The sequence below is a fragment of the Vibrio sp. R10-SG3-ISO3 genome (genome assembly GCF_059834225.1).
In genome coordinates this window covers 1-47,816 of the sequence record NZ_JCBDHE010000050.1, presented here as the reverse complement: position 1 = coordinate 47,816, position 47,816 = coordinate 1, and the positions used below count along the sequence as shown (strand labels likewise).

Sequence of the window (47,816 nt, the reverse complement as noted above, 5' to 3'; positions counted from 1 at the left end):
CAAGCGCAATTAGAAGCGCTTGCCCAAAGGCACTGGCAACAAGCGCTCGACTGCGATGCCCTCAAGCGCGCTATTCATCAACACGCCAAAGCGCTTTGCTTTGGCCACAGTTTGTGGTTTGAGGATATCGAGCTGCATTTGGCGCACCCCGCTCTGCCCCTCATTAAATACTATGGCGCGCTGCTTTATTGGGACGGACAGACCCCAAAAGAGCGTCTGTGGGCGCGGCATTTAACCTACTGCCGCACCCTCACCATCGCCTTGTATCACTACGCGCGTTCGCCGCGCTCAGCCCTCTCTTACAATGCCCATTCTCTGACGGTGTCATCGCCCTCGACCAAAGAGTGCCTCTGCTTTGGTTATCGAGCCAAGAGCGGCTGTTACCGTCTCAATGAATGGCGATACCTCCTACTGCCGATGCCCTGGGAGCGCTAAAGGACATGCGCCAACACACCTTGGCGCCGCTCCTCGCCTTTAAATTGGCAAAAACGAACAACTGCGACTATTGTAATGTAATTGTTGCATATATGTATCATTATAAGACTTTCTCATCATGGAGGTTGGCTATGGGTTTCACACGTACACACTATTTCGCGGCGTTGCTCAGCGTACTGCTGACAGCATGTGGCGGCGGCAGCGACAGCTCGTCATCGACGGGCGGCAACGCAAGCGCGAGCACCTTGGATGTCAGCGGGTCCGTCACCGCACCCGGCGGTTCGGTCGCCATGCTGGAGCACCGCTCGATGATTGAGCGCGTCTTCGATGAGGTTTTTCCGCCTCTCTACGCGGGCATCACCGGATTGCAACCAGTGACCGGCGCATTGGTTGAACTCATTCGAATCGACGATAATGGTAATCAAGTCGGCGACGTCCTTGCGACCACCTACACCTCGATCACCGGTGATTACACCCTTACAGTACCCGAAGGCGTCTCTTTAGCCGGTAACTTAGTGGTCAAAATCTCGGGCAACAACGGCATTGATATGCGCGCGCAAGTCGTTCAAGAGTCGGTCGATATCTCACCGGCAACCGAGTTTGTCTTGCGTAAGTTTATCCAATCGGGCACCGACCTCGATACGCTCACGACGGCCTCGGTCATCAAGTTAAAAGGCCAAGTGGAAGAGTTCGATTTGACCAGCAGCAGCGACATGTCGACGATGTTGGCTGCGCTCGATAATGAAGTGGGCGAGTTTGTCGACCAGCAAATCGCCTCCATCAACACCACCACGTCATCGGCGGTAGATATTTCTGGCAACTACCGACTGTCAGAGATGGTCACCGGTCTGCATGACGGCGACTGGGGTACGTACGCACTCGATCTGTATTACTCGTCCGTTGCGCTTACCGGCGACAGCAATGGCAATGTCGAACTCGTCTTAACTGACAATGAAGGGGCATGGGGGAACATGAGTGGAAATGACGACAGTAACAACTACTCAGCCGTCTATTATCCCGAAATGGAGGACGATGAAACCATCAGCGCGACCTATGACTCGGCGGGCGTGTTGAGCATAGACAGCGAATTTGAAGAAGAGATCGATGGCGATTGGGGCTGGCGCTCTCCCCCACACTCCACCAAGTTTCAAAAGGTCAGTGACATGGATGTGGCGTTTAGCCTCAGTGCCTACAACGCCGCTCGCTACGCGACTATTGATACCAATGAGGATGGCACCCAAGATGCCCTCGACCCCGATGGCTACAGTGGTGCGGAAGTCGGTCGCGGACTGATACTGCTGGCAAAACAGCCGAGCAACATGTCCACCTCGGATTTGACCGGCGATTTTGGCCGCGTGTATTTAGGCTCTCGCTTTACCAACCAAGGTGAGGTGGAAATTGAAGCGGAAAGCAATGTGTTGACGTTTTCAGGCAGCGGAACGGTAGACATTTCACAGGCGACTCAACAACACCTATCTAGGAGTAGTGGCTATTCGGAAGAGACCATTAGCAGTGAAACTGGCATCGCGATTGTCACTGACGCCACAGGGGATGTAACCTCAGTCGGCGGCGAGAATGCCGATGGGTTTGTGAACGCAGACTACAATTTCTTGGTGTTTTACAATGCCAGTGGAACAGATGGTACGGACATGGAAGTAGACACGACGCTGGCGGTGAAACTGCCATCATCGGCGCCAGTGTTAACCAATCGAACCTACAAACTTATCCTCAGCAACGCGGCAATGCTCGGCCAAAAGTTTGAGCTTCTCCACTCAGGGTTCTCCACCACGCTCACCTTTAGCTCTGAGACCGCCGCTGAGCTTACCGGGCCCATCACCAACATTGACTTGCCCTCGTTAGGCGCGTCACTTGAAACCACGAAGGAAACCGTGACATTGAGCGCCACCTCATCGGTGGCGGCGAATGGCTCAGCTACCCTCACTGTGTCCGACGACGAGGGTTCAGTCACCATGACTGGCTACTTTAATGAGTCCGCCAGTTTAGGGGTATTTACGAGCGCGACGGCGGATACAAACTCAGACCCTGATGGGTTGGGTCTGGCGGTGTTAGTGGAAATTGAGTAAGCGCATCGAGTCGAGTGGTTGGCTACCACAGACAATATGGATGTGCTTACCGCTCGACTTTTTCATCACATCTTGACAACAGCGCCTCAGGATTCTCGATAGGAGGAGTCTGAGGCGCGTGATGTGAAGCAGGGCAAGTTATTGACTAAGCGTTTTCGTAAAAACTGGTTTCGTTGAGGCCGAAGACATTGGGGAGTTCTCTTTTTAGCTATTGTCGCTTCCTTACGTTCTTGTTTAAGAAGTAAAGAATAGCGAGCTATTTGATTTAAAAGAGAAAAAGGAGGGATTTCGGGCATTCCGAACGTAAGCGCATCATAAACCCCGCATTCTAATCAACTAGCACGAATAATAAGATCAAGTGTAACCGTTCACCAGCAGGTTATTGACTAAACGTTTGCGTAAAAACTAGTTTCGTTAAGGTCGAAGACATTAGGGTATGATTGCTGTGAGATCACAGCAGTTGAAATGCGAGTTAGAGTCTCGAGCGAAGATTCCTGCCTCTTCTTGCAAGTTTCTATGAGCGAGTGCACCCTGTCTCGGAACTTATCGCCTGCATCTGAGGTTGTGCCATAACTAATTTTTCGTTGAATGACGAAGCCACGCAACCGTCGCTCTACTTCATTATTAGTGAGAGGGATTTTGGGGTTGGTTAGGAACAGCCATAAACTTTGACTATGCTCTTTAAGTTTTCGACATCGCCCTTGATAACGCTGAATCGGGATTTGGCTTGCGCCCTTTTCCAACCATAGTTCAAAACGACATCATAGACGACTCACTCGATCTCGATATAACGCGTCATCGATTTTGCCAGCTTCCCAACGATGGCGAGTTCGAAAGACTAATTGGCTGAGCAGCACAAGGCGTTGACCTATTTTCGCGGTATGGCCTTTACCTGAGTAATCGGCAATTTGTTGTAGATTGCGAATGACATGCGACCAACATAATTGATGTTTGTCCTGTGAAAGCCAGTTGTACCCGCTATATTGGTCACTGACCACGATGCCACAATAATCTGAGTCCAGTACTGTTTTTGCTGAATGCGTAGAGCGAGAGTAAAGGATTTTTTCATAGACCAAATCATCGCTTGCGACCAGCCAGCACCAACGTAGACGCTCTTCATCATTTCTCGAATGCGACGTTTCATCTACATGTACCAGTGGCGCAGATTGTATATTGGTTTTGATTGCTTGATGCAGTGGCGTGAGCATAGAGGCACAATGCGGCTTTGCGCCTCACTTATGGCACCAACAGAGAAGGTCGTGCCAAACTGCTCTTGCAGTAACGAGCGTATTTTTCGAACGCTGAGATGATATTGACCAGCCAGTATGGCGATATGACTCATTAAATTTGGTCCCATGACCCCTTGAGGAATATCGCTTGGTTTTTGTGCTTTTACGGCCTCTCCGCATTGCGTGCATTTGCCTGAGTAGAGCCGATATTCGGTAATGTCTATACGCGGTGGTGGGATTTCATGAACTTGATGGCGATAAAACGGTTTTTCACTCATTTCGAGGTTACTGTCACTGCAGCAAGGGCATGTGTTTTCAGGGTAACAATCAACAACAGTATCGGATTCTTTTAGTTCTGGGAGTTGTCGTTTGTGCCCTTCGTGACCCTGTTTAGCTCCTCTCGGATTGCGACCACTAGAGCTTTTAGCTTTTTTCGTTCAGCCCGCTCTTTCGGTCCATCGGATGAAGGGGATTTCGAAGAATTAGCGCTACTCGTTTTTAGCCTATCTTCGTAGTGTCGTAATTGCTCCCATAACTCGGATATCAACGCATTAGCTTCATTGATATCCGATGCAATAGGTGGTGTAGATGAGAATTTGGATTTTTTCTTAGTCATGTGGATAGCATGAACGCTAGAAATGATCACTCAACAGGTAAAGTAGGGTCCAGTGCGCTTTTTTGTGTCAATGCGTTGCTGGTGAACGGTTACACAAAGTCGCTTATCTAAGCCAAGGTTTCAGACCTGTAAGCCGGTATACATCGTACGCCATAATTGTATTCCAAATAATCATACTTATCAATAATGATATAGCTGCACCGATTTCGTTATATATTGGAACTAAGATAACAAGTAAAAAAAATGTTACTGTACTTGTGAATATTAAGGTTCTTATTGAATATCTTTCATTTCCTGTCATATTTAATATTACACCAACCGAGCCTAGACAAACATTAAATATTTGAGAAAAACTTAAGATATATAATACCTTTGACGCATCAATATAATCACTACCAAACACAAGAGTGATCAATTCTTCTCCAAAAATAATATAGGTAAGCGCTACTGGCAAAGCACAAATTGAACTTAAACGAACACTTTTCGTTATCAAGTTTTGTGTTTTACTATCATCTCCCAAACGGTAATAACTTGCAATCTTCGGCGAACAAACAGTATTCACGGCTTGCAAACTTATTGAAATAACAAGTATTCCTTGCGCTGCGACTTTAAAGAAAGCAACTGACTTCTCATCAGAAAAGAAACCTAAGATCAATATTGCAATTTCAAAATTTAGTGAAGAAACTATAATAAATAAAGACAACGGTAGTAGACTTGATAGCCAAGTCATGCTTTTGTATTCTGGTGTGATATCTTTTAATTGACAAGGCATAACCTTATTAAAAATAATGGAGCTTATCAATAAAGTAATCAACAATGCAGTGACTTGCATCTCTAAAATAAATATTAAATTAATATTTTTACCATATAATAAATGGATAGTTATTATCGCTAAAAAAATTGACGGAAATATAAAGTTCAGTGGAAGCTGAGATAGAAAGGGTTTTTGTAAACCATTTATAATTGCCATTTGCTTAGTGAGCAAAGACTTTATTGGAATAAGAATCAACAAAATATAAGGCAGAAACTCCAAATACCCAAAAAGTTGCATAAAAAAAACAAAAAAAACAACCAAAAAGGAGACAGACACTGTAAAGAAAGCTGCCCATCTTATTAATCCCTTCAAAAGAAAAAACTTATTCTCAACTACGTAATAAGATATCTCTCGAACAAGTAACTGAGGCAAGCCTGCTGTTGATGGAATAATAGCCATAGCTAATATCGACATTAAAAAACTATATTGACCAAAATCAGAAGCACCAAGATTACGAGCGATAATAACACCTAAAATTAAATATATCCCTTTACCAACGAAATTAACGCCTGCAGTACTTAAAAAAGTTTTGACAAATTTAAATCCCATATACCCACATTATCTATATAAAAGCAAACTTTATCCAATTAGAGAAAGAATTAACTTTGCTTTCTTTTTTGAATCGAAATTATTCAAGGCGTATATTTTTATGTCTTCCTCAATTTCTTTAAGTAAAGACTTACTAAAATAAGAATCTAATGCATCTGCGAGGCTGGCAATATCACCTAGAGGAACTAATTTCCCATTTAAGTTATCTAAAATAGCATCTCGACAACCAGGTACATCATAACAGACCGATGGGATGCCAAAAGCGCTAGCTTCCATTACACAAACAGGGAAACCTTCTCTAACAGATGGCAATATAAGAACATCTGATGATGAATAGTATTTTCTAATATCACTTTGATAACCGACAAATCGTACAGTATCTTTAAACTCCTTAGATATATTATCTATATCTTTGTCATTCAAAGATGAGGGATTGTTAGTATATTTATCACCAACGATTAACAATTCGATATCGGATCTCTTTTTTGATAACAACCTAAAGGATGATATAACATCATTAATACCTTTATCTTTAATCAAACGTCCAACATAAATAATTCTGAAATTATTTTCATCTACACTTTTATCTTGATTAAAATAATCAACATCAATACCAATACCACCTGAAATAACTGACGATTCATCTCCAATCAATCTAATTTCGTCCTGATTACAGAATAAGTTATTACCTTTATTAAGAGACAATAAAAATCTAGCTAGCATCTGCATTACTGTCGATTTTGAAAATAGAGAACCCAATCCTTCTACTGATACTAACAATCTTTTTCTATTACATAATAGAGTAGGAAAACACATGAAATATGTTACAAGAAAAAAGCAAATAAAATATGACTTTTCAGTTAAGATCGTTTTAATGATAAAGTAATTCATCATTATATATGAAAAAACAGATCCGATACGGCTTGAAAAAAAAGGAATTTCTGTTACTTCACAGCCGATGTTAATTAATTTACGCTTTGCTTCAGAACAATCATTTGGTGATATAATCTTAACGTCATACCCTATATCAAAAAGATGCTTAATAAGAACCTTTCTAAAAACCCAAGTTGTTCTAAGAGAGTTTTGTACTATCACGACTTTTTTCATAGACACAAACTTCTGTATATATCTTCCCATTTGTCTGACACTATTTCTGAAGAATAAAAATTTCTAACTGTAGACTTACACCTTTTAGAAATTTCTTTATATTCTTCTTCATTTAACGATAGCGCTTCCTCTATAGCGTCAGATACGCTACTCGGCTCTTCAGGGATGCACAAAAAGCCAGATCCATTTATTGACAACACTTCTGGTATAGCACCAACCGATGTTGATATGATAGGTAAACCATTTGACATTGCTTCTAATATCGATATTGGTAATCCTTCGTACTTAGATGTCATTAAAAAGTAATCACCAATAGCGAGAATATCGTTTACATCATTCCTAGCCCCAAGAAGATGAATTTTAGATTCCAATCCTTTGCTAATTATCATATCGTGAATGGCATCATAATCATTTCCTCGACCAACAATTAAAAAGTGTACATTTTCTTTATCCAGATTTGAAACGGCATTAATTAAAGTAGGATAATCTTTCACATCTTCTAATCGACCAACTGATATAAATAATTTTATTCCTTTCTTATTGTCTATTTTTAAAAACCTAAGAATATCATTTTTAAAACACTCTTTATTGAAAGCATCTGAATATTCTGATTTAACAGCATTATTCACAACAAACGATTTTTTTTTGTCAAAGTAGCCTTTTTCTATATAACGAATTAAACCTTCACTACTCACATGGGTTGCTTTGTCCGGTAAAAACCTTGTTAATCCATAAATAAAACCCAAGGAGTTACTTCCCTCATATACACTATGAGCGGTATTTATAAGTTTGAATTTTACAAATAGCCTACAGACATTACATAAAATATTTGCATGGATCATGTGGCTATGTACAACATCAGGTTTCATTTTCTTAATATAACTTAAAAGTTTAACGATTGAACGTATTTCCACTCTACTAGGAGTCATATCAAGTGATAATATTTTAACTCCTTTCAATAAAAATTCATTTGCTATTTCCTTTGGTGTTGTCATTGATATCACACATACTTTATGGCCTCTACTAACCAACTCTGATGATAAATAAAGAAGTTGTTTTTCAGCACCGCCGTAATCTAGACCAGTAATCAAATATAATATATTCATATCATTCTTCAACATTATTTTTTTGTAAGCGTTCACCAGTCCCCCATTGACAAATCAACTGTGAGCCAGCGCACTTGATCTACTTTTTCTTCTTGAGTGATCATTTCCAGCCTTCATGCTGGAGATATGAGAAAGAAAAAGTCCAAATTTGCAGAAGCAGCACCTATTGCATCTGATATCAATGAAGCCAACGCGTTCATCGAAGAGCTGTGGGAGCAATTGCGCCACTATGAAGATAAGTTGAAAACCAGTTGCTCTAATTCTTCAAAACCGCCTTCTTCCGAAGGCCCGAAAGAACGGGCTGAACGAAAAAAGCTCAAAGCCCTGGTGGCCGCAATCCGAGAGGAGCTAAACAGGGTCACTCAGGGAGTCAACGACAACTCTCGAAGCTGAAGGAAACTGACACAGTCATCGACTGCTTACCTGATTCAACATGTCCGTGCTGTGGAGAATCGAAGATCTCTGTTCACGATAACCCGTTTTATCGGCATCAAGTGCACGAAATACCAAAGCCAACGGTCGATATTACTGAGTATCGACTATTTTCAGGCCAGTGCCGATATTGCAATGAGGTCGTTAGAGCAAAGAAGCCTGAGAATGTCCCGCTGGGCATTATGGGACCCAACCTGCTCAGCTATATCGCTGTGCTGGCAGGGCAATATCATTTAAGTATCCGCAAGATCCGTTCTCTGCTAAAAGAGCAACTGGGTACAACATTCTCTGTTGGTGCTATCAGCGAAGCACAGACCAAAGTTGCGTCAATGCTGACCCCTTTACACCACGCAATCCGAGACAGCATCCAAACAGCACCGCTGGTTCATGTTGACGAAACTTCCCACCCTCGCAATGGTGAAGAGAGCTTGCGTTGGTGCTGGCTGGTAGCCAGTGAAGACCTTGTCTACGAAAAGATTTTGTTCTCTCGTTCAGCACATTCAGCCAAGGCCATGTTAGGTGCGAATTATACTGGTCTGGTTGTCACCGACCAATGCCCAAGCTACAACTGGCTGAAGCCAGAAAAACATCAACTGTGCTGGTCGCATATAAAGCGAAATCTACAGCAAATAGCCGATTATAGTGGCGCTGGTTACACGGCTTATGTTGGTCAGCGCCTGACACTCATCTCCAATATGGTTTTTAGAACACGCCATCGGCTTGAAAACGAAGAAATCCAGTACGATCAGTATATCTGGCGGATGAACAAGCTTAGAAAATCGTTTGAACACTGGCTTAAAAAGGGCAGTGGTATAGTCGTGCAGCGTTACAAAGGTCGGTGTGAAAAACTACAATCCCATCGGCAAAGCTTATGGCTGTTCTTGACTGATACCTCGATACCGCTGACCAACAACGAAGCGGAACGTCGAATACGTGGTTGCGTCATTCAGCGTAAGATTAGCTTGGGTACAACATCGGATGCTGGTGACAAGTTCAGGTGTAGAATGCATTCGCTTGTCGAGACCTTTAATAAGCGAGGCATGTCTACCTTGTCTGCGCTAACAGAAATCGTGCAGGCTGTTACCCTTAGCCAGTCTTATCCCAATATCTTTAGCCTGTAATTCACTAGGTCAAGTACCTACTGATGAACGCTTACATTTTTTTTATCATAGGTACAGCCCAAAATAAATATTACGTAAAATATAAACTTATATCTGGCCATTGTTCCATGATTAAATACTACCAAACCATATATAACACTAGAAACTAAAATAAAGCAAATCCAAAAAAATTTATTTTTGTTTGATTTAAACAAATATATATATATTATAAAGATCAGTAATATTAAATTCTCGAAAGACTGAATTAACTCAAAGTAGTTACTTGCACTCCAAGGCAAAGGCTCAAGGAAAAAGGAAAACGAACCAATAATGCCAAAATAAATAAAATCATAAAATGTTGATATCATCGGCACTACCCCTTCCCCGCCATCTTCATAATACATTGCCATTCGATAAAAATTTATTTCTTCTACTGCTATTGGAAATATTAACACGAAAAGTAGCATACCAATCAAAGCCATTAATAAAAGTTTCTTATAATTGATTTCTTTTTTATCTAGCTTTAATATAGAAAATGTAAATATCAAAATGAATCCTAAAAAAGCATTTTGAAATTTCAAAAACAATAAAGGCAACATCAATAAAGCTGATAATACTGTATGACCTTTTAGCAACTGTAAAATTGATATTATCATTAAAAATAAAATTAATGTATCCCTTAGCCCTAATGATGAGTATAGGGCTAAACTTGGATACATTAAATAAAACAAAGCTGTATAGTGAGAGTTTTTAGTATCGGAATATATTAAGTAAAAAAGTAGGATATATAAAAAAACACTAGCAAAACCCAAGCTATTGACTGATATTATAAAAGGGATCGGCACTAGACCCAGTAAAATAGAAGCGTACTTTATGGTAGAAACAGTAGACATTAATTCAAAATTAAAATCTCTGAAATGTAAAACACTTTCAAAGTACTTATACTGATCAGGCATATACCTTGGACTAAACAAAACACCATTTAAAATAAAGGGAAACACACAATGGGCATAAAGGATAATTGAATAAACTTTTGGCAACCTAAGCTTAGTACTAATAAAAAACACTAACAATATGCAAACTAAAAAATTAGGCAAATCATAAAAAAACCCAGGTAAATTATCATTTAAAAAACCAAGTTCTTGAACTGATTCATAATTAATTACCATCACTCAAACCTGTAGTCAAATGCTTCTATATCTTGACTATATATCTTAGATATTATATCTACCATTTCATCATCATAGTAAAACCTGTAGTCTCTTTTATTAACTTTATTATGATGTGAAACTAGCAATTCTCTTTTTATACTGCTCTGAACAAATTTCATTGAGTCATTTAATCTTTCTATTTTCCCAATATAATCAACAAGCAGTTTATTTTCTTCAAATAAGAAAAACTTTTGACTCTTAAATATATAATCTAATTTTTCAATATCATTTCTTACCAGCCATTCTTTTACAAATAACTCAAATGTATCAAATTCTTTAATTTGATATTGTTTAGGATTAAAAACCCCCATAGTTTCAGTTCGTCCTTTTTTTGCAAAATGATACGAAGAAACCACACGGTCCCAAGGGTTTCTAACTATTCCAAAGGAAAAACAATCTTCATATAGGTTGGGAAATTTATTTTTGATCTCCAAAGCTGAATAGTGGCCCAAAGTTCGCCCGTATATTGCATGATTAATACTTGTGCCAGCAACTTTTGGTACATGAATAAATATACATTTTGCCTTTTTCCAATATAAATATCTTCGATATATATTTATTTCATGTTTAAAATCTTCTATCATGCTAATCTTTGTCATATGTTCTACCTTCAACAATCAACTTTTCATATTCATTTCCAGCAAAGTCGACTGTAAACCTTTCAAGATGCTCTTGAAGGCCTTCTCTAGTTTGCATATAATTTTTTTTCAAAATAACATCAACAATTTTTTGTACATCATGAATAGGTGTAAGATTACCAAACTTCCCATTGGATAATATTTCCCTTGGCCCACTTGGGCAATCTACAGAAATAACTCTTAAACCTTTAGAAAGTGCTTCTATCAAAACTGTTGGTAATCCCTCCCACTTAGATGTCATGATATATATATCATAATCATTCTCCATCTTTCTATATATGTCAGAGTCAAAACCTTTTAGAGAAACAATATTCTTCAGATTTAATTTATTTATCTTATTTTCAAGCTTTTCTCTTAATTCACCTTCGCCAAATATATCAATCTTAAAATCGATTTTATTTTTCATCAATGATTGTGCGACATCAATCAGCATTGAAAAGTTTTTTTGCTCAGTTAGACGACCTACACTTACAATCTTTAGTTTACTTTCATTTATTTCTCGATTTAACTCTTTGACAATATCTTCTTTTCTTATTGCTGGATTATATATATACGTGCACTTTCCTGATGGTAAATCATAATATCTTATAATGTTATCCATACTGCCTTTGGATACACAAACAATTTTTTCAACACTTTTACAGCATAATTTATGGATAAACTTATTAACGAAGAACTTGAAATTTTTAACTTGTTCTCGGTCTCTTATTTCTAAGTTGTTATGTATAGTGAATATAGGTACAACGTTACTATAAAACAGTGTAGCTAATCTTGATATTATATTAGGTATGTCAGAAAATGATACTACTCTATCAATAGATAATTCTTTTATTATCTTTCGGACATGAAACGTTCTTTGCATAATATTTCCATATGGAATTTTTTTTATTATTACTCCATTTTCAACAAAATATTGTTGTTCATCATGCTTCCAATATATTATAGTTACATTATACATTTTTCGAGATAGGTAGTTTGCTAGTAGAGTTGCTACACGCTCAGCTCCCCCACCTCCTAAACCAGGAACCAGTATCATTATGTTCATTTTTTTCTACCAAATGTCTAAATTTGAATATTAATTTATATGTTGCTAATTTTAATTTAGATGTGATAATTTCAAGTAACCCTTTTTCCTTTAAGTCGAATTTATGCTGCTTTTTATATCCGAGCTCAATATAGTCATCCTCATAAAACCCATATACCCTATTAAGTGTCTTAGTAGAAATAGTAAGATTATATTCAACAGAAACATTCACTCTTTCCGAGTTTTCTACATTTTTCAATAAATATTTATGTTTTATTTCATCAATGATGGCATCTAACCCATCTTCAAGTTTATATACATCCACTTTATCTGACAGATAGCAAACTTGTGGTTTTATATGATTGTCTAAAATATTCTTATTTTTTTTGTAAGATGAAAAACAAAAATCCACAAAAGAATCAAAATCAAGAAGCCTTTTACACCACTTATCATTTCCTCTTCTATATTTATATTCACTTACAATTCGATTTAGAGGGTCTCTTACAATTGCAAAATGATACTTGCATATTTTTTCCAATCCCCATTTTTCTAATTCAGATAAATCTAAGTGCTGAGGGGTTACTTTACCGAAAATTCGATGTTCCGATAAAAAAGACATCTGGTATTTACTAATGATACTTTTTTCAAATGAACTACCAGCACATTTAGGTATATGTAAATACAGTATCAAATCTTTTTGGTCATTTATAATTACAGGCATTTTGATTCATTTTTAAATTATAAAAATTATGCTTAAATAGTATTTAAGCATAATTGATGAACACAGAAGATTAAAAATTAGCTAATCTTTATACATCCCCACTCTGGGAAGTGCTTACATATATAAGTGTTTAGATCTATTTCAAGTTGAGAGTATACTCGATCATTCCCTACTTCATTAATCATATTATCAACCATACCAGCACCAACAGTTACATTGGTATGACGATCAATCACAATAAATGCACCTGTTTGAGGAAGGATCTTGTAGCTATCGACAGCAACTTTATCAGCCAAAAAAAATACTTGATAGTGCAATTTCATTCAGGTCAAGTATTTCACTGCTTTCCGCATGTCGCTACAACGTATTTACATCAATTTTATGTGCAATTTCTGTAACCTTACCTGTACAAGACTTAGTAGCAAACTTAAAAGTGTACTCTTTGTGGGTACGCATTGGGTCCTCACCCATCCAAACTATGTGCGCTTCCACTTTGTTGGTCACTATAGGTCCATGTCCCGAATGAACAAGCATATCTCCACGAGATACATCAATTTCGTTGTCAAGGGTTACTGTAATTGCTTGTCCAGGATATGAGGTTTCCAGCTCACCGTCATGAGTATAAATCGATTTAATCCGGGAGTTTTTCATGATCTTGCCCTGGCATACCATTTCCCCAAACCCAATTTTTAGACAAAAAAAAGTCCCAGTAACTTTACAGTCGCTGAGACGTTATTGTTTGATTTGGAGACACCGCAACATCCTTGACGCGTTTACAACTCATTAATTTCATTCTTGTTTGGGGCTTAACCCCAATAGTCACCATTCATGCAAAGACGCTACCGCCCGTTGACATTGCGTTGGTCACATTACGCAAACATTCACATTGTGTGCGACGTCTAACGCCGCGCTCATACGAGCTCATACTTTAGGCTGATTATGAGCGCTTTTATTATGCACACCGTTGTTCAGAATACAATTGAAAATTAATGTAAATTGTTGCGTAGCGCGACCGGGCATCAAACGCGATCGCCTGCCCCTTTGCCCAGTACCGTTTGAATAATGCAAAGGAAATACTGCTTGAGTGTTAGCTCTTTAATCATGCGAACATCCCACTCAACTAATAGTTCAGGTGTCGACATATCAATATCATTGATTTGCGCTAAACCGGTAATTCCTGGCCGAGCTTCATACACCCCTTTCGCTTCACGAAGTGCAACCAATTCGGTTTGATTGAAAAGACAGGGCCTTGGACCGACGAGACTCATCTCTCCCTTAAGAACATTGATCAACTGCGGCAACTCATCGAGCTTGGTCTTGCGCAAAAATCCGCCCAGCTTGGTCACCGAGCTCTTGCCCACAAGGTGCGTCGCAACGGACGCGGTTTCAACCGGCATCGTGCGAAACTTGATCAGTGTAAATGGTCGCTGAAAACGCCCTACTCGAGTTTGAAAAAACAATGGAGAGCCGGTATCAAAAAAGCCCATCACACACACTATAAGGAGTACGGGCCAAAGTAGCAGTAACCCTACCAGCGCAAAAATAAAATCCAACCAACGAATCACGATTTACTCCTGTTTTTGTCTTTGTTTCGTGTCTCTATAAAATGCGTGACGGTCCGTACAATACCTTCATGAAAAGGAACCACCGGTAACCAGTCCAGAACCGATTGTGTTTGCTCAATGTCCACCTGTAAGTTGCCGCACAATCGCTCCGCCACGCCGGGCTTTCCGATGCTCTTTGCGACCCATTGAATCCAGCGCATTGGGATCGGTATCAGCGCCGACGGTTTTCCCATTGCTTTTGCCACCGCTTTCAATAATTGTGTGGTTGAGACATCCTCGCCATCGGACACTAAAAAAGTATGCCCACTCGCATGAGGATGCTCACAACTGGTCAGCATCAAATCCACCAAGTTATCGAGGTAGACGAGGCTGCGCGCGTTGTGGATCGCGCCAAGTGGCAAAGGCAATCCTTTGGCCACCCACCCCATCATGGATTGAAAATTGGCCTTCACGCCCGGCCCGTAAACTAGCGGCGGGCGAATGATCACCAGTTCCATATTCGTGCGCTCACACAAGGCTTTCAGCGCCATTTCCGCCTCATACTTACTTAGGCCGTAGGGATCATCGGGGACATCGCATACATCTGGCGTAAAAGGCTGACCGGCCAAAGTGCGCTCGCCATTGACTTTAATGGAGCTGACAAACACAAAGCGTTTAACGCCTGCTTTCACCGCTTGCTCAGCAAGATGCAAGGTGCCATGAGTATTCACTCGGCGATACGCTTCTAGAACGTTACTTTCACTCTCTTGCATTTGATGGACCCGAGCGGCGCAGTGAATGACACAATCAACATCGTCAAACGCGCCTTGCCAATCGGTCTTGGCATCCAAGGCTTGGATCGCAAACGAGGACTCAGAAATCGGCTTAGAGGATACTCGGACAACGCCCACCGCCTGCCAGCCTCTCTGTTTCGCCAATTGCATGACGCGAGCGCCAACAAAGCCGTTACTCCCAGTGACTAATACCTTCATTTTCCCCCTGCGCTAACCGGCGCTTTTCTCGTACAAAACAATGTGTGAGAACACAATTGGGGCAAATGATACCGTTTTCCTCTAGCGTTTGACATTAAAGGTTTCTAGAATACAGGCGACATAATAAAAAATAATAATTTTCAGCTGGCAGTGGTATTCGATGTTCACCCCAATTCAACTTCTTCTTAATGCCAGTCGCCGAAACAAGCGGCTGATCACCATTCTCTATGACATCCTTGCGGTGATTGCCTCGCTGTATTTGGCCATTGTGTTTCGCTTGGGTACCACTGAGTTCACGATTGGGTTTGACGAATTTGCCAGTCTTGTGGTGACGCTGGCCGTGACCATTTTCAGCTTTGCCAAATTAGGGATGTACCGAGCTGTTTTGCGCTACATGATGCTGCCAGCGGTAGGGTATATCTTCTTTAGCGTCTTACTGTCGACCTTAACACTGGCGCTCAGCGGCTTCTTCTTTCACTCCTTTATTCCTAGAAGCGTGCCGTTTATTTATGCCGGATTAGCGATTTTGACACTAGGTGGCCCGCGAATCTTCATTCGCACCATCTATTATCATTATTACCGTCGCCAAAAGCCCAATGTCTTCATCTATGGGGCGGGCTCTACCGGTCGAGACTTGGCCTATGCCCTCATCCAAGGTGATGAATACCACCCCGTAGCTCTGCTAGACGATGACCGCAGCAAATCTGGGCAAATCATGTTTGGCATTAAGGTGTACCACCCTTCAGAGTTCGAGCAGCTCCAGTCGCTCTATCAGCCTGTTAAGTTGCTGCTCGCTATCAACAACATCAATAAAGGCCAGCGCTTACGATTAGTGGAGAAGCTTTCCAACTGGCCGATTGAAGTGCAATCGGTGCCATCGGTCGAAGACATCGCAGCAGGCCGAGGCAGCGCAACAGAAATCAAAGACTTGGCTGTCGGTGATTTGTTAGGCCGCGCGCCTGTCGACCCAGACACCGAGCTCATGTCACAAAACATCACGGGAAAGAACGTCATGGTCACCGGCGCCGGTGGCTCGATTGGCTCTGAGCTTTGTCGCCAAATTCTTGCTCAAAAGCCGGCAACCCTGCTTCTCTTTGAGCTCAACGAGTACAACCTGTACAAAATTGACCAAGAGTTAAACGGCATCAAGGCAAAACTCCAATCCGAGACAAAACTCGTTGCGGCGCTAGGCTCAGTGCAGAAAGAAAACCGCTTAACCAAGTTGATGACGGCGCACCGCATTCAAACCGTGTATCACGCTGCTGCCTACAAGCATGTGCCGCTCGTAGAAGACAACATCGTGGAAGGGATTCGTAACAATGTCTTTGGCACCTTTGCCTGCGCGAATGCTGCCATTGAAACCGGCGTTGAGAACTTTACTTTAATCTCCACCGACAAAGCGGTTCGCCCTACCAACATAATGGGAGCGAGTAAACGACTCGCTGAACTGGTATTGCAGGCGCTGGCCGATAAGCAATCTTCCACCGTCTTTACAATGGTTCGCTTTGGTAATGTTTTAGGCTCTTCGGGCTCTGTTGTACCGCTTTTTAAAAAGCAGATCCGTTCGGGCGGCCCTGTGACAGTGACGCACCCCGACATTATTCGCTACTTTATGCTCATCCCTGAGGCCGCGCAGTTGGTCATTCAGGCAGGCGCGCTAGGGCACAATGGACAAGTGTTTGTGTTAGACATGGGTGAGCCGGTTAAGATTTTAGACTTAGCCAAACGTATGATCCACCTGATGGGGATGAAGGAATACACCGCCAACTCACCAGAGGACGGTGACATTGAAATCAAGTTCACGGGTCTTCGCCCCGGAGAGAAACTCTATGAAGAGCTGTTGATTGGCGATAATGTCCAGGGAACGGGCCATCAAAAAATCATGACCGCTTGTGAAGACAAGCTGGACTGGAAAGCAATGAAGCAACTGTTGGATGAGCTGGATACGTGTTGCCACAATTTTGACGTGAGCTGTATTCGACGTATCTTACTTGATGCGCCGACTGGCTATACACCCCGCGAGAACGAAAGCTGATTTATGACTGTCTTTATTTCTATTGTAAATCACCATCACGACGCAATGATTGTCGAGAACCCGACGCTGCCGACACTTGCCCAACATTTTACGATCATCATAAAATCCAACACGCAGCCAACATCCGCACTCACCGACTTCTGCCGTGAGCATCATATCCAGCTACTCCAAGGTTCTAAACCCAAGGGATTCGGGGCCAACAATAATGAAGTGTTTCAGTACGTTAAATCGCACCTGAGCCCAACCGGTGAAGACTTCTTTTTGGCACTGAACCCTGATGTTGAAATCGACGCAAGGAGCGTGTCAGAGTTGGTAACACAAGCGACTGAGTACCAAGCCGACATCTCGGCAATCAACCTCTACACCGACAAGTCGCTGAGCACTTACGATCGCTCTATTCGACGCTACCCAAGTCTATTGTCACCATTAAAGTCTTTCGTTGGGATACCCAGAAGTGATGTCTACGACAAAAGCAAAATTGACAAACCAACGCGAATCGAATGGGCCGCTGGTTCTTTTCTACTCTTCACTGTCCATAGCTTTGAGGTACTGAGCGGCTTTGATGAACGTTACTTCATGTATTTTGAAGATGCGGACATCTGTACGCGTGCGAACAAGCACAAGTTAAACGTTTATTACTTTCCCAACATCAAAGCCGTCCACTTTGCATCTCATCAAAACAGACGGCTTCTATCCAAGCATTTTATTTGGTATTGGCAAAGCTCTCTAAGGTATCAATTGAGGCTACATTGGGGAGTTTGATGAGCCCTGTTTCCGTTTTTTGTAAAAAAGACCATCCCTCACACCCCTAACCAAGGACTTAAGGTGTCCGACTTTCTCGTCAGTAAAGACAACGAGAAAAGCTTGATGCACAATAGAAAAAATGACTTCTCTTAAACTCGTCAGTTTAGGCACGTGCGAGTATCTAAGTAAGAAAAATGAGTTTCGAATCCGATAGTAACGCCTAGCCGCCGAATGGACAGGAACACGCCACCTCAAAAACTTAAAGTTGTTCGTGCCAATTTCATGCTCCATGACTAAGCGTGGCTCCACCAAAATCGGATATCCTAGCTTACGCGCTCTTAAACACCATTCCGTATCGACATAATCGATAAATAAAGTCTCATCCATCAAGCCTACTCGGTTGAGCGTCCCTTTTTTCACTGCCATTCCGGAAGAAATGATACAAGACGCTTCTGTAGGGTGAGCATATTGACTAGGTAAACGCTTTTCTCTTAGACCCCAGTGATTTAATTTGATGACCGGATATTCAAACTTAGACACACGATTGTAAAAACGGGGGCCGAGTACAAGTGCGCTGCCATAGTCACGCTCTAGCTTCTGATACGTTTCTTCGACCTGCCTCAAATAATCGTCACCAATCGATGAGTCTTGATCAAAGAACACCACAAGATCATCGTCATCGTTCTTAAGCTGCCTTATAGCAATATTTTGTGCCTCAGCTATGCCAAGATTGGCCTCCAAACAAATGAGCTCCACTCGTTCGAACGACTGACAAACCTGCGCAAGCTCTTTGGCATTTTCACTGCCATTATCTACCACTATTACGCGGTTGCCATTTGCCTGACAAGCGCTCAGTAAGGAGCCAACACTCGGCAGAACGGGGTGAAAGGTGATAATGATTGATGATACTGACAAAAGAACTCCTATAGACAATAGCAATGCAGAGAACAACAAACAAAATTACAACGGCATCACTACCCAGCATTGACTAGCGACATCAAACAAAAATATCACCAGAATGGCGGTTATAAGATTACAGTGGCGCTCGTTGCCTTAGAAGATAAAAACCAGAAAGCAGTGTGGCCATCAAACCAAACAGCATTGCTAGCCACAATGTACAAAAGCGAACGACTAAAGCGACAAACGCCCCCACAGACAAAGCAACGTCAAACTGATGCAGCAAGTATACAATCGCCCCCTCCGTCACACCAATGCCACCGGGAATAAAGGAGACAGCGCCAGAAAGCATCGCAGCAGGATAAATAGATAAAGCCGAAACAAAGGGAATCGACAAATCAAAAACAACACAGCAGTACACTAATGTTAGCGCTGTCAGAGCCCACGCCGCGCTACCTAACCCCATACACACAGCAAAAAGGCGAAAGTTAAGACTCGCGTGCATGTTCAGAAGAACTTTATAGCTAAGGAGTGCAAACCTAGTAATATATCGACTGTTTAACTTCCGTACACTTTTACATAACTGACGACTTACCGATATTTTAACAGCCAAGAACGCGAGAATAAGAATGATGGATAAAATAGCCACGGCAACAAATATTAAACTTGGAAAGCTAAAAAATACGAAACTCGCCAATATCAGTACGACCAGTAGATCAAAGGTGCGCTCTATCAAAAAGCTAGAAACAACCTTATCTGAAGAAACCCCAATACCTTGATAATATACAGCTCGCGTTAACTCACCAACTTTCCCTGGAGTTGCAGTATATGCAAAGCCAGCGATATAGAAACACATACCACTCACAAAGTGATGCGAATGATCATGGTGCCTCATTAACACGTGCCATCGAACGTATCGAAGAAAAATACTCGAAGCAAATAGAAAGAACAGCACCAATCCGTCAATAGGGTTGAGGTTTACAGCTACCTCATGGGGAATGTGCTCCGAGAACACCGTCCCCAGTAACACATACCCTATTGAGATCAGGGTAAACGCAAATATCGCTGAGCGAGACATACGAGATGTTGATTTCATCGCGACTAACGAAAAGATAGTCGCTTGTGGCCAACGTAACTGGTAAAGACCGGCACGATAACACCAACCAAATGCGATATTTCTTCCACGTAGTGAGTAATACCCAGAGACGGTAGTCCGTAATTGGCCAAAAACATGCTCACCGCCCAAGTCTGCACAACCGCCGCCAAGTTCACCAAAACAAAATAAAAGGCAGACTTCGAAACCGAATTGGTCGCACTCCGAAAGACAAAAAGTTTCGCGAGTACGAAAGCTGTAATCATTCCGGTGATATAAGCAAAAACTATCGCTGTGGAGAAGCTAACATATTGGCTGTACAGTACACGGCTGCCAAAGTTGACAGCCGCTGCAAACCCACCCGTACATAAAAACAGGAAGAACTGATTCGACAGCATTGGTATCCGCATATTATTTAAATACCTTATTCGCGATATCGGTACCAAATCGAATACCCTCTGATACCCCGCGATCTTCTGGGTAGTAATACGAGGTATCTGCAACATATAGTCCTTCAACAGGTAAATCGACCGGTGGTAATTTTTCTAAGAAACCTGGATCACAAATAGGTTGCGCATATCGATAACGACTCACATGGATATCTATGAAGTCTGAATCTTCAAGTTCAGGGTTAAGAAGCTTAAGGTGCTTCTTAACCTTCTCGACGAACGTTTCATTGGAGTCTGAATACTTTTCGTGTTCAGCTGGCATGTAATAAGGCACATAGACGATATGGTCATCGAGAGGGTTTAGGTTGCTATACTCAACAATCCCAGGGATATCCATTCGACTGTCGTTGATGTTGAGCCAAAAGTTTTCGGTAACTGCTTTTTTCAATTTCGCAATCACACAAACAACAGCGATGTTGGAGAGTGCTTTAAACTGCTCTAGCTCTTTTTCTGGCAATTGCGGGATAATACGTGGAATGTACGGTGCAGGGACAGTACTAATCACGTTTTCGAACTCTAGAAATTGACCATTTACGTCCAATCCCACAACTTTGCCATCTTCGATCTCGACTTTTCGAACAGGAGAAGATAATTCAATTTTCCCTCCGAGTTCCTCTATTTTATCTTTCATGGCAATGAGAAGAACCTCTGACCCACCTTCTAGGTAGCCTAGCTTTTCTTCCATCATACTATAACGCGAATTACCAATTCGCTTGATACGGGTCCATATCCAAGCAGCCGATAAGTTATTAGAAAAGTTATAAAACTTTAGATCAAACAAGCTTTTCCACATCACATCATATGCTTGCTTCCCAACCCATTTTTTGATCCAGCTGGACGCTTCTTTTTTATCAAGACCAGACCAATCAGACCGTTTTGTGGAAGTAAAAGCATGCAGGCCGTAGCGAATTTTAGACACCAAGCTCAACTTTGGAAATTTTAGAAGTGCAATCGGATTCCCCCAAGGAAATAACTCTCCTTGGTAGTAATAGCCCATTTTCGTTTTCGTCCACTTCAGCTTATCATCCAAGCCCATCTCTGAAATCATGTCAAAATGAGGTTGGTCGTTTGCACATATAAAGTGGTAATAACGCTCAATGTTTAGACCACCAAAATCAAAAGACGCCGTCATACCACCAACGCGATCATCGGCTTCGAAAACAGTAACCTCATGACCATTTTTTACCAACTGATAAGCAACGGCTAAGCCCATTGGCCCTGCTCCCAAAACTGCTACTTTTTTACTTTTCATCTAAAATTCCAGTTCAATCTTGCTATATGTAGGGTGACAGAATGTTTCATCAACGGCATCGTCAAAACGAGTCGCAACAACGCCAAACTCACCTTCCCAATCGATAACTTCGAACTCATCGCATGCAACAAGAGCATCAAGTTGATCGGCAGTGAATGGTGGGTTCTTGTCAAACACGGCCCAGATCTTTAACAGTACAGAAAAAAGAGTGAAAGGTATCTTGAGAATCAGGGTTTTGGCTTTAATCGCACGTTTGATACTACGAATAATGTCGATATAGTCGACTTGCTCAAGGCCGCTAATGTTGAATATGCCACCAACACGCTGCTGTTCAATACAGCTAATAATGATGTTCGCAAAGTCACCGACATAAAGAGGTTGGCGCATGTAACGCCCATGGCCTGGGATAGGGAAGATCGGAACTTTTTGCATAAAGCGAGAAAGCCAACCTAGGTGTTTGCGATCAAACCAACCAAACATCAGCGTAGGTCTCAGCACAACACAATCAATACCACTAGCAAGCACTAACTCTTCTTGCTCTTTCTTAGTATTTGTATAATCGTCATCGGCTACAGACTTAACCACCGAGGAACTAATATGTACGGTATGCGGCACTTTATAGCGTTTTATGGCATCAAGAATGTGACGTGTTGAAGTGATATTGTTGCGAACAAACAGCTCGGTTTCTTTAGCACCGATTTGAGCTTGTAACATTACAACACAGTCGGCATCTTCGAAGTGCTCATTCCAACTGCCAGGCACTGCTAAATCTGCATATTCAACGTGTATATCAGGATGCATACCCTTGAGAACTTCAATGTTTGCTCGATGCTTGTCAAGCACAACTAAGTTATGAAATCCTTTCTCTTTCAATCTTACGATTAAGTTCTGACCTACTAGTCCCGCCCCTCCGGGTAATACTATTTTCATGTTTGATAATCTCTTTAAATGTTCTAATTTTGAGCAACACAATATGCGTTAACACTATGAATCGTAACTTCACCAGCCCCAACAATAGGGTCTAACCTTAAATATCGGCTGCCACTTGAAATAGCGAAGTGATAAATTCCTTCTCCTTGGATCACAGGCAAGCGAATACTAGATTCCTCACTCATATTTTCGTTATCACTGAAGAATAACTGAACCGTTTCATGTGCACTTCGAGTGTTAGCGACTAATTCATAAAGTGCATAATCTGTACTACATGGGATGGATTCAAAAAATATTCTAGAGTCATGCTCAACAACTAGAGGCTCTCCATAGCCATTAAATACCTTAACATTTTCAAACTTGAAACTTGATTCTGGGAGCATACGCTTATTCTCAATCTTCTCAATCGAACTATCAATCTCTGGGTACAAGTACCAACCAGGAACCACAGGGTTAATCGGAACCTTAAGACCCTCGACTCTTCCACTGTATTCCGAGTAAGCACGCCAATTTAAATCATGATATTTAGAACGAGGAGCAACCTCGTAGAAAGAATATAATGACACGACTATCAAAAAACCAAAGAATATTCTTTCCTTTCTCTCGCCATTAAAAAAAATCACGAAGAGCAACATATTAAACAATACGTACGGAATGTAAAAATATCTCTGGCCCGCTCCGTAAGAGGTTAAAATTTGCGGGTCATGCTTATGGGAATATAGACCTGCAAAGCCAAATGCAAAGCACATCCCCAACAACGCCAATATATAAAAGTCCACATCTGATTTCATTCGTGAACTAAAAACCCTAAAAAGAGAAAAGATAGAAACGGATAGAAACATTACTAAGGATGTCGTATTTCCTAGGGCTATAAAATACCCCCCCATAAAGTTCCCAAACAAAGCCTCAGTCCACTTATCCAACTCTAAAGAAATCGAACCTTGGCTCAACCCACGGGGCGTTGTCGCTATCAGCGTACCTTGTACAACAAATGCAAACAGCCAAACAAGGTATACTGTCGTATTTCTTGACAAGTCTTTATAATAATACAACCTGAGAAATATCAGAGGTAATAACAATATTACGAACGGTCCAGTTAACCCAAGAAAAAAAATGAGCAAGTAGATCGCTAATCGAGAACTCTTTTTGTACGAACTAAAATCCTTCACGAGAAATAGACAGGTCAATAAGACTGCCGTCACCCATTGAATATTAGTTAGGTTAGAAAATATCTCACTGCCTACTGGAGCTAGAACAAGCGCAAATGCAATTGAAATCTTAGTTGATTTGCTAAGATTAAAAGGTAATGAACTGATTAAGCAGACTGAGAAACATATAACAAACCACGATGTGATGTTATACAGAAGAGGCATGAACTTTAACGGAACGTTTACCTCATTAAATACACTGGAAAATACCCTCTGTATTGTATGTAAATACCCCGCATATGGAGTTACGACAGACTGAAAACCAAGTTCTACTGACTGAGTATAGAACACTGTCGCATCTTCTGCCCAAAACTGAGGATTTGTGAAAGCATCCTGAGTCCTGAAGAAATTTACAAGCAAAACAAACAGAGACAATAATATCAGCTGAGAAATAACTTTGGCTTTTGATTGGTAAGAACTCACCGCTGCTCCTACATGGACAACTTTTTGAAAATAAAATTTGGTATCAACCTTATTATTAGGAGAATATACTTCCAAAAGAATGGAGTATAAATCCTGTCTTTTTTCTTTTCGATTGCATCAACTATATTATTTGCAACGTATTCTGGTTCGACTACTAAAATCTTCGGCAATTCCAATTCATAAGTCATAGGAGTAGAAACGAAACCAGGTTTAATGTCCAAAACATGAACTCCGTTTTTGTACATTCTGGCCCTTAATCCACTTAAAAATGTACTCACAGATGCTTTAGCCGCACCATATACATAATTGGATGGACGTCCTCTATCGCCAGCAACAGATGTTATAACAGCAATCACACCTGCTTTTTGATTTTCCAGTCTGTTGGATATCTCAGTAAGTAGTGCAATTGTACTGATGGCGTTCGTATTGAACTCTGAAAGCATTGTCTTCACGTCCTGCTCACACTGCCTTTGATCTGGTAAGGTGCCATGTGCAATCAGGACAATATCTAGTTTGCCCAAGCAATCATATGCACTAGTCAACATGTGATCGTGCTGTGAAATATCGTTAATATCTAATACAAAGCTCTCTACTTTATCGGCACCTCTTGATCGTAAATCATTTTCAACCGATCTAAGCTTATTTACATCTCGTGACACTAGAAAGAGTCTGTTATTGTCCTGTGCATATTTTTTTGCGACTTCACTTGCCATCGCTGAAGTCGCACCTATTACTAGTATATTTTTCATTTTTCCGTCACTCTTTGCCAGAACCTTGACATTATTTTAGGATCACGAATTGCTTCAAGCTTTTCCCACTCTGGGTACGCAGCTTGGAAGAAATCTGAGCTCATGTGTGCGTCTTTTGCTGGGTATAAACGACCGCCAGCTTCCATTACGATGGTATCTAGTTCGTCAAATAGGCTGTCAGTTCTACCTTCAATTTGGGGGAAATCCAACGCTAGAGTTGCACCTTTCATTGGAAATGAGAGTAAACCAGGGGATTTGATGTCACCGCACCTTTTCAATACGGCAAGGAATGACCCCATTTTCTTATTTGAAATACGGGTTAATATCTCTTTCATTGCCTCTTGAGCATTATCTTCTGGTAGAACACACTGATATTGTTGAAAGCCTGACTTACCATAGATGCGATTCCATTCCATAATCGCATCCAGTGGGTAGAAAAAAGGTTCATAACTGATAGTTTTGGTGACATTTTTTCTCACCTGCTTTGCATAGTAAAGTGCATTAAACGCTTTAAGAGTCAACGAATTGACCATAGAAATTGGTAAGTCTATTGGAACAATTAGATTACTCTTCTTCGGGAGCTCTAAGGTGCCTTTTTTCGCATGATTGCCCACCATGTATATACCGCGCCCCAGCTTTGGTCCTGTGGATACGCAGTCTACCCATGCCACTGTATAATCGAAATTCTTATCTATCTCTCGAGAGATATCAAAAAACTCATCGAGGTTGCTAAACTTAATATTCTGACTATCAATCAGACTTGTTGCTATTGGTCTCAGCTGTATCTCAACCCACAAAATAACACCTGTAAGACCTAATCCGGCAATCGTCGCATGGTATAGGTCGCTATTTTCTGTCGGTGAACACTCAACCAGCCCCATATCCGTTCTCCACAAAGCAAATTTACGCACATGCTTTCCGAACGTACCCGCTACATGATGATTCTTTCCGTGCACATCGTTGGCCGTTGCGCCACCCAAGGTAATAAGCTTGGTGCCAGGAGTAGAAGTGAGGAACCACCCTCTAGGAACGGCTAGGTCTAAAATCTCTGCTAACAACACTCCAGATTCAGCTCTAATTACACCAGAGTTCCAATCTACAGAGATAAAGCGATTTAAAGGCCGAGATCCAACTGCAAACCCAGTAGAGGCTAGACAGCTATCACCATAGCTGCGGCCATTACCAAAGGGAAGATACGACTCGAGCTCATCAGTATCTATTCTTGATAGCTCATCCATCCAGTTTATATTTTTAACTTCTTGTGGATAGTTTGGGTAACGTCCCCAAGATTTAACATTTTTCATATTGCTAACCCAAATACAAGAATGAACAGACCGCCAACTACTTGGCTTACGCGATCCTTCAAAGCGAAAACCACAGGGTCATCATGCATACCCCCTCGATGTGTCATCATCCATGTACGACTTATCCAATAAAGTAGCAGAGGACAAGCGAGCCAAATATACATAGGTTCGCTATACAAAGCTGCTGTCTGCGGGTCGTTGATATACAAAGCTAAAATCAGAACAGAAAGATATCCTGACGACGCTCCCAACGAAGAAAGTAACTCAAGATCTGAGGGGTGATAACCACGTCCTCTTGCTTCATTTTTTCCCGAAAGTTTCAATTCTTCGAGCTCTGCGTATCGCTTCACAAGCGCCAGGCTCAAGAAAATGAACATAGAAAAAGCCAATAGCCAAAACGACAAACTCAATCCAAGCGCTGCGGAACCTGCAATAATTCTAATCGTGTAGAGAGTCGCCAACGTTATCACGTCAACCATTACCATACGCTTCAATTTGAAAGAATAAAGAAGCGTTGCGAGATAATAGAAAGCTAGAACACCCATAAACTGCACGGGAAGTATCAGCAGCGATATAGCAACAACAACACTCAGAATTACCGGACATAAAATGACACCAAAGCGTACATCCAAGTCCCCGCTTGCGAACGGTCTTCGACACTTAGTTTTGTGATGTCTGTCATCTTCTAAATCTAAAAGATCATTGAGGAGATATACTGTGGAAGCACAGAAACTGAACATCCAGAAAGCAACCAATGCTGTTGCAATATTTTCGAGATCAAATAGCTGATGAGAGGCAGCAAGTGGAACAAAGATCAATGCATTTTTTGCGTATTGGTGAATTCGAAGAGCTTTTAACAAGGTTTTGATGAAAGACGGTCTATTCTCTATAACCGTGTTTACGTTATTTTGTAGCTTAGCTTTGCTTAATACCCCTCTGTCAGGGTTTACCACAATTGCATTCTCAGCTTTCTGCCATACTTTGATGTCTGCTTTTGAGTTACCTACATAATCAAACCCATATTCACCATATCTAGACACAAGTTCGTTTGCTTTTTCTTCAGATGCTAGGTTTCGATTAGAATCACTTGCAATCACAACATCGAAATGATTTACATATTTGGCGATTTCTTCAGCATATTTAAGATTACTTGCTGTCGCTAATACAATTTCTCTGCCGGATTGTTTTTCTCTAGTAATTAGATCAAGTACTTCGTGGTTGTAAGGAAGCAAGCTTACATCTATATCGACATTATCTGCTATCTCTTGTTTTACGTAGCTTTTCCCTTTAAACATCAGCATTATAAATCTAAAGATATTAAACAAGTCTAATTTTAGGTACTTTAGTAACGTTTCAACCAGGATGTCTGACTTAATCAACGTACCATCTAAATCTACCACTAGGGGTTTTTTATTGTTCATTACTATTCCTGACATTCATCATGATGCGATTTAAAATGTCTAAATCACGAGGTTCTCAATGAAAAGTTTTCATGTAGTAAAGTTAAATTAGTGTTGTATGCAGGATCACTGGTTAATAGACCTGACCAAGCTCCTTTCATATAATCAACTTCTTTATTGAACCTTGCTATTTTTTCGGGGTTATCTTCCGCTCCTCGACTGATCGATTCGTGATGATAGAGCTCTGCGTAAGGGGTCCATAGATTTCGATACCCCTTCTCTCTTACTCGTAGACAGAAGTCGACGTCGTTGAACGCAACGGTAAGATCGGTTTCATTCAAACCGGCAACCTCATCAAACACTTCTTTTCTAATTAAGAGACAAGCAGCAGTTACAGCAGATAAGTTTTGTACGAGATTCAAACGGCCAAAGTAACCGTGGCTGTCACGTGGAAAATGCTTGTGCGAATGCCCTGCAACGCCGCCAATACCCAAAATTATACCCGCATGTTGGATAGTGTCGTTGGAGTAATACAGTTTCGCCCCCACACAACCCACTTCTGGTCTGATTGCGTGACTGACCATTTCGGTTAACCAATCAGAGTTAATGACTTCGACATCGTTATTGACAAGCCCGACGATATCCCCGTTTGCATGACGGACAGCAAAGTTGTTGATTGCCGAGTAATTAAAAGGATATGGGTACCTCAACACTGTCACCTTGTCATTTTTCTCCAACTGAGAAAAATACTCTAACGCAGCGTCATCATCTGAATTATTATCGACCAAAATAATCTCGTAGTTTTTGTACGACGTCTTATTTAGGATGGAGTCTATCGCTTGTTTGGTTATGTCTTTGCCATTGTAAGTCGGAATAATCAAGGAGACGAGAGGGTTATCTGCCGAGCTCCATTTAACTCGGTATGTATTGGCATTTTTACCCTTCACAACTTGAGCATCTGTCTGTTGTTGATCAAAGTACTCTTGTAGGGCATCGATGCCCTTCTGTGTCGTATAATCCTTTTGACCAGCCTCCAATGCTGTCGAGCCTTCGATAGCACGCCAGTGGTACAACACCCTAGGGATATGGACGATATTTGCATCATCTATTTCACGACTGTACCGTAGTAACAAGTCATAATCCTGGCTTCCTTCAAAACCAATCCGGAACCCACCTATTTTTTTCACTATCGACGATTTATACACACCAAGATGCGAGATATAATTTTGGCTGTAGAGCAGGTCTGGATTCCAGTCAGGCTTAAAGTGAGGATCAAACCGTTCACCGCACTCATTGATTTTATCTTCATCGGTATACACAAACTCAACCTGGGGGTTTGTCAATATCGTATGTGCTACGTACGATAGCGCATGTTCATGAAGTTCATCATCGTGATCAAGCAAGGCTATCCATTCACCTTCAGCAATTGAGATGGCGCTGTTTGATGCTGCTGAAATGTGACCATTTTCCTCTCGAAACACCGACTTAATTCGGCCATCTCGTTGGCAATAATCAGTGATCACATCTCGGACGTTCTCATTCGTTGAGGCGTCATCAGCCAAGCACAACTCCCAATGTGGGTATGACTGGTTAAGCACTGAATCGATACATTGCTTTAAAAACAGATCATCTGTGTTGTAGGTCGGGACAATAATTGAGATCAATGGCCCAGGTTGTGATTGCAACGCGTGAATTATTTGCTCTGCTTCTTGTTTATCCGCGTCTCTTTTTGAGGTAATCCACTCTCGGTATTCCTCTTCGCCAATAATAGGGCCACCACTATGTCCATGACTCGTTGCGAGATACGTCGATATTTTGTGATAAGCGGCAGACATGCCTTCATTTCTAAGGACTTGGTAAGCTCTTTGCAGTTTACGCTTCACACCACCATGAGAAGAGCCAAACACTTTATGGACGAGTGGCATACGGTCTGCTACGGCCAACTTAAAATGTGTTGTTTCACCTCTGAACAAGTAAATCAGCGCACGTAAAGGCGCTGTCACTCTCCAGGACGTAGAGTTTTTAATGTCTAAGACAGCGGCTTGCAGTTCAGATATAGTCTCAGCTTGACCTAAAATATCTTTTTGTAGGTCTTCACATCGCATATTCAGATCATGAATCTTAGTATCTTTGTTAATCCCGAACGTATCTAGCTCTCTATTTGACTGAATGTATAACTTCCTGTTATTTGGGTCATTGATAGAGATTTCTCCGTTGTTTATCAATGAAAAAACATGTTTAAGACCATATACTTTAAATGGTAAAAGCTCACTCTCACCAATTATATTCAACCAGGCTTCTACAGCATTGCGATTGTCTTCATTAACACCTAAAATTTTCGCCACATCCGAGTTAAATAAATTTTCTGCTACTATAAGAAATTCGTTGTATGATAATATCACATTTTGAAGATTAGGTGCGCTAGTGTTCTTTTCAGAGTCTAACACTCTAAAGTTCGTCAAAGGTTCCTGAATAATGTGGATATCATATCGACTACATATACGAGTCCACATATCAAAATCACCCAATTGAGCTAAACCATAACGATAAGGACCTACTTCTTCATAGACACTACGCCGAACTAGAACGCTAGGATGGCAAAGGCAATTACCGTTTTTAAGGAAGTGTGTAATCCACTCAGCTTGATCTCTATTTGGCTGTTTGAAAATCGTACTAAAAACGCTATCTTCGTCCTCGAAGTTTTTACCATCTTCGTCAATTACATTTACGTGGGTGAATACAGCACCAGTCATCGGGTGATCATTAAGAAACTCAACTTGTTTTTCAAGCTTATCATGAGCCCACGTATCATCGGAATGATGAATGGCAATATACTGACCTTTAGACTCACGAAAAATAGCATTATTTATCCCGTAAATGCCTCTCTGGTTCTCATCATTCTTGAAGACCTTTATTCTGGAGTCTTCGTATGATTTTATAATTTCCCAAGAATTATCGCTAGAGCAGTCATCCCAAATGATAAGCTCAAAGTGTTGATATGTTTGATTTAAAACGGAGTCTATCGCGTGATGTAGAAATTTCTCATGGTTATAAGAACTTAAAACTACAGTAATTAAAGGTTGGGTGCTCATAATATATACTTTTCTAATTGTGTACCGCTCAAATCTCGCGTCACTTCGTCGACAATGAGCTTAGGTAAAATATTTTCATATGCCTTATCTGACGACTTGCTTCTATATACTGAATAAGGATCACTGTCGTCATGTCTAGACTTACTATCAGATATGAAATCTATAGTCTGCGCATCCAAAGATACACCGCAAAAATAAAAAAGATCTTTTGTCACTTTTAGAGAGTCTCTACTTAGCTCTGTATAGTTAACTAAGAAAAATCTATCCGGATATTGCTCCAACAACTCGTGAAACATCAGAGTGCTTTCTATCCATTTGTTGAATCCATAGTAGTACTCTGGTCCACTATTCTTCGATGGAGCATCACGCCACTCTTTAAGAATGTCCCAACCTTTATCGAATTCTTTTGGAGCTTGTATCCAAGACGCCAATACAGATAAAGGGTTCCTTACAATTGCGATTACTTTTGCATCACTATTCTCCAGTAAGGCCTTTGATACATCTAAGTATAACGTTTCTTTGAAAGCAATTGTCTTAACATCGTGCTTTATAAAATCAGGATAGTTCTTGAACATGGGAGCTTTCATCAACGCAAAATCATCACAAGAGTTGAGTATCCTCTCAAAAAATTCATCAATTTCTTCGTTACTAGAGCGAGAGTTAATCGCAGCTTTGTGTTCAAAAGAAAATAATGGCTGAAAACGCAGCGCAACACTAGGATGGCTATTTACAATTTGGCTTAACCATGACGTTCCAGAGCGTGGAGCTCCAAAAATTGCAATTTTGTTCATATGGTTACTAATTCTCTCATTTGTTTTGAGAAATTCATACACATACCGGTTCTACCAGTCGTTGATACCTAGCTGTTAATCAGTTGAAAGTTCAAATTGATCTAGTAGAAATCGTAAGTTCTCTTTTGAATTCCACATCATTAAATCGATCATAGATAGATTTGGAACGAATTCTTGCGTACCTTGTTCGTAAGCATGTTTTTTAGTTCTAATAAAGTACAGCTCTACACCATTGTCGTTAAAGTACTCTCTCGAGTATAGTGAATGTCCACCAATGCTATTGATATAAGTTTTACAAGACAAAATTTTGCAAATTTCAATTAATTTATCAGAAGGTTCCGCTGTGCGCAGGTAATTCAAGTCACTTGAAAACACAAAATTTTTATCCTTACCGACATAATCAAAAACCAACTTAATGCTTTTTGCACACAGATTTGCTATATTTCTATCTTCTTGTAACAATAAATCCTCGATCATCGGATAAACTTCACTAAAATATGGTGATGATTGATAATTAAATCTAATGGACTTAAGTGTTTTTTTTACATTCGAGTCGAAGCTTAAGCTTCTGATATTTTTATTTGAAGAAGCACCTACTACTGGGATTGTAAAGCGCTGGGACCGACCATTGTGTAAAATTGAATTTCGGTTTATATAACCTGACTTTATATAAGTCACATCATCATAGAAGACAAATTTGCTTACTGCGTTCACTAACTGATAATAACCTAGATAAGGAAATAGGTAGGGCTGCATTATTCCACACTTCATTTAGATAACCTGCCTAAGATTAACTTTGAAATTCTGTCTACGTCATGTAGTGACAAATCGTGACTTAAAGGTAGCGCTAGCACTCTCGATGCTATACTTTCAGATACGGGACAAGAACTTGAAAACTCAAGATATGGAAGCGTATTTAATGATGGATAGAAATACCTACGAGGATAAACCTCATGCTCATTTAATGTATCCCGCACTAATTTCAGCTGCTCTTCGGAAGCAAAAACTATCGGATAGTAAGCATAATTATATTCTAGATCAGGCTCGACGGTTGGTCGGGTAATATGAGGAGAGGAAGCTAATAATACGTCATATAATTCTGAGCACTTCTTTCTATGTAGGATAATTTCATCCACATTTTTAAGTACACACAAGCCCATAGCAGCATTTAATTCAGACAACTTTCCGTTGATGCCCTCACAAAAATATTCTTCCTCACCATTGTGCCCGAAGCGCTTTAATGAGTTAACTTTACTCATTACTCCTTTTTGAGTACCTATTATGGCTCCACCTTCTCCGGTATGAAACAATTTAGTTGCGTGAAAACTTAGGGTTGATATATTCCCATATTCTAACAGTGACTTTCCTTTATATTTCACACCAAACGCGTGAGCGGCATCATATATTACTTTAAGATTATATTTATCTGCTATTCTTTGTATTTTCTCAACATCACATGGATAACCATAAACATGAGTAGCTAAAATAGCCGATGTATTATCTGTAATTGCGGACTCAATATTGTCTGGATTTATGCATAAGCTATTTTTATCTATATCGACAAAAATTGGAGTACAACCTTCCCAAATAATCGCATTCGTTGTTGCAACATAACTAAATGGTGTCGTAATAACTTCTCCTTTAATTCCGAGAGCTTTAATTGCTATTTGAATTGCGATCGTTCCATTAGCTACTAATTCAATATTTCCTATAGATAGATACTCTGTTAGTCGACCAGATAGCTCTTTTCCAATATCTCCGTTATTAGTAATCTGTCCAGATTCCCAGATTTTCTTTAACACATCAGTATAATCACTGATATTAGGTAGATAACTTTTAGTTACATTTATCACTTTCAACCACCGATGTCTTGTTTTCCCAAGGTATTACTATATCTTTAACTCCAAGGAAACTAGATAATTTACTGGAAGCATTACCGTCTGATAAATCAAGAACCAAAAGCTTCTCTTGCTTTTCTTTAAAATATTCTATCACTGAATTGTTATAACTCTCAAAGTGTTCAATAAGAGCATCTTTATTATACGGATCTTCCTTATCTGTACCATATAAATCTAGTATTCTTAGCATGTAGCCTTCTCTGATATATCGAGCTCTTTTTAAATCGTCGTAATCAGGAACTTTCCCGCCTTCCCCAAATAACTTTCCATGAAAACTGACTAGTGAATTATACCAAGACTCTGAATCTCTTATAGTCAATATAAATTTTGCATCAGGAAATTCTCTTTCTAAATATTTGTAGGTATCTGGATAGCTGAAAGGAACATCTTGAAACGCATCTGCACTGTAGCAGTATTTTATTATCTCTTCAAAATTACGATTAAAATAACAACGATCAGTCAATTCTTCTGCCTTGTTTTGGTTACCAACAACATATCCGGACTTTTCAAAATAAGTCATTATGGATGTGGTTCCTGTTTTATTCCTTCCAATACAAAAGACCTTTGGCCTTCTAGACCTAGAAAAAAATTTCCTAAATAGAGTATTAAACATAGCCTAGTTGGCCTCATACAAAAATAATTAAACTTAATATTAAACCCTCAATATATTGATAGATCTAACATCGACATACGAAAATCTTTATTCTCATTGGAGTTTATCAATCATTAAACTTTGTTCAACTGCTACTTTCCACCAAATCTTATTTTCTGACTGCTGTTCAACTTTGAAAATAATAGCATCGGGGATCACATCAACAAACTCAGGAACGTTAGTTTCTCTACGACTGATAATTTGTGTTCTAATTCCATAGTTTCCGGACATAAGTGGAAGTTTAGCACAATATGTAACTTTATATCTTTGCCCTGCTAACCCATCTATTTCTTCAATAGCATTAACGCTAAAGTTTCCACCGGTTATTTCAATTTTCTTGTCGTCCAGTACGTTAAAGTTAACTGATATCTTGCAATCTGATTTAATATCAACTATTAGCTCAATTTGAACTTCGGCCCCAGAAGGAATGACGTTAGTTTCAAGACCATCTAATAAGATTCGTGCATTGGTAACCTCTGCAGTTCCACTACCGTAGCGGAAACCAACAACTTTGGCTTTGAATGCCCTTGTTACTTCATCATCAACAATAGATTTGCCCACGCACGTCTCAGTTTCAACGGCCCCAATTTCATCGCACCGATCAATTTCGTTCGCAAGTAACCTCATTCGCTTTATGTACTTTTCAGCGATATCTTCAGCTTTCCCTTTCTCAACCAGTTGCCCTTTTTCTAGAAAGACAGCACGCTCGCACAAGCTCTTTACACTGCTCGTGTCATGACTGACAAATAAAATAGAAGCGCCATCATCTTTTATTCTTTTCAATGCTGTCATGCATTTCGCTTGAAAGTTCATATCACCAACCGCCAAAGCCTCATCCACAATCATGATCTCTGGACTCGACTGCACGTTAACAGCAAATGCGAGGCGAACAAACATTCCTGAAGAGTACGTTTTTACTGGTTGGTTTACGAAGTCACCGATATCAGCGAAGCTCAAAATCTTGTCTATTTTTTCATCAATCTCACTCTTACTCAAACCCAACAGCGCACAGCTCATGTAGATATTTTCTATGCCAGTAAACTCAGGATTAAAGCCAGAACCGAGCTCTAAGAGAGCAGCAATTCGTCCTTGAACGGATATATTCCCGGATGTGGGTGTGAGTGTATTACAAATAATTTGTAATAGTGTTGATTTACCAGCTCCATTGCCACCTAAAATACCTACGGTTTCGCCTCTCTGTACTCGGAAGCTAACATTATTTAATGCCCAATATTCTTTATAATACTTTCTCTCTAATCCCATCCCGGATGAGACAAACTGTTTCAGGCGGTCAGATGGCTTGTTATATATTTCAAAACACTTACTGATGTTATTAACATCTATTACAACTTCATTAGAGGACATCAGCGAAACCTTTACGAGTTTTTGTAAACAATGAAAAACTAAAGAAACAAACAAGCAGTGACACAAAGAAATAGCTTAGTATTGCTATCCAATTCGGCCACTCACCAAATACTAAAATTGCCCTTGCTTCTTGTACTATTAGGCTTAATGGATTCAATAATATGAATATTTGATATTTTTCAGGTATGACGCTTAATGGATAGAATATTGGACATAAGAACATCAACAGTGTAACAACAACACCCATCATCTGAGAGATATCACGCAAGTACACGCCTAAAGCGGATAAAAACCAGGCAAAACCAAGACTTAGCAAACCAATGGGTATAAACACCAAAGGTAAAGCTATCCAAGTTATCGGCACGCTACCTTCAGTAATTACAATAGCAAAAAACAAAATAACTAGACTGATCAGGAAATGAAAGAATGATGTCAATACATTTACGACAGGAAGTATCTCCAAAGGAAACACTACTTTCTTTACTAAGTTAGGCTTGCTTACTATTGCGGTCGGTGAGCTAGTTAAGCACTCGGCTAGGAATGTATGGAATATGAGTCCGGTAAATAAAATAACTGAAAAGCTTGGTCCACCTTCCACCCCCCACCTTGCTTTAAAAACCATACCAAACACAAAGGTGTAAACTGTTAACATAACAAGCGGAACGATAAATGACCACAGTATGCCAAGAGCAGACCCCTTATACCTTCCTATCACTTCTCGTTTGGTTAGCTGAAAAATGAGGGAGCTATGCTCAAAAGGTAACTTTGCTATCGCTTTAATCATTTGTATTTAGACCTGTAACTAGACATACCATCTTACCTATTTGGACCTCTTTTTCATAAAGTAGGCGCATTGATCAACGATATACCGTTTTTATCCTTCTCAGAGAGCTCAATACAATCACCTGCTATTGGCCAATCAACGTTGATAGTGGGATCATCCCAACGTATTGAAACTTCCGATTTGGGGTCATAATAATTGGTGCACTTGTAAACAAACTCTGCGCCATCGCTTGTCACATAAAACCCATGTGCAAAACCTTCTGGTACCCAGAGCTGTCGTTTGTTCTCTGCCGATAAGTAGACCCCAACCCATTGTCCAAATGTTGGAGAACCCTCTCGTATATCTACCGCAACGTCAAATACTTCCCCAGAGACTGCTCGGACCAATTTTCCTTGCGTGTTTTCAGTCTGATAGTGTAACCCACGTAAGATACCTTTCTTGGATTTAGAATGGTTGTCTTGAACAAACTGTGTCGGCTTGCCAGTAACTAACTCTTCAAATTTTTTCTGTTGCCAAGTTTCCATGAAGAAACCCCGGTCATCGCCAAAAACCGAAGGTTCAATGATTTTTACATCAGGAATGGTAGTATCAATAACTTTCATATTTCCTACTTATAAGCTTTTATGTTGTCCAAGGCACTTACCCAATCGCTTGGTGTGACACCAAATTGGGCCAAGATTTTATTGCAGTCCAATCGTGAATTTGACGGACGCTTTGCCGGCGTCGGATATGCCGATGTTGGGATCGAATTAAGGCTCGGGGAGTTATCAATGACTCCCTGATTTTGGGCTTTCTCAAAGATCATTTGTGCAAAGTCATACCAACTGGCATAAGGCATACCAGAATAATGGTACACCCCCCATTTGGGCTCGATCCCTTCCTCCATTGATTCGACCATTTTAATTAGCGCAGCTGCTATGTCTCCCGCATACGTGGGTGCGCCGATTTGATCGCCGACAATACTGAGTTCATCTCGCGTCTGTGCAAGCCGGAGCATCGTTTTGACAAAGTTGTTTCCATGTTCACCAAACACCCACGCGGTACGTAAGATCAGGTGTTTTTCACATGCTTCGATTACTGCAACTTCGCCAGCCAGCTTGCTTTCACCATACACACCTTGTGGCCCAACAGGATCGCTTTCCTGATAGGGTTTAGTTCCCGCCCCCTCAAACACATAGTCCGTAGAAATGTGCAACATCACAGCACCACAACTTTCCGCCGCTTCTGCAAGGAACTTGGGACCATCCCTGTTTATCGCGAACGAGAGTGCAACTTCTTCTTCTGCCTTGTCGACGGCCGTATGTGCTGCCGCATTAATGATGTAGTTTGGTTCGAAATCGGCAACGGTCGTATAGACGGCCGCTTGATCGGTGATATCCAGCTGATCTTTATCGACGGCTAAAACTTCCGCTTTATCGCGGAGTTGGCTAACTAAACAATGGCCGACTTGGCCATTGCAACCTGTAATAAGTACCTTCATTTTTGTGTCCTAGAGTGGCTTAATCAATGACATTAGGTAACGACCGTATTCGTTTTTCAGCATGGGCGTTGCTAGCCGTTCAATATCTTTGTTGCTTAACCAGCCTTGTCGCCAGGCGATTTCCTCTAAACAGGCGACTTTCAAACCCTGAACATGTTCGATGGTTTGGACAAATGACGATGCCTCATGCAGGCTTTCGTGTGTGCCAGTATCAAGCCAAGCAAACCCTCGACCCAGCAACTCAACATTCAACGAACCATCATTGAGGTACATTTCATTGATAGAAGTGATCTCAAGTTCGCCGCGCGCCGACGGTTTCACTTGCTTCGCAAAATCCACGACTCGATTGTCGTAGAAGTACAACCCCGTGACCGCATAGTTTGATTTTGGTTTGGTTGGTTTTTCTTCAATCGAGACAGCTTTCATACTGTCATCAAATTCCACTACGCCAAAGCGCTCTGGATCCTTGACCTGATAGCCAAATACCGTTGCTCCAGCCTCTCTTGACGCTGCACTTTTTAATGTCTGACTGAAAGATTGACCATAGAAAATATTGTCACCTAGTACTAAGCATACACTGTCATCACCAATGAACTCGTCACCAATAATGAACGCTTGTGCTAGGCCATCAGGGCTTGGTTGGATGGCATATTCTAAGTTGATGCCAAAATCACTGCCATCGCCGAGGAGACGCTTAAAGCCTTCATTATCTTCCGGAGTCGTGATGATAAGAATGTCTTTGATACCGGCAAGCATTAAAGTCGAAATCGGGTAAAACACCATTGGCTTATCATAGATAGGAAGCAGCTGCTTCGATACGCCGCGGGTTAATGGGTATAAACGGGTGCCCGAGCCACCTGCAAGAACAATACCTTTCATTATTCTACCTCTCCTTTCACCACACCCAAACGCTCGCGTTGGTAACTGCCATCCTGAACATTCTGGCACCACTTTTGATTATCGAGATACCATTGCACCGTTTTTTTCAGCCCTGTTTCGAATGTCTCTACTGGCGTCCAGCCGAGTTCTTTTTGCATTTTGCTTGAATCGATGGCGTAGCGGCGATCGTGTCCTGGCCTATCTTGAACGTACGTAATTTGTTCCGCGTAAGGACTCTCTTTCGGGACTAGCGTATCCAAAATAGAACAAATGGTTTGAACCACTTCTAAGTTTTGCTTTTCATTGTGGCCGCCAATGTTGTAGGTCTCACCAACCATGCCCTCTGTCACCACTTTGTATAGTGCGCGAGCATGATCTTCGACATAGAGCCAATCTCGAATTTGGTCACCTTTGCCATAAATCGGCAGTTCTTTGCCTTCCAAGGCATTGAGAATGACAAGAGGAATCAGTTTCTCTGGAAAATGATAAGGACCATAGTTGTTTGAGCAATTTGTCACGATGGTAGGAAGACCATACGTACGAAGCCACGCACGCACCAAATGATCACTCGATGCTTTAGAGGCAGAGTAAGGGCTTGATGGTGCATATGGTGTGCTTTCTAAGAACATCGGGAGTTCAGTACCGGCCTCTACTTCATCGGGATGAGTCAAGTCACCATACACTTCATCTGTTGAAATATGATGGAAACGAAAAGCGAGCTTGGCCGACTCACTGAGTGTATTCCAGTAATCTCTCGTGGCTTCTAACAGTGTGTAAGTACCAACAATGTTGGTTTCAATGAACGCTGCAGGCCCCGTAATTGAGCGATCCACATGAGATTCCGCGGCTAAGTGCATGACCGCATCAGGTTGATGCTCACTAAAAACGCGATCTAATTCTGCTCTGTCACAAATGTTTACTTGTTCAAACGCGTAGCGTTCATTTGTCTCTACTGACGCTAAAGACTCCAAGTTCCCCGCGTACGTCAGACAATCAACATTAATCACACTGTCAGCCGTATTCTCAATGATATGGCGAACCACTGCTGAACCAATAAATCCTGCACCGCCCGTTACTAAAATTTTCATCTTAAACTGATTCCAACTGTTCTATTAATTCATTACTAATTATAAGTATTCTGTCATCTATTTCACTAGATGGATTTGCAACCCCATTCCGGGAACTGCTCACGTATGAATGCATTGAGGGCCTTTTCCGATTCGGTATAGCTTCGCTCGCCAGTACTCTCTGCCTCCTTGCCTTTAATTGCACTGACCATGCCCGCTCCAATCGTCACATTGTTGATACGATCAATGACAATAAACGCACCGGTTTGAGGCAAATGCTGATATTCGTCCAGCGCGATGTTTTCCGTTAGCTTGATATGGACCAGCGCAATTTCATTCAGCCCTAAGCTATCGGTGTTTTCTGCATGCTTGGCCAATGTATTCACATCGACTTTGTGTTCAATCTTGGCCACTTTCCCTAAACAGCTCTTAGTGGCAAACTTCAACACATAGTCCTTATGTGTCAGCATGGGTTGTTCACCCATCCAAACCATGTGCGCTTGACACTGGTTGGTGACAACTGGCTCATGCCCAGTATGCACAATCATATCACCACGAGAGACATCGATTTCATCTTCCAGTGTTACAGTAATCGCCTGGCCCGGCTGCGCTGTTTGCAGTTCACCATCATAGGTAAAGATGGATTTGACCTTCGACGTTTTGCCTGAGGGCAACGCTGTGACCCCATCCCCGACTTGAATTTGCCCAGAGGCGAGCGTACCGCAGAACCCTCTAAAATCTAAATTGGGTCTATTCACATATTGAACTGGGAATCGCATATGCTCTAGGTCTTTGTCTTTATCGACTTTGACCGTTTCCAGCAACTTCATCAATGTCGCACCTGGATACCAGTCCGTTTTTTCACTTGGGGCCACCACATTGTCACCCTTTAGCGCTGAAATCGGTACAAAGCGAATATCATCGATATTGAAATTTTTCGCCATTTCTCGGTAATCGGCTTTGATCTGTTGATACACCTCTTGGCTGTATTCCATTAGATCCATCTTATTGATCGCAACAATGATGTGCTTTATGCCTAAGAGGGAACAAATATAGCTATGACGACGAGTCTGGGTTTGAATGCCGCGGCGCGCATCCACCATCACGATCGCTAAGTCGCACGTTGATGCGCCGGTCACCATGTTGCGCGTGTACTGCTCATGTCCTGGGGTATCGGCAATGATGAACTTTCTCTTGTCGGTGGAAAAGTAACGATAAGCGACATCAATAGTAATACCCTGCTCACGCTCTGATTGAAGCCCGTCAACGAGAAGCGCCAAGTCAAAGGCTTCATCTGTGGTATTAAACTTCTGGGAGTCTTTTTCAATGGCGGCCATCTGATCTTCATAGATCAGCTTTGAGTCGTAAAGCAAACGTCCAATGAGGGTAGATTTACCGTCATCGACATTTCCACAGGTCAAAAAACGTAATAGATCTTTGTTTTCATGAACCTTTAAGTAGGCTTCAATATCTTTTGCAATCAGCTCTGAAGAGTGCGACATGTTCTGTACCTGTTCTATGTCTACTTAGCGTAATGGTCAGTTAACGTCTGAATAAATGACGCTAGCTCAGACTTGGGTAATTGGTTAATGCCAGCAGCGGCTTTACGGCCACCGCCAGTTGGAAACTGGATACAAATCTCATCCGCTCCCGTTCGGTTGCTCAGTGGCGCCCTAACACTCACGGTGTAATCTTCTTGGCTTGCATTCAAGGTCACCACAGCGTGAGCTTTGTTTGGCGTTTGATTGGCTAACGCATTGCCAAACACGCCGCCAATGCGTCTCGCCCATGCCTCACAAGGGAGAACGTAGACTTCTGCAATCTCACAAGAATGCACGGGGCGCAGTGTGGCCACTTTCTCGTTGTCTTCCAGATAGGCCTTTTGCAGTTGGAAGTAAGGAGAAACAGGGTCTTCTAAAAGCTCTCTTGGCGACGCATACGCGATCAACTGCTGAAAAAGGCGCTCTGGTTGGATATGGAGGTCCTCAAGCGTCGCCCCATACCCATTGTAGTTGACCAGCGTTCCGAGCTCTTTTAAAAACTCTATATACTCTTGCTCGAGTCCATGCTCTGCCGCGAGTGACTGAGCAGTGCTAAACAAGTTGTCACCAAATACCCCAGCAATCGCCCAGTCAACATATTGCTCACCGAGATGACGGTTGATCAACCAGCTTGTACACACGTTGGCATCGAGATTAATCAACGCCGTTAACGCGTCTGATTGAGGCACCTCGCCGGTACGATGGTGGTCGCAATAAAACACAGGGACACGGTTTTCAATCAGCTCGTACAGCGCATCAATATTCTTCTCCATCGAAATATCGAGCACGGTCACGCACGAGGCATCACCTTGCGTGACGACTTGTTTCAGCAGTTGAATATCGCGTTTGACACCGGTGATCAATGTGCTCGATTTAGGCTGCGCTTTTCTTAGCTGAATGAGTGACATGATGCCATCGGCATCACCATTAAAAACGTCATAATGCATGTCAAATGTACTGCCGCTGCTTTAGTTGCTCAATAATACGTTGCGCGCACTCTTCGACCGTATAGAGCGCGGTTTCTACATGAATGTCAGGCTGTAACGGCGCTTCATACGTTGAATCGATACCGGTGAAATTTTTGATTTCTCCAGAGCGGGCTTTTTTGTAGAGCCCTTTAGGGTCGCGCTGCTCACACACCTCTAGTGGCGTATCAATATACACCTCTAAAAACTGCCCACTCGACAACATGTCTTTCGCTTGCGCTCTATCTGCTCGAAATGGGGAGATAAAGGCGGTAAGAACAATGCTGCCTGAGTCAACAAAGAGCTTGGCCACTTCGCCAATACGTCGGATGTTTTCAACACGGTCAGCATCGCTAAAACCGAGATCTTTATTCAGCCCATGGCGAACATTATCGCCATCGAGTAAATAGCTGTGTTTGCCCAACTCAAAGAGTTTGCGTTCTACCGCGTTGGCGATGGTGGATTTACCCGAGCCGCTCAGCCCTGTAAACCAAAGCAAGACCGGCGTTTGCTTTTTCAGTGCTGCTCGCTCTTTGTCAGTTACGCTCGCATTGTGCCAAACAATGTCGGCACTGACTGCATCGTGGTGTTTTTTTGTGTACGGATTCATTGTTTTCTGTTTATTGTCACACCTAAAATGGGAAAAAAAGAGGAATGGCGATAAGCGCAACAAGACTGTAGCTCATCGACACCTTCCACCCCACTTTAATAAAGTCTTTAAAATGATAGCCACCAGCATTCATGACCATTAAGTTTGTTTGGTACCCATAAGGGCTTAAAAAACATGCACTGGCGGCATACGCCACTGCCATGATAAATGGCATCGACGAGACTTGGTAAGCCTGTGCCAACGCCAGCCCTACCGGCAGCATAATCGCTGCCGCAGCGGTGTTGGTGATAACTTCCGTCAGTATGAGCGTGACGATAAACAGACACACTAGCGCCACAAAGGGATTTTGCTCTCCGAGCAAATCATGTATGCCAGACGTCACCCATTGTGCCAAACCCGAGGCACTGAATGCATACGCGATGGACAGCGCGCATACCAAGACCGTCCACAGTTCAAAAGGAAAGCGGCGGCGTATGGTCGTCCCATCAATGACGTTGCTGCCCAGCATCAATAGAATATACGCGCCCATGGATTCAAGCAACGAGACCGATGTCGTGGCCGATAGCACAATCGCGCCCAAAAAGCCCAAAACGGTCAGCACATTTTGCTTCAATGACAAGGTGTGGTTGAGCTCTATACCACTGAGAATAAAAAAGTTGCGTGTTAGATTCTGCCGTTTATGAAAATCTTCGCCAATGGCCAAGACCAGCTTGTCACCCGAGAGAATTTTTTGCTCGCCCAATTTACCAGAGAGTCGATGTCCCTCTCGGCTGATCGCGACCACCGCGGCGTCAAAACGCGAGCGAAAATCCGTCGCTTTGAGGGTTTTCCCGATCAATACCGACTCTGGACTGACGATCACTTCGGTCAAATTCGAACTGAGAAGCTGACTGGCATCGGCAAAGATTTCGACGCCGTCAAGTAAATGGAGCTGTTTCACATTCTCTACATCACCGGTAAAGACCAGTTTGTCCTTCGCTTGAATGCGCGTATCCGGTGTCACAGGGGAAATCAGTTGATCACCCCGGACGATTTCGGCTAAGAACAGTCCATCTAATGCTCTCAGTTTATTTTCACGCACGGTGTTGCCAATCAGTTTGCTGCCTGGCTTGACCTCTGCATCGATAAAGTAGTGAGACACCGGAGAAAGAGACGAGACTTTTCGATTGAGCTGCCGAGCGCTTAGCACAACCACACCGCCAACCAGTACCACCAGCGCAAGACCGACAGGGAGAAAAACAAAGAAATTTAACTCGGGGTGACCAGCTTCAACTAACAGTGCATTCACAACCAGGTTGGTCGCTGTACCAATTAAGGTCAACGTACCACCTAAAATGGCAAAGTAAGAGAGAGGGATCAGCAGTGAAGTGGCGGGGTGGTCTTGATTGCGTTGCACTCCCCCCATCAAAGTGGCCACCACGGCGGTATTGTTGAGAACAGCCGAACTCAGGGCACTGGATAGCCCAAGGCGAAGGAGTGTTTTGCTGTAACTGTCATCAAAGATTTTGCTCGATAACCATGGCAACAAGTAACTTCTTTCTAACGCGAGAGAAGCCACCATTAAGGCAATCAGAGTTAGGACGGAGCTATTTGTGATGTTTCCGATTAAACGGCTTTGATCAATTTGTCCGAAGAGGTAAAGCACGAGAGTCGCGCCGACAAATACATAGGCGGCGCGCCATTTTGAGACAATTAAGCTCGTGAGTAAAACAAGAATAACAAGCGCAGTGATCCACATGGTGGCAGGAGCTTAAAAATAGCCTTCGCGCTTTTTCTTCTCCATCGACCCGGATGAGTCGTGGTCAATGGCGCGACCTTGGCGCTCAGAGGTCGTGGTCAAGAGCATCTCTTGAATGACTTCCGTTAATGTCGTCGCTTCTGACTCCACCGCACCGGTCAGTGGGTAGCAACCCAACGTACGAAAACGCACCATTTTGTGCTCGATGGTTTCGCCAGGCTTGAGCTCCATACGGTCGTCATCTTTCATGATCAGCATACCATCGCGCTCAACCACGGGACGTTTTTTGGCCAGATACAAACTTGGGATCTCAATGTCTTCTAAGTAGATGTACTGCCAGATATCGAGCTCCGTCCAGTTCGACAATGGGAACACTCGGATACTTTCGCCTTTATTGACTTTGCCGTTGTAAATGTTCCACAGCTCTGGTCTTTGGTTTTTCGGATCCCAGCGGTGGTGTTCATCACGAAACGAGTAGACACGCTCTTTCGCACGTGATTTTTCTTCGTCGCGTCGCGCGCCGCCAAACGCCGCATCAAAGCCGTACTTATCCAGCGCCTGCTTCAAGCCTTGAGTTTTCATGATGTCGGTGTGTTTTGAACTGCCATGCACAAACGGGCTGATGTTCATGGCCAGCCCTTCAGGGTTTTGATGGACAATCAATTTCATGCCCAGCTTTTCGGCCATCTGATCGCGAAACTCGATCATCTCTTTGAACTTCCACGTGGTATCGACGTGCATCAAAGGAAACGGAGGGATGCCCGGGGCAAAGGCTTTTTTCGCCAAATGCAGCATAACGGAGGAGTCTTTGCCCACTGAATAGAGCATGACTGGGTTATCAAATTCCGCGGCAACTTCGCGCATAATGTGAATCGACTCGGCTTCCAACTGCTTTAGATGAGTCATTCTTTCTGGAGATATTTTCATTGCTGCCACTTCGTAGTTGTATAAATTTTCGTAGTTACATCTCAGTGCTCTTCCTTAACTGAGACGGTTTTTATCCAAATTGAGACGGTTGTGTTTTCGAGAGGCTTTGTAAAGGCTTGGTTTTGGTTGTTTTTAATTACTGGCCCCAATAGCCCCTCCCATTTTTTTTATTTGGACAACCGCACAACATCCGCTGGCGCGCTATGACTGTACACCTAAGTATCCTTTAAAACTCCATTCAAAAGATCGGTAATACACAAGCGCGCACTGCATAAATCTGCTTCGGATAGTACACCATTTCAAGCAGGGGATAAACTAGCAACGATTGATTGCACCGTCACACTCCTAAACTTTCATCACACTACCCATTAGCTGATTAAATGCAAAGCGCTGCACACACTGCTCATCAAGCTGGTAATAGGTCTTATTTGTCGCAGTATCATAACGCTTAATCACATCAATAAAAATCTCCGCATTACGCACCGCGGACGGCAAGGCATGGCTGCCGGTCATGTTAAGGGCACGTTTGAGTTCGCTGCCGCTCATTGGGTTGGGGTAGGCGCTTAATAACACTTCAAGTAACTCTCTCGGTCGGCCGCTGGCGCGGATGATGTACAGGCTTAAAATGTGTTTTTGCTCAGTGAGCGATAATCGGTGTTTCATGATGCCTCCTCCCGTTTCTTTTGCTCATTCGCATATTCATCCGCACGGCTGCGTTTTCGTGCTTTGATCAAACCCTGAATGCGCTCTTCAAACGGGTGGGTTCGCCCTTTGGCGTGATACTCGCGGACTAACTTATCCACAGGGCGCTGGGGTGGCGCTGCCTGCCTACAACTCTCTTTATTACTCTTTAATTGGGAGATTCTCGGTGCAGTTGCTGCACGGGGAGAGGGTGAAGACTTTGCTTCCTCTCCGGTGCACGTGCCGTCTAGTTCAACGTGCAAATGGGCAGGCGTGTAGAGCTGGTACAAGTTACTGCGCTGACGGCCGCGTTTGTCAAAGCGGTGCACCAGTTCGAGAAAGCCTTGCTCCTCTAGCCGTTTGATGTGCTCTTTCACTGTGCGCAGCGAGACTTCGCAATAGAGCGCCAAATACTGGTAAGAGGGAAAGCAGCGGCCGTGCACATCGGCGTTATTGGCCAACTTAAGTAAGATCAGTTTGCTGATGGGCGATCCGGTTTTGGCTTTCATCAGGGTGGCGACTAGGGTGTGGCTCATGGGTTCTCCTCGGCTTTGTTATTGGAATGTAAACAACAAACAAAACAGCCTCTTATTGATTAGGGTTCGCCATACGGCAGAAATGCCGCGCGAATTGGTGAGGTTGCAAGCCGCCTCACGCCTGGCCGTTCTTTGGCTCATTGGATATGCACCTAATTTTGTACACACTCGCATTTTTGCCTTTGTTCGCTCGGGCTGTACAAATCGCCAGTATTTCGCCAACCCTAATGGCGAAATGTCGCGTAGAGTGTCGCCTCCTGATTGAGAAGGGAGTTGCTATGCCTGTGTGTCACCAATACAGTGAATGGGCGATTCGTCGCCTCTGCTACGTGTATTCCCCCTTTGACCCAACCCTAGAGGAGATCTATTTCCCCACCTACCCACACTGCCCCATCAGCCGTGAGGGGTTTATCGCCCTAATTGCCCAGGCCAACGCTCAGAGCCTCTAGGCTATGAGCTCACCTACGCCCTATGGGTAAAAGGCTGTAATTTGGCAAACCTTGCCAAACAAACCGGTGCGGATCTGCAAACGCTCGAACGCGCCATGACCGCCTTTATCAACACCCTCACCACCGAACACCCCTAACCCACAACCCATTACCCCTAACCCATTACCCATTACCCATTACCATCATGAGGAAATTCGATGACCCCAACTCCAACAAACCACACCCCATCACCCATCACCTCACTACATAATTCACACTACCCTCTAACCACGATC

45 protein-coding genes and 2 pseudogenes are annotated in these 47,816 nt (G+C 42.1%); 7 read left to right on the top strand and 40 right to left on the bottom strand.

What is annotated here, in order from left to right:
* On the top strand, nucleotides 1-435 hold a 435-nt coding region (locus AC6R1A_RS15965), incomplete at its 5' end, for a hypothetical protein (RefSeq protein WP_500646199.1).
* 131 nt (nucleotides 436-566) lie between these two features.
* Nucleotides 567-2,519, top strand: a complete 1,953-nt coding sequence (locus AC6R1A_RS15960) for a hypothetical protein (protein ID WP_500633216.1) — start codon at nucleotides 567-569, stop codon at nucleotides 2,517-2,519.
* A 386-nt stretch (nucleotides 2,520-2,905) separates the two neighbouring features.
* Here the strand turns inward: AC6R1A_RS15960 and tnpC (AC6R1A_RS15955) are convergent.
* From tnpC (AC6R1A_RS15955) to AC6R1A_RS15935, 5 genes and pseudogenes are all read right to left on the bottom strand, one after another.
* Nucleotides 2,906-3,727, bottom strand: a pseudogene (gene tnpC, locus AC6R1A_RS15955) (IS66 family transposase).
* Between the two features lie 370 nt (nucleotides 3,728-4,097).
* Entirely contained in the window at nucleotides 4,098-4,364 is a 267-nt protein-coding gene (locus AC6R1A_RS15950; protein WP_500633214.1) for a DUF6444 domain-containing protein, read from the bottom strand.
* Nucleotides 4,365-4,467: 103 nt separating this feature from the next.
* Nucleotides 4,468-5,727, bottom strand: coding sequence for an oligosaccharide flippase family protein (locus tag AC6R1A_RS15945; RefSeq protein WP_500633213.1), 1,260 nt, complete (start codon nucleotides 5,725-5,727; stop codon nucleotides 4,468-4,470).
* 30 nt (nucleotides 5,728-5,757) lie between these two features.
* Nucleotides 5,758-6,834: a glycosyltransferase gene (locus AC6R1A_RS15940; RefSeq protein WP_500633212.1), complete on the bottom strand. Its 1,077-nt coding sequence runs from the start codon at nucleotides 6,832-6,834 to the stop codon at nucleotides 5,758-5,760.
* Nucleotides 6,831-7,976, bottom strand: a complete 1,146-nt coding sequence (locus AC6R1A_RS15935; protein WP_500633211.1) for a glycosyltransferase — start codon at nucleotides 7,974-7,976, stop codon at nucleotides 6,831-6,833. Before AC6R1A_RS15935 ends, AC6R1A_RS15940 begins: the two co-directional genes overlap by 4 nt.
* 90 nt (nucleotides 7,977-8,066) lie before the next feature.
* Between AC6R1A_RS15935 and AC6R1A_RS15930 the strand changes: the two genes are divergently transcribed.
* Nucleotides 8,067-8,333, top strand: a complete 267-nt coding sequence (locus AC6R1A_RS15930; RefSeq protein WP_500633210.1) for a DUF6444 domain-containing protein — start codon at nucleotides 8,067-8,069, stop codon at nucleotides 8,331-8,333.
* Nucleotides 8,330-9,493, top strand: coding sequence for an IS66 family transposase (gene tnpC / locus AC6R1A_RS15925; RefSeq protein ID WP_500633235.1), 1,164 nt, complete (start codon nucleotides 8,330-8,332; stop codon nucleotides 9,491-9,493). The genes AC6R1A_RS15930 and tnpC (AC6R1A_RS15925) overlap by 4 nt, the downstream gene beginning before the upstream one ends.
* A gap of 17 nt (nucleotides 9,494-9,510) precedes the next feature.
* Here tnpC (AC6R1A_RS15925) and AC6R1A_RS15920 read toward each other — a convergent pair whose 3' ends face one another.
* The 7 genes and pseudogenes from AC6R1A_RS15920 to AC6R1A_RS15890 all read right to left on the bottom strand — a co-directional run bounded on the left by AC6R1A_RS15920 (nucleotide 9,511) and on the right by AC6R1A_RS15890 (nucleotide 15,602).
* The gene (locus AC6R1A_RS15920; protein ID WP_500633209.1) at nucleotides 9,511-10,641 is read right to left on the bottom strand and encodes a hypothetical protein; all 1,131 of its coding nucleotides are present in this window, start codon (nucleotides 10,639-10,641) and stop codon (nucleotides 9,511-9,513) included.
* Nucleotides 10,641-11,282, bottom strand: a complete 642-nt coding sequence (locus AC6R1A_RS15915) for a sulfotransferase family 2 domain-containing protein (protein WP_500633208.1) — start codon at nucleotides 11,280-11,282, stop codon at nucleotides 10,641-10,643. Before AC6R1A_RS15915 ends, AC6R1A_RS15920 begins: the two co-directional genes overlap by 1 nt.
* On the bottom strand, nucleotides 11,269-12,357 hold the full coding sequence (locus AC6R1A_RS15910) for a glycosyltransferase (RefSeq protein WP_500633207.1): 1,089 nt from the start codon (nucleotides 12,355-12,357) through the stop codon (nucleotides 11,269-11,271). The genes AC6R1A_RS15915 and AC6R1A_RS15910 overlap by 14 nt, the downstream gene beginning before the upstream one ends.
* Entirely contained in the window at nucleotides 12,320-13,066 is a 747-nt protein-coding gene (locus AC6R1A_RS15905) for a sulfotransferase family 2 domain-containing protein (RefSeq protein ID WP_500633206.1), read from the bottom strand. The genes AC6R1A_RS15910 and AC6R1A_RS15905 overlap by 38 nt, the downstream gene beginning before the upstream one ends.
* Nucleotides 13,067-13,143: 77 nt before the next feature.
* Nucleotides 13,144-13,714, bottom strand: a pseudogene (locus tag AC6R1A_RS15900) (elongation factor 1-alpha C-terminal domain-related protein); the annotation flags it as partial.
* 371 nt (nucleotides 13,715-14,085) lie between these two features.
* Nucleotides 14,086-14,634, bottom strand: coding sequence for a sugar transferase (locus AC6R1A_RS15895; RefSeq protein ID WP_500633234.1), 549 nt, complete (start codon nucleotides 14,632-14,634; stop codon nucleotides 14,086-14,088).
* Nucleotides 14,628-15,602, bottom strand: coding sequence for a UDP-glucose 4-epimerase family protein (locus AC6R1A_RS15890; protein ID WP_500633205.1), 975 nt, complete (start codon nucleotides 15,600-15,602; stop codon nucleotides 14,628-14,630). Before AC6R1A_RS15890 ends, AC6R1A_RS15895 begins: the two co-directional genes overlap by 7 nt.
* A 160-nt stretch (nucleotides 15,603-15,762) precedes the next feature.
* Here AC6R1A_RS15890 and AC6R1A_RS15885 point away from each other — a divergent pair, with 160 nt between their 5' ends.
* Nucleotides 15,763-17,637, top strand: a complete 1,875-nt coding sequence (locus AC6R1A_RS15885; protein WP_500633204.1) for a polysaccharide biosynthesis protein — start codon at nucleotides 15,763-15,765, stop codon at nucleotides 17,635-17,637.
* A gap of 3 nt (nucleotides 17,638-17,640) precedes the next feature.
* Nucleotides 17,641-18,399 carry a glycosyltransferase family protein gene (locus AC6R1A_RS15880; RefSeq protein WP_500633203.1) on the top strand — a complete coding sequence of 253 codons (759 nt, stop codon included), beginning with the start codon at nucleotides 17,641-17,643 and terminating at the stop codon, nucleotides 18,397-18,399.
* Here the strand turns inward: AC6R1A_RS15880 and AC6R1A_RS15875 are convergent.
* The 27 genes from AC6R1A_RS15875 to AC6R1A_RS15745 all read right to left on the bottom strand — a co-directional run bounded on the left by AC6R1A_RS15875 (nucleotide 18,382) and on the right by AC6R1A_RS15745 (nucleotide 47,092).
* Entirely contained in the window at nucleotides 18,382-19,296 is a 915-nt protein-coding gene (locus AC6R1A_RS15875; RefSeq protein WP_500633202.1) for a glycosyltransferase family 2 protein, read from the bottom strand. The genes AC6R1A_RS15880 and AC6R1A_RS15875 overlap by 18 nt on opposite strands.
* Nucleotides 19,297-19,414: 118 nt before the next feature.
* Nucleotides 19,415-20,356, bottom strand: a complete 942-nt coding sequence (locus tag AC6R1A_RS15870; protein ID WP_500633201.1) for a lysylphosphatidylglycerol synthase transmembrane domain-containing protein — start codon at nucleotides 20,354-20,356, stop codon at nucleotides 19,415-19,417.
* A 23-nt stretch (nucleotides 20,357-20,379) separates the two neighbouring features.
* A complete protein-coding gene (locus AC6R1A_RS15865; protein ID WP_500627411.1) occupies nucleotides 20,380-20,769 on the bottom strand; it encodes a GtrA family protein in 390 nt (129 codons plus the stop codon).
* A 13-nt stretch (nucleotides 20,770-20,782) separates the two neighbouring features.
* Nucleotides 20,783-22,072 (bottom strand): NAD(P)/FAD-dependent oxidoreductase, encoded by a 1,290-nt coding sequence (locus AC6R1A_RS15860; protein WP_500633200.1) that lies wholly within the window; start codon nucleotides 22,070-22,072, stop codon nucleotides 20,783-20,785.
* Complete coding sequence (locus AC6R1A_RS15855) at nucleotides 22,073-23,002, bottom strand: NAD-dependent epimerase/dehydratase family protein (RefSeq protein ID WP_500633199.1); 930 nt, start codon at nucleotides 23,000-23,002, stop codon at nucleotides 22,073-22,075.
* A 23-nt stretch (nucleotides 23,003-23,025) separates the two neighbouring features.
* Nucleotides 23,026-24,633, bottom strand: coding sequence for a hypothetical protein (locus AC6R1A_RS15850; protein ID WP_500633198.1), 1,608 nt, complete (start codon nucleotides 24,631-24,633; stop codon nucleotides 23,026-23,028).
* A gap of 8 nt (nucleotides 24,634-24,641) precedes the next feature.
* Nucleotides 24,642-25,382: an SDR family oxidoreductase gene (locus AC6R1A_RS15845; RefSeq protein ID WP_500633197.1), complete on the bottom strand. Its 741-nt coding sequence runs from the start codon at nucleotides 25,380-25,382 to the stop codon at nucleotides 24,642-24,644.
* Nucleotides 25,379-26,686 carry an FAD-binding protein gene (locus tag AC6R1A_RS15840; protein ID WP_500633196.1) on the bottom strand — a complete coding sequence of 436 codons (1,308 nt, stop codon included), beginning with the start codon at nucleotides 26,684-26,686 and terminating at the stop codon, nucleotides 25,379-25,381. The genes AC6R1A_RS15845 and AC6R1A_RS15840 overlap by 4 nt, the downstream gene beginning before the upstream one ends.
* A complete protein-coding gene (locus AC6R1A_RS15835; RefSeq protein ID WP_500633195.1) occupies nucleotides 26,683-28,107 on the bottom strand; it encodes a UbiA family prenyltransferase in 1,425 nt (474 codons plus the stop codon). The genes AC6R1A_RS15840 and AC6R1A_RS15835 overlap by 4 nt, the downstream gene beginning before the upstream one ends.
* Before the next feature lie 44 nt (nucleotides 28,108-28,151).
* Nucleotides 28,152-31,178: a glycosyltransferase gene (locus AC6R1A_RS15830; RefSeq protein ID WP_500633194.1), complete on the bottom strand. Its 3,027-nt coding sequence runs from the start codon at nucleotides 31,176-31,178 to the stop codon at nucleotides 28,152-28,154.
* Nucleotides 31,175-31,969 (bottom strand): sulfotransferase family protein, encoded by a 795-nt coding sequence (locus AC6R1A_RS15825; RefSeq protein WP_500633193.1) that lies wholly within the window; start codon nucleotides 31,967-31,969, stop codon nucleotides 31,175-31,177. Before AC6R1A_RS15825 ends, AC6R1A_RS15830 begins: the two co-directional genes overlap by 4 nt.
* 75 nt (nucleotides 31,970-32,044) lie before the next feature.
* Nucleotides 32,045-32,725 carry a WbqC family protein gene (locus AC6R1A_RS15820; protein WP_500633192.1) on the bottom strand — a complete coding sequence of 227 codons (681 nt, stop codon included), beginning with the start codon at nucleotides 32,723-32,725 and terminating at the stop codon, nucleotides 32,045-32,047.
* Nucleotides 32,726-32,736: 11 nt separating this feature from the next.
* Nucleotides 32,737-33,822 carry a DegT/DnrJ/EryC1/StrS family aminotransferase gene (locus AC6R1A_RS15815; RefSeq protein ID WP_500633191.1) on the bottom strand — a complete coding sequence of 362 codons (1,086 nt, stop codon included), beginning with the start codon at nucleotides 33,820-33,822 and terminating at the stop codon, nucleotides 32,737-32,739.
* Nucleotides 33,806-34,480, bottom strand: coding sequence for a sulfotransferase (locus tag AC6R1A_RS15810; protein WP_500633190.1), 675 nt, complete (start codon nucleotides 34,478-34,480; stop codon nucleotides 33,806-33,808). Before AC6R1A_RS15810 ends, AC6R1A_RS15815 begins: the two co-directional genes overlap by 17 nt.
* Nucleotides 34,481-34,573: 93 nt before the next feature.
* The gene (locus tag AC6R1A_RS15805; protein ID WP_500633189.1) at nucleotides 34,574-35,884 is read right to left on the bottom strand and encodes an ABC transporter ATP-binding protein; all 1,311 of its coding nucleotides are present in this window, start codon (nucleotides 35,882-35,884) and stop codon (nucleotides 34,574-34,576) included.
* A complete protein-coding gene (locus tag AC6R1A_RS15800) occupies nucleotides 35,874-36,668 on the bottom strand; it encodes an ABC transporter permease (RefSeq protein WP_500633188.1) in 795 nt (264 codons plus the stop codon). The genes AC6R1A_RS15805 and AC6R1A_RS15800 overlap by 11 nt, the downstream gene beginning before the upstream one ends.
* A gap of 53 nt (nucleotides 36,669-36,721) precedes the next feature.
* Nucleotides 36,722-37,270 (bottom strand): dTDP-4-dehydrorhamnose 3,5-epimerase, encoded by a 549-nt coding sequence (rfbC, locus tag AC6R1A_RS15795; protein ID WP_500633187.1) that lies wholly within the window; start codon nucleotides 37,268-37,270, stop codon nucleotides 36,722-36,724.
* 5 nt (nucleotides 37,271-37,275) lie between these two features.
* On the bottom strand, nucleotides 37,276-38,148 hold the full coding sequence (gene rfbD / locus AC6R1A_RS15790) for a dTDP-4-dehydrorhamnose reductase (RefSeq protein ID WP_500633186.1): 873 nt from the start codon (nucleotides 38,146-38,148) through the stop codon (nucleotides 37,276-37,278).
* Nucleotides 38,149-38,157: 9 nt separating this feature from the next.
* On the bottom strand, nucleotides 38,158-39,027 hold the full coding sequence (gene rfbA, locus AC6R1A_RS15785) for a glucose-1-phosphate thymidylyltransferase RfbA (RefSeq protein WP_500633185.1): 870 nt from the start codon (nucleotides 39,025-39,027) through the stop codon (nucleotides 38,158-38,160).
* Nucleotides 39,027-40,115, bottom strand: coding sequence for a dTDP-glucose 4,6-dehydratase (gene rfbB, locus AC6R1A_RS15780; RefSeq protein WP_500633184.1), 1,089 nt, complete (start codon nucleotides 40,113-40,115; stop codon nucleotides 39,027-39,029). The genes rfbA and rfbB overlap by 1 nt, the downstream gene beginning before the upstream one ends.
* Nucleotides 40,116-40,180: 65 nt before the next feature.
* Nucleotides 40,181-41,596 carry a sulfate adenylyltransferase subunit CysN gene (gene cysN, locus AC6R1A_RS15775; RefSeq protein ID WP_500633183.1) on the bottom strand — a complete coding sequence of 472 codons (1,416 nt, stop codon included), beginning with the start codon at nucleotides 41,594-41,596 and terminating at the stop codon, nucleotides 40,181-40,183.
* A 20-nt stretch (nucleotides 41,597-41,616) separates the two neighbouring features.
* Nucleotides 41,617-42,582, bottom strand: a complete 966-nt coding sequence (locus tag AC6R1A_RS15770) for a DHH family phosphoesterase (RefSeq protein ID WP_500633182.1) — start codon at nucleotides 42,580-42,582, stop codon at nucleotides 41,617-41,619.
* Between the two features lies 1 nt (nucleotide 42,583).
* Nucleotides 42,584-43,210, bottom strand: coding sequence for an adenylyl-sulfate kinase (cysC, locus tag AC6R1A_RS15765; protein WP_500633181.1), 627 nt, complete (start codon nucleotides 43,208-43,210; stop codon nucleotides 42,584-42,586).
* Between the two features lie 22 nt (nucleotides 43,211-43,232).
* Nucleotides 43,233-44,948 (bottom strand): SLC13 family permease, encoded by a 1,716-nt coding sequence (locus tag AC6R1A_RS15760; protein ID WP_500633180.1) that lies wholly within the window; start codon nucleotides 44,946-44,948, stop codon nucleotides 43,233-43,235.
* A gap of 12 nt (nucleotides 44,949-44,960) precedes the next feature.
* Nucleotides 44,961-45,875, bottom strand: a complete 915-nt coding sequence (gene cysD / locus AC6R1A_RS15755; protein ID WP_487902534.1) for a sulfate adenylyltransferase subunit CysD — start codon at nucleotides 45,873-45,875, stop codon at nucleotides 44,961-44,963.
* A gap of 345 nt (nucleotides 45,876-46,220) precedes the next feature.
* Nucleotides 46,221-46,538 carry a hypothetical protein gene (locus tag AC6R1A_RS15750; protein WP_500633179.1) on the bottom strand — a complete coding sequence of 106 codons (318 nt, stop codon included), beginning with the start codon at nucleotides 46,536-46,538 and terminating at the stop codon, nucleotides 46,221-46,223.
* The gene (locus AC6R1A_RS15745; protein ID WP_500633178.1) at nucleotides 46,535-47,092 is read right to left on the bottom strand and encodes a helix-turn-helix domain-containing protein; all 558 of its coding nucleotides are present in this window, start codon (nucleotides 47,090-47,092) and stop codon (nucleotides 46,535-46,537) included. Before AC6R1A_RS15745 ends, AC6R1A_RS15750 begins: the two co-directional genes overlap by 4 nt.
* A gap of 278 nt (nucleotides 47,093-47,370) precedes the next feature.
* Here AC6R1A_RS15745 and AC6R1A_RS15740 point away from each other — a divergent pair, with 278 nt between their 5' ends.
* The gene (locus tag AC6R1A_RS15740) at nucleotides 47,371-47,541 is read left to right on the top strand and encodes a hypothetical protein (RefSeq protein ID WP_500633177.1); all 171 of its coding nucleotides are present in this window, start codon (nucleotides 47,371-47,373) and stop codon (nucleotides 47,539-47,541) included.
* Between the two features lie 20 nt (nucleotides 47,542-47,561).
* Here the strand turns inward: AC6R1A_RS15740 and AC6R1A_RS15735 are convergent, their stop codons facing one another.
* Nucleotides 47,562-47,711: a hypothetical protein gene (locus tag AC6R1A_RS15735; RefSeq protein WP_500633176.1), complete on the bottom strand. Its 150-nt coding sequence runs from the start codon at nucleotides 47,709-47,711 to the stop codon at nucleotides 47,562-47,564.
* Nucleotides 47,712-47,816 lie beyond the last annotated feature (105 nt).

Coding starts and splice junctions, on each gene's coding strand:
- AC6R1A_RS15960 (WP_500633216.1), top strand. CDS start 567: ATGGGTTTCACACGTACACACTATTTCGCGGCGTTGCTCAGCGTACTG.
- AC6R1A_RS15950 (WP_500633214.1), bottom strand. CDS start 4,364: ATGACTAAGAAAAAATCCAAATTCTCATCTACACCACCTATTGCATCG.
- AC6R1A_RS15945 (WP_500633213.1), bottom strand. CDS start 5,727: ATGGGATTTAAATTTGTCAAAACTTTTTTAAGTACTGCAGGCGTTAAT.
- AC6R1A_RS15940 (WP_500633212.1), bottom strand. CDS start 6,834: ATGAAAAAAGTCGTGATAGTACAAAACTCTCTTAGAACAACTTGGGTT.
- AC6R1A_RS15930 (WP_500633210.1), top strand. CDS start 8,067: ATGAGAAAGAAAAAGTCCAAATTTGCAGAAGCAGCACCTATTGCATCT.
- AC6R1A_RS15920 (WP_500633209.1), bottom strand. CDS start 10,641: ATGGTAATTAATTATGAATCAGTTCAAGAACTTGGTTTTTTAAATGAT.
- AC6R1A_RS15915 (WP_500633208.1), bottom strand. CDS start 11,282: ATGACAAAGATTAGCATGATAGAAGATTTTAAACATGAAATAAATATA.
- AC6R1A_RS15910 (WP_500633207.1), bottom strand. CDS start 12,357: ATGATACTGGTTCCTGGTTTAGGAGGTGGGGGAGCTGAGCGTGTAGCA.
- AC6R1A_RS15905 (WP_500633206.1), bottom strand. CDS start 13,066: ATGCCTGTAATTATAAATGACCAAAAAGATTTGATACTGTATTTACAT.
- AC6R1A_RS15890 (WP_500633205.1), bottom strand. CDS start 15,602: ATGAAGGTATTAGTCACTGGGAGTAACGGCTTTGTTGGCGCTCGCGTC.
- AC6R1A_RS15885 (WP_500633204.1), top strand. CDS start 15,763: ATGTTCACCCCAATTCAACTTCTTCTTAATGCCAGTCGCCGAAACAAG.
- AC6R1A_RS15880 (WP_500633203.1), top strand. CDS start 17,641: ATGACTGTCTTTATTTCTATTGTAAATCACCATCACGACGCAATGATT.
- AC6R1A_RS15870 (WP_500633201.1), bottom strand. CDS start 20,356: ATGTCTCGCTCAGCGATATTTGCGTTTACCCTGATCTCAATAGGGTAT.
- AC6R1A_RS15865 (WP_500627411.1), bottom strand. CDS start 20,769: ATGCTGTCGAATCAGTTCTTCCTGTTTTTATGTACGGGTGGGTTTGCA.
- AC6R1A_RS15860 (WP_500633200.1), bottom strand. CDS start 22,072: ATGAAAAGTAAAAAAGTAGCAGTTTTGGGAGCAGGGCCAATGGGCTTA.
- AC6R1A_RS15855 (WP_500633199.1), bottom strand. CDS start 23,002: ATGAAAATAGTATTACCCGGAGGGGCGGGACTAGTAGGTCAGAACTTA.
- AC6R1A_RS15845 (WP_500633197.1), bottom strand. CDS start 25,382: ATGAAAAATATACTAGTAATAGGTGCGACTTCAGCGATGGCAAGTGAA.
- AC6R1A_RS15840 (WP_500633196.1), bottom strand. CDS start 26,686: ATGAAAAATGTTAAATCTTGGGGACGTTACCCAAACTATCCACAAGAA.
- AC6R1A_RS15835 (WP_500633195.1), bottom strand. CDS start 28,107: ATGAACAATAAAAAACCCCTAGTGGTAGATTTAGATGGTACGTTGATT.
- AC6R1A_RS15830 (WP_500633194.1), bottom strand. CDS start 31,178: ATGAGCACCCAACCTTTAATTACTGTAGTTTTAAGTTCTTATAACCAT.
- AC6R1A_RS15825 (WP_500633193.1), bottom strand. CDS start 31,969: ATGAACAAAATTGCAATTTTTGGAGCTCCACGCTCTGGAACGTCATGG.
- AC6R1A_RS15820 (WP_500633192.1), bottom strand. CDS start 32,725: ATGCAGCCCTACCTATTTCCTTATCTAGGTTATTATCAGTTAGTGAAC.
- AC6R1A_RS15810 (WP_500633190.1), bottom strand. CDS start 34,480: ATGTTTAATACTCTATTTAGGAAATTTTTTTCTAGGTCTAGAAGGCCA.
- AC6R1A_RS15805 (WP_500633189.1), bottom strand. CDS start 35,884: ATGTCCTCTAATGAAGTTGTAATAGATGTTAATAACATCAGTAAGTGT.
- AC6R1A_RS15800 (WP_500633188.1), bottom strand. CDS start 36,668: ATGATTAAAGCGATAGCAAAGTTACCTTTTGAGCATAGCTCCCTCATT.
- rfbC (WP_500633187.1), bottom strand. CDS start 37,270: ATGAAAGTTATTGATACTACCATTCCTGATGTAAAAATCATTGAACCT.
- rfbD (WP_500633186.1), bottom strand. CDS start 38,148: ATGAAGGTACTTATTACAGGTTGCAATGGCCAAGTCGGCCATTGTTTA.
- rfbA (WP_500633185.1), bottom strand. CDS start 39,027: ATGAAAGGTATTGTTCTTGCAGGTGGCTCGGGCACCCGTTTATACCCA.
- rfbB (WP_500633184.1), bottom strand. CDS start 40,115: ATGAAAATTTTAGTAACGGGCGGTGCAGGATTTATTGGTTCAGCAGTG.
- cysN (WP_500633183.1), bottom strand. CDS start 41,596: ATGTCGCACTCTTCAGAGCTGATTGCAAAAGATATTGAAGCCTACTTA.
- AC6R1A_RS15770 (WP_500633182.1), bottom strand. CDS start 42,582: ATGCATTATGACGTTTTTAATGGTGATGCCGATGGCATCATGTCACTC.
- cysC (WP_500633181.1), bottom strand. CDS start 43,210: ATGAATCCGTACACAAAAAAACACCACGATGCAGTCAGTGCCGACATT.
- AC6R1A_RS15760 (WP_500633180.1), bottom strand. CDS start 44,948: ATGTGGATCACTGCGCTTGTTATTCTTGTTTTACTCACGAGCTTAATT.
- cysD (WP_487902534.1), bottom strand. CDS start 45,875: ATGAAAATATCTCCAGAAAGAATGACTCATCTAAAGCAGTTGGAAGCC.
- AC6R1A_RS15750 (WP_500633179.1), bottom strand. CDS start 46,538: ATGAAACACCGATTATCGCTCACTGAGCAAAAACACATTTTAAGCCTG.
- AC6R1A_RS15745 (WP_500633178.1), bottom strand. CDS start 47,092: ATGAGCCACACCCTAGTCGCCACCCTGATGAAAGCCAAAACCGGATCG.
- AC6R1A_RS15740 (WP_500633177.1), top strand. CDS start 47,371: ATGCCTGTGTGTCACCAATACAGTGAATGGGCGATTCGTCGCCTCTGC.
- AC6R1A_RS15735 (WP_500633176.1), bottom strand. CDS start 47,711: ATGGGTAATGGGTTAGGGGTAATGGGTTGTGGGTTAGGGGTGTTCGGT.